Genomic DNA, 43,607 nt, shown 5'->3' on the forward strand with positions numbered 1-43,607 from the left:
GGCCACAGCCGTGCGGGGCACCTCTGTCGGTTCAGAGGGACGGAAACTCCCCGCCCTTGATCCCGGCGAGGAAGGACGACCAAGCCTCAGCCGCGAACAACAGAGCTGGCCCGTCCGGTTCCTTCGAGTCCCGGACAGGAACGGCACCAGGCAGGCCAACAGCCACCTCAACGCACTCGCTCTGCGCACCCGAGAACGAAGACTTGTGCCACTCAAGTCCTGCGACACCTTCTGGCGAGAACTCGCTCACGATCTAGACCTTCTCACTCGCGATGCGCTCGATGAGCGCGATCGATTCATTGCGGGGCAGGGACTCCGCCAGGGCGCGGCGGAACAGGTTCGCGTACTTGAAAACTTCGTCCGGCTCCTCGATGTACAGAGTGCTGAGGAGGCTGTCGACGTACACCACGTCGGTCTCGGCCACCTCCGGAAAGCTGAGGATGGTGACCGGCCCGAAGAGCGCGGCGTGGATCTCCGATGCCTCCGGCAGGATCTGAACGTTGATGTTCGGACTTTCGGAGGAAGCCGCGAGGGATCGAAGCTGCTCGCGCATCACCGACGGCCCACCGACCTGATGCCTGAGCGCTGACTCCGAGAGCACGGCCCATACCGTCATCGGCGTATCCCTCGCCAGAACCGAGCGACGCTCTTGGCGAACCTTCGTCAGAGTCTCGATCTGCTCAGACGTCGCATCCTCTATCTGCGCTCTCACAACAGCCCTGGTGTAGTCCTCGGTCTGCAGGATCCCCGGCACCAGAAGAGTCTGGATGCTGTACATGTCCGACGCATCGGACTCCAAGGCAATGTAGTCGGCATACAGCGGCGACAACGCCTCCGAGTAGCGATCCCACCAGCCACGCAGGCGGCCTTCACGCGACAGAATCTCCAGCCGGCCTCTGGTCTCCGGGTCCTTCACCCCGTACAGGTCGAGCAGCAGCCGGAGATCCACCAATCGAATCCCGGACTGCGCAGCCTCGATGCGGCTGATCTTGCTCTCGGCGCACGCAAGATGCCGAGCCGACTGAGCAATCGTCAGATCGGCATCTCCCCGCAATTCCTTGAGCGTTCGAGCCAGCCGACGCTGCCGAACAGTCGGGTTCTTGTTCACGGGCACCGTCGCGACCTCCCCACTTCTGTGAGCTGTCAGTCTGCCTCCCCTCGGCATCGGCAACAATCCTTGATCACTTCCAAAGTGGGGACTTGCACTTTAGAAGCCCCCAGGAGCACGCTACTCAACGTATCTCGCTAGTCGACACATCGTGATCACAGCGGGCTGCTCACCGGGCATCCCCATGCCCTCTTCAGCCACTCTCACCTGCACACTCCATAGGTGGCCCCGCCATGCCTGAAGACCTCTCCCCCTCCCCCATCCCCGCCGAGCGGACCTGCTGGTTGCCCCGGCATCGCAAGCCCCCCGTGCCGCCCGCTGGGAGCTCCACGACTTCCTCCTCCCCCACCCCTCCGGCGAACTCCTCGTCTTCACCGGTGAATTGCTGGTCAGCGAGCTGGTCACCAACGCCGTCCGGCACGCCCGCGCCCCGCGTGACCGGCTGATCTTCATCCGCTTCCAGCTCTCCCCGGACGACACCCTCCGCATCGAGGTGCACGACGCCAACAGCGAGAAGCCCTCCCTCCGGCCCGGCTCCACCTCCGCCGAAACCGGCCGGGGCCTGCGGCTCGTCCAGCAGCTGGCCACCCAGTGGGGCTGCTGCCCGCGCGAGGGCGGCATCGGAAAGTTCGTCTGGTGCCACATCTCCCCCGAGGCGGACGCCGCGTGAGCGCCGTCCGGGCCGGGATCGCCGGCATCATGCTCCCCGCCGACTTCCCCAGCCTCGACCACGCCCTCCCCGTCCTCTGGGAGCGCGTCCGCGAGCTCCCCATCCGCGAGGCCCACCGCGACTTCATCCGGATCTGCATCGGGCCGGGCGGCGGCCAGGGCGTCGCCAACCGCCTCTCCCGCAACGACTCCTGGAGCGTCACCCTCTACGTCGGCGAGATGACCGACTGGACCTCCCACCTGATCACCGTCACCACCACCCCGCAGCCCTGAGCTCCCCCGCCGCCGCCCGGCGTTCACGCCGGGCGGCGGCGATTGCCCGGGTGCGTGCCGTCACGCCCGCCACCCTTCGCCCGGCCATGAACTATCGAATCTGCTACGGTCGTACGCATGACGAAAGAAATCGGCGCCCAGTCCGCCGCGACCGAGCTCCGGATGCCCCTCGACACCAAGGTGGTCGTCTGGGTCTTCTGCGGCGCGGTCGGCGCCGGCCTCGGCTTCGCCGTCCCGTGGCTGCTCCAGTTCGCCGCCCGGCACCCGATCCCCTACGCGGACACCGTGCGGTTCCTGGGCTCGTTCTCCTCCCCGGCCATGGTGATCGGACGGCCGGTGGCGCTCGCCGCCGTCGGCCTCGTGATCGGGCTCTTCGTCACCTACCACGCCGCCGCGCTGCGGATCTCGGACGAGAGCATCACCATCGTCGAGGGCGACGACAGCCGGGTGATCACCCGCGACCAGGTCGGCGGCGTCTTCCGTCACGGCGGCAAGGTGCGGATCGAGTCACCGGTCGGGCGCGTCCTCTTCGACGACGACGTCGAGGGCGGGAAGGCGGCCATCGCCTCGGCCTTCCGCCGCCACGGCTATCCCTGGGAAGGCGCGTGATCGAGCACCGAGGTGCTCCTGCCCGGCCGGCGCCGGGCAGGAGCACCTCGGGCGAGACGCGACATCCGTCCGGATGAACTCCTCGGCCGCACCGACGGCATGCGTCCGCGCGCGATCCGCCTCCGGCTACGGTCCGGCGCACAGCCGAACGAAAGGTGACCAGCGTGACGACCGGAATCCTGGACTACGAGAGCGACGCGATCGTCCAGCTCATGAACATCTCCGAGGAGGACTGGACCGAGCAGGAGCTCAAGGACGCGCTCCAGCGGGCGATCATGCTGGAGCTCTCCACCATCCCGCCCTACGCCACCGCGCTCTGGTCGATCACGAGCCAGGACAACACCCAGCCCGTCCGCCACACGATCCGGGAGATCGTCTTCGACGAGATGTCGCACTTCGGCCTGGTCTGCAACATGCTCACCAGCATCGGCGGCACCGTCGTCCTGACCGACCCCGCCACCGTCCCGAAGTACCCGGGCGAGCTGCCCGGCGGGGTCAACCCGGGGCTGATCGTCTCCCTCGGCGGGCTGACCAGGGAGTCGGCGGGCCTCTTCGCCGACATCGAGAAGCCCGAGAACCCGCTCGCGTTCGCCGCCGACGGCAACACGATCGGCGCCTTCTACCAGCGCATCGCCGATGTCTTCCCGAGGTTCGCGCACCTGCTCACCGGCCGGAACCAGGTGACGTTCCCGCTGGGGTCGCAGCACGGCGCCGGCAACAACATCGTCGCGATGAACACCCTGGACGACGTGCTGAAGGCGATCGACGTCATCCGGACCCAGGGCGAGGGCACCGATGTCTCGCCCGACAACCCCTTCCCCGGCCCTCCTGGCGAACTCGCCCACTACTACGCGTTCAAGGAGATCGCCGTCGGCAGGAAGCTGGTCGAGAACCCCGCGACGGGGAGGTTCGAGTTCACCGGCCCCGACGTACCGCTCCCGGACACCTCGCCGGTCGCCCGTGTTCCCGCCGGCGGCTGGGCCAACGACCCCGCCAACGCGCCCGACCAGCCCACCGCCTCCGCACTGCACGACTTCAACACGTCCTACAGCGCCATGCTGACGTCCCTCGAACACGCCTGGGGCGGCAACGGGAACGAGCTCTTCGACGCGATCGGGCACATGAGCGATCTGGGCGACGCCGCACGGGTGATCAACGCCATCAAGCTCCCCGCCGATCCCCACCTCACCTACGGCCCGGAGTGGCTCTTCGTCCAGCAGGGGTCCTGAGCCGACGCCGGCGGCCGGTGTGGCAGATTGACCGGACGGCCCCGCCCCGGGGCTCGTGATCGAGAACCGAGGTCTTCCGTGTCCGCAGACAAAGCCGCGCCGCGAACGGTCGTCGAGGCCTGCTTCGATCCGCAGGGCACGGCCTCGCTCGACTACGTCTACGACGTCGCCGCGGCGGTCGGCCTGTCGGACCAGCCGGTGCGGCTGGCCGTCCGCCGGCTGGAGGCGGCGGGCGTCCTGCGGCAGGAGGGGCGGGGCCGCAAGGGCCGGCTCGTGCTGACCGACGCGGGCAGGCTCCGCTCGGACATGGACGTCCGGTTCGTCGCGCTCGCCTACGCGCAGGACGCCGGCCTCGCCCCCTGGGACGGGCTCTGGCGCCTCTACACCTTCTCCGTCCCCGAGCGGCACCGGTCGGAGCGCGACGCCCTGCGGGCCGCGCTGACCCGGCTCGGTGCCGTGCCGCTCGCGCCCGGCGCCTACGTGAGCCCGCACGACCTCCTCGACGAACTCACCGCCGAGGCCTCGGCGGCGACGGTCGGCGCCTACCTGATCACGGCGGAGGCCACCCGCCTGACCGGTCCGGGCTTCACCGACCCCGCCTCCACCGCGGAGCACCTGTGGCCCTCGGCCGAGACGGTCGAGGCCTACCGGCCCCTCGCCGACGTGCTCGCCGCGGATCCCCTCGGCCCCGACCTCGGCTCCGTCGAACTCGTCGCCGTCGCGCTGCGGCTGGCCGAGGCCTTCACCCACGCCCTGGAGCGCGACCCGCTCCTCCCTCCGGAGCTGCGGCCCGCCCCCTGGCTCCCGTCCCGGATCCGGCGCGACTTCCACGAGGCCTGGACCACGATCCGCGGCCGTACCCCCGACCTCTCGCTCTTCCGTGCCTTCGACACCGGGCCGACGGCCGCCCAGCGGGCCTGAACTCCACCCCGGGACAAACCCCGCTCGCCCGATATTCACCCGGACGGACGCGAATTCGAATTCCCGGATCGCCCATATGTTCTAGGCCTGATATATCGATTACATGCTCGAAGAATACGACAAGGTATTGGTGTCGGGCGGATTGGGTTTCGTCGGAAGGCACCTGACCAGCGCTCTTCTCTTCCTGGGGAAAGAGGTGTCGATCATCGACAACGCCCGGACGGCCACGAGCATCTCGGCGCCGTCCGGGACCACCCTGCACCTGCTGGACATCCGCGAGGTCGACGCCGTCGCCGCGGCCGTGGACGACGCGGACCTGGTCTTCCACGTCGCCGCGAACGCGAACGGCACGTTGTCGGTGACGCAGCCGCGCCTCGACTTCGAGATCAACGCACTCGGCACGCTGATCTTCGCCGAGGCCCTCCTCAAGGCGCCCGTCCGTCGGGTCGTCTACGTCTCGTCCGCGTCCGTCTACGGAACGCCCCGGAAATTCCCCATGGACGAGGACCACCCGACCCGCCCCTTCGTGCCGTACGGCGCGTCCAAACTCAGCGGCGAGATCACCTGCCTGGCACTCCACCGCGCCTGCGGCCTCCCGGTGGTGGTCGGCCGCCCCTTCTGCGTCTACGGACCGGGGGAGAACCCGCACGAGGCGATGGTCGAGGTCGGCCGCTTCCTGCGCTGGCACCTCAACCACCGACCCATCCAGATCGTGGGCGACATCGACCGGAAGACCCGCGACTTCGTCCATGTCACCGACCTGGTCCAGGGGTTGCTGACGATCGCCGACCGGGCCGACCTGGGCGAGGTGTTCAACATCGGCTCCGGCACGGAGGTGTCGATGCGCGAGCTCGTCGACACGATCGGGGAGGCCACCGGCAAGACGCCCGAGGTCAGCGTGATCCCGGAGATCGAGGACGACACCTACCGGCTGGTCGGCGACATCTCCAAGCTCCAGGGCCTGGGATACCGGCCGTCGGTCTCGCTGGTCGAGGGGGTGCGCGACCTGGCCGACCACCTCGGCGCGAATCCGGAACTCCCCGGCAGCCCGACCATCTTCTCCCGCGGCCAGCACGGCGAATCCTGATCCGCCGCCCGCACGGGACCCCCTGTGCGGGACCCACCACCCCGCCCCGGACGTCGTCGGCGTCCGGGGCGGCGGGCCGGCCACCCGCGCTCAGCCCTTGACCGATCCCGCGGTCAGCCCCTGGGCCAGGTAGCGCTGGAGGAACTGGTAGACCACGATCACCGGCAGCGAGGTCACCAGCGCACCGGCGGCGAACAGGCCGTAGTTCTGGTCCTGTTGGCCGGAGATGATCCCGTAGAGGCCGACCGCGACCGTCTTGGAGTCGTTCGAGGTCAGGAAGATGTTCGCGAGGATCACGTCGTTGAGCGCGGCGGTCAGCGACAGGATGGAGATCACCACCAGCATCGGCGCGGCGAGCGGCAGGATCAGCCGGAAGAAGATCTGGGCGTGCCCGGCGCCGTCCACCTTGGCGGCCTCGTCGATCTCGCGCGGGATGGTGTCCAGGTAGCCCTTCATCAGCCAGGTGTTCACCCCCATCGCGCCGCCGAGGTAGACCAGCACCAGGCCCCACGGGGTGTCCAGGCCGATCGCCGGCAGCACGTCGCCGATCTTCGCGAACATCAGGTAGAGCGAGATCACCGCGAGGAACTGCGGGAACATCTGCACCAGGAAGACCGCCATCAGCCCGAACCGCCGCCCCCGGAAGCGGAACCGCGAGAAGGCGTACGCGGCCAGCACCCCGAGCAGCACGTTGAGCACCGCGAAGGTGCCGCAGACCAGCGCGGTGTTCCCCAGCCACCGGGCGAACGGGTACTGCCCGTCGGTGAAGAGCGCGGTGAAGTTGGCGAGCGAGGCGTGCCGGGGCAGCAGGGTGGACGACTGGAGCGTGCCGAGCGGGTTGAGCGCGGCGGAGAGCACGAACAGCAGCGGGAACAGCGCGAAGCAGACGGCGAGTACGGCGATCAGGTGCCGCCAGCCGAAGCGGCGCAGCCAGCGCGCGGCAGCGGTGCCGGTGGTGCCGGTGGTACCGGACGTGGCGGTCATGCGTTCAGCTCCTCAAGGGCGCGGGTGCGGCGGAAGCCCACCAGCGTGATCAGCCCGACCAGCAGGAAGATGACGATGGACAGCGCGGCGGCGAAGCCGTACTGGGCGCCCTGCCCGCCGAAGGCCAGCCGGTAGGTGTAGCTGATCAGGATGTCGGTGGAGCCGGCCGTGCCGCCCGCGCCGTCGAACGGCCCGCCGCCGGTGAGCAGTTGGATGGCGTTGAAGTTGTTGAAGTTGAAGGCGAAGGACGAGATCAGCACCGGTGCGGCGGCGACCAGCAGCAGCGGGAAGGTGACCGCCCGGAACGCCCGCCACGGCCCGGCGCCGTCGATCCGGGCGGCCTCGTTGAGCTCGGCGGGCATCGCCTGCAGCACGCCGGTGCAGATCAGCAGCATGTTGGGGAAGCCGAGCCAGAGGCTGGTGAGCACCACCGCGAACCGGGCGCTCCAGGCCTCGCCCAGCCAGTCGATCCGGGTGTGCAGCAGTTGGTTGAGCAGCCCGAAGTCCCGGTTGTACATGCTCTGCCAGATCAGGATGCCGATGAACGCGGGCATCGCGTACGGCAGCAGCATCAGCGAGCGGTAGACCCGCTGCCCGCGCAGCCGCGGGTGGTGCAGGGTGAGCGCGAGGCCGAGGCCGAGGGCGAAGGACGCGCCGGTGGAGAGCAGGGCGAAGCCGAAGGTCCAGGCGAGCACGCCGAGGAAGGGGCCGCGGATGGCGGGGCTGGTGAGCACGGCGGTGAAGTTGGCGAAGCCGACGGTGCGGTGCCAGCCGGTGGGCAGGGTCCGCCCGGAGCCGTCGGCGGCGGTGTACCGGCCGTCCTCCGGGTGGTAGACGGTGCCGTCGCGGGTGTCGGTGAGGGTGTCGGCCGCCCGGTCGTGGACGAGGGTGGGCCGGGCGGTGGTGGCCATCGACAGCCCCTGGCTCACCAGGAAGGCACCGTCCACCGGCACCCGCAGGCCGGTCAGCTCGGCGGAGCGGGCGTTGACCTGGCCGAAGGTGAGCAGCTTCAGTCCGGGGGCGGAGGTGACCCGGCCGTCCGGTCCGGCGACCGTCCCGGCGGGGGCGGGGGCGAGGCCGCTCGCGGTGCCGGCCGACACCTGCCCGGTGTCGGGATCGGTGAGCAGCAGCACCAGCGGGCCGCCGTCCGGTCCGGTGGCGACGGTGAGCGCGTACGAGGGGCTGCCGGGAACGGGCTCGACGGAGTGCTCGACGAGGCTGCGGACCGCCTGGTCCTTGGTGAGGAGGTGGCCGTCGCCGTAGTCGGTGAAGGAGATGGCGACGATGTACAGCACGGGGTAGGCCACGAACGCGAGGAAGAGCCCGGTGGCGGGCAGCAGGTACTTGGCGGGCAGCCGGCGCGGCGAGAGGTAGGTCCAGAACGTCGCGCCGACGGCCGCGGCCAGCACGCCGAGCGCGGCCCAGTGCCCGCCGTCGTACAGCCGGGGCGCCGCGTAGAGGGCGAGGGCGGCGACGGCGGCCAGCAGGGAGGTCCTCGCCACGAGCGCGGTGACGGCGCCCGAGCGGCGGGGGGCCCGGCGGGGCGGGCGGTCCGGGGCGGCGGCGGAGTCGTCGTCCGGGCGCCTGCTGTCCTGAAGGGTGGGGGAGGTCATGGGTGGTCCCTGGTCCGGAGGGCGCCCGGAGGTGGTGGCCGTCCGGGTGGCGGCACGCGTGCGGAGGGCTCGGCACACGGGGGCTGGGTGCACGGAGGCCCGGCACACGGGGGCTCGGTACGGGAGTTCGGTGTACGGGAGTTCGGTGTACGGGGTGTACGGGGGTTCGGAAGGGCCGGGGCCTCAGCGGGCGGAGCCCAGGGCGGCCCGGATGGCCTCGCCGGCCTGCTTCATGGTCGTGGCCGGGTCGGCACCGGCCACGATGTTCGCCTCGGCCTGGCCGAGCGGCCCCCAGATCGCGTTCATCGCGGGGATCGTCGGCAGCGGCTGCCCGCCCGCCCCGGCGGCGGCGAGGGCGCCGATGTCGGGGTCGGTCGCGGACGCCCGGGCGAGCGCGGAGGTCAGCGCCGGCGGCTCCGGCGAGGCCTGGTAGAGCGCCAGCTGGCCCGACTCGGAGCCGATCTCGCGCAGCAGGAACTCCTGGGCCAGCGGCACGTTCCTGGCCTTGGCGGACAGGTAGAAGCTCTGCACCCCGATGAACGGCCGGGCCTGGCCCTTGCCCGCCCAGCCGGGCACCGGCGAGATCGCGTAGGGCAGCCCGGACTGCTTGAGCTGGCCCAACGCCCAGGGGCCTGCCACCAGGAACGGCGTCTTGCGCTCGGTGAACAGCGCGATGGCGTTGGTGTCCACCGAGCGGTTGAACAGCGCGCTGCCCTTCTCCCCGTACTGCTTGAACAGCTCGCCGGCCGCGATCGAGCCCGGCCCGCCGACCCCGAGGTCGGCGGTGTCGTAGCCGCCGTCCGCCTTGGTGCCGAACAGGTAGCCGCCGGCCGAGGTGAACAGCGGCTGCAGCGCGTACGCGTTGCCCTGCTGGCCGATCGGCAGGGCGAGCGGGACGTCGCTGCGGCCGGCCTTGACGGCGCCCTGCCCGGCGGCGGCGAGGTCCTCGAAGGTGGCGGGGGCGTCCGGGGCGAGTTCGGTGTTGCGGAACAGCACCAGGCTCTCGGTCGCGTAGGGCAGCCCGTACGGCCGGCCGTCGTGCTGCACGGCCTCCAGCGCGGCGGGCTCGAACGACACCTTCTGCGCCCCGGTGAGCGGAACGGGCGCGACGACGCCGTTCTGCACCAGGTTGCCCAGCCAGTCGGAGGCGCCCACCACCAGGTCGGGGCCCTTGCCCGCGTTGGTGGCCGAGACGTAGGCCTGCTGGGTGTTGACGGACTGCGGGACGACGGTGACCTTGACCCCGTGCTCCTTGCCGAACCGGTCGGCGACCGGCTGGAGGGCGGCGGCCTGCTGGGTCTGCGCCCAGATCACCAGATCGCCCTCCGCGGCCGGGATCGGCGGGTCGGTCATCGGTCCCCCCGGGGCGCCGCCCGCGGCGGATGAGCCGGCGGCCGGGGTGCCGGTGGACGGCGTGCCGGCGGGCGAGGTGCCGCCGCAGGCCGTGACCAGCAGGGCGAGGACGCCGAGAGCGGCGTGTCTGCGGTAGCGCATCGTCCGAGACTCCTTCGTCTGGGAGGGGGTGGGGCCGGGCCCCGGGGCGGGTGGGGCCCGGACCCCGGGGTGGGGCCGGGCCCGGGAGGGCGGGTCAGATGCCGTCCGCCGGGCGGTGCCAGCGGTCGACGGTGAGGTCGAGGCGGGTGTCCCGGTCGACGGTGAGCGGGTGCACGACCCGCAGGCCGTCCTCGTCGACGGCGTCCAGGCCCCAGCCGCGGGAGACGCCGCCGTCGAAGCCGGTGCCGCGCGGGACGGCGATCCGGCCGCGGAAGCGCCCGGGGCCGTCGGGTCGGCAGGGCAGCGGGCCGAACATCACCGGCGCGTCGTCCGGGGTGCCGTCCGGCACGGTGACGACCACCTCCAGGACGGGCCGGGCCGGCAGCTCCGGCGCCACCTCGACCTCGGTGGGCGCGTCCAGCCCGTGCGCCCGGACGGTCACCGCGGTGCGGCCGGCGGCCAGCGGGCGCAGCAGCCCGTGCGGCAGGACGGCGGCGACCTCGGGCCGCTCCACCCGGTAGTCGGCCTCCAGTGCGGTGTACCGCACGCCGTCGGCCCGGACGGCGACCGGGTTGACGGCGCTCCAGGTCTCGCCGGGGGCGAGCCGCAGGTGCGCGGCGGCGGTGAGCGAGACGACCGGCGAGGCGGCACCGAACAGGTGCAGCAGCGCGTGCCGGGCGCGGGGACGCCAGGCGTCCTCGTGGTGGGGTGCCTGCGGGTCCTCGTAGTAGAGGAGGTCGGCGCCGCTGGTGTAGCCGGCCTCGTCGAGGAGCTGGACGGCCAGTTCCCTGGCCGGCCGGGCCAGGATCAGGCCCTCCCGGCCGCCGATGTCCAGCCAGAGCCGGCTGGGCCCGCGGCGGCGGTAGCGCTCGTACACCGACTTCTCGCCGAGGCCGGCCGGGTCGACGTGGGTGAGGAACGGGGAGAGGACGGCGGCCAGGCCGAACACCTCGGGGCGGCGGAAGGCCATGTGGTAGGCGACCAGGCCGCCCATCGAGGAGCCCATCACCGCGGTGTGCTCCGGCCCGGTCCTGGTCCGGTAGCGGGCGTCGACGAACGGCTTGACCTCGTCGACCAGGAACGCCTCGTAGCGGTGGCCCTTGAGCGGGGTGCCGGGGGTGCGCCAGTACTCGGCGACGTGCGAGTACTCGGTGCCGCGCTCGGCGCCGGCGTTGGGCACGCCGACCGCGATCAGCTCGGGTATCAGGCCCTCGGCGTAGAGCTGCTCCAGCGTCCGGTCCAGCGCCCAGGTGGGCCGCTGTCCCTGGTCGAAGACCTGCTGGCCGTCCTGGAGGTAGAGCACCGGGTAGTCGGCGTCCGGGTTCTCGTCGTAGCCGGGCGGCAGGTGGACCAGGAGGTCCCGTTCGTTGCCGAGCTGTTCGGAGCGGAAGCCCGGGACGCGTTCGGTCCGGCCGCGGCGCACGGCGGCGGCGGTCCCCGCGGTGGAGGTGCTCATCGGGCCACCGACCAGACGTGCACGGCCGGGCCCTCGGCGGGCAGGTCGCGGCCGGGGACGAGCTGCGGCCCGCCGAGAAGGTGGGTGGCGTGCCACTCCCCCGCCACCGGCGGGTGGTCGGCCCGGCTGATCTGCACCAGGATCCGCTCCTGGTCGTCCTCGCGCTCGAACAGCAGGACGTCGCGCTCGGCGAGCAGCCAGCGCAGCCCGCCGCCGCCGAGCGCGCTGTGGCCGCGGCGCAGCCGGATCAGCTCGCGGTAGGTGCGGTAGGTGTGCTGGTCCCAGGCGGACTCGTCCCAGGGGAAGGGCTTGCGGCCCTCCTCCAGGCCCTCGCCCACCACGCCGACCTCGTCGCCGGAGAACACCATCGGGGTGCCGGGCAGGGTGAACAGCAGGGCCGCGCCCAGCAGTTGGCGCTCGGGGCCGGCGAAGCTGCGGAACCGGGCGGTGTCGTGCGAGTCCAGCAGGGTGAGGTTGTGCACCCGGCTGCGCCAGGGCAGGGCGGCGCCGAACGCCGTCATGGTGGCCCGCAGTTGGGCGCCGCTGTAGTCGGGGATCGGCCCGGGCACCGCCCAGAAGTCCTTCTGGTCGTGCCGTTCGGCGAGCCAGGCCCAGACCGGGCGGGTGAAGCCCGCGTAGCTCATGGTGCCCTGCCAGCCGTCGCCGCCCAGGGCGAGCGAGGCGTCGTGCTGGTGCTCGGCGAGCAGCACGGCGTCGGGGTTGGCGGCCCGTACGGTGGCGGCGGTGGTGGTGGCGACCAGGCGGTTGAGTTCGACCTCGCCGCGCCGGCCGGCCATCTGGGCCACGTCGACCCGCCAGCCGTCCAGGTGGAACGGCGCCTTGAGGTACTTGGCGACCACCGAGTCGGGGCCCTCGTAGAGGCGGCGGCGCAGTTCGGCCGAGCGGTGGTCGAAGGTCGGCAGGGTGCGCACGCCCAGGAAGGTGGCGTAGTCCTCGGGGCCGCCCTCGCCGAAGAAGTAGTAGCCGGCCTCGGGGCTGCCGGGGTCCCGCTGGGCGGTGCGGAACCACTCGTGGTCGCTGCCGGAGTGGTTGAGGGTGATGTCGCCGATCACCTTGATGCCGCGCCGGTGCGCCTCGGCGATCAGTGCGATCAGCGCCTCGTCGCCGCCGAGCGCCGGGTCGACGCGGTCGAAGGAGACGGCGTCGTAGCGGTGGTTGGAGCGGCCCTCGAAGAAGGGGGTGAGGTAGATGACGGTGGCGCCGAGGCGCTGGATGTGGTCGATCCTGCGGGCCACGCCCCAGAGGTCGCCGCCGTACATCTGCTGGAGGGCGGCGGCGTCGCCGGTGTGCAGCGGGGTGTCCCAGTCGGCCGGGCGGGCCCACTCGGCGAGCGGGGCGTCGCCGCCCCGGGCGTAGCGGTCGGGGAAGATCTGGTAGACCACCGCGTCGGCGGCCCAGGCCGGCGGGGCCGGGTGGGCGGTGAGGCGGAAGTCGGTGGCGTCCGGCAGGTCGTGGTCGTGCAGGCCCGCCGCGGTGAGCCAGCGTCCGCCGTCCGGGGTGTGCAGCCAGAACCGGTAGTTCATCTCCGGGTTGACCATCGTCAGGCCGACCCGCCACCAGTTCGCGTCGGCGTCGGTGCGGTCGGGCACGGCGGCCTCGAAGTGCGGTTCGCCGTCGGGGACGGAGCGCAGGAAGACCCGCTCCACCGGCTGGTCGGCCGGGACCCGGACCAGCAGGTCGACCTTCTGCCCGAGCCGGGGCGCGAGGTCGCCGACGTAGCGCGCGGAGCCGTCGTGGTGCGGCTGGTGGCGGGCGGCGAGGCGGTGGCTGCGGGCCGTGTCCATGGAGCTCCTCGGTCGGGCGAACAGGGTACTGGAGGGCGGCGTTCCGCTTACCGGGGCCGACGAGGGAACCGTAACGGCGATGAAACTGTTGCGCAATATGTTGCTAAGATTGTTTCAACAGCCTCGCCGACCCGCGGCCCGGGATTTGTAAGATGCAGGCTCGACCAGTCGGGAGGACCACATTGAGCGGCCCGTCACTACGGGACATCGCCGCCCGGGCAGGCGTCAGCGCCGCCTCGGTGAGCAGGGTGATCAACGACCGACCGGGTGTCTCCGACGACACCAGGCTCAAGGTCGCCGAGGCCATGCGGGAGCTCGGCTGGCAGCCCGACCAGGGCTACGACCCGCACCAGGGCGCGCTCATCGGCATCGTCGTCCCCGAACTCGACAACCCGGTCTTCCCCCTGCTCGCCTCCGCGATCGAGGTGCAGCTCGCCAAGCACGGCCTGACCGCCGTGGTCGGCACCTCCACCCGCCAGGGCACCGCCGAGCTGGGCTACATCGACGTCCTGCTGCGCAAGGGCGTCTCCGGGCTGGTCCTGGTCTCCGGCCGGCACGCCAACCCGCACGCCGACCACGGCTTCTACCGGCTGCTGCACGAACGCGGCATCCCGATGGTGCTGGTCAGCGGCCGGGTCGAGGGCCTGGCCGTACCCACCGTCGCCACCGACGAGGCGCTCGGCGCCCGGATCGCCGTCGCGCACCTGCGCGAACTCGGCCACCGGCGGATCGGACTGGCCGGCGGCCAGGGCTACCTGCGGCCCTCGATCAACCGCCTGGACGGCTACCGGCGCGCGATGCGCGAACTGCTCGGCGAGGAGGCCCCCGCCGACTGGTACGCCGAGTCCTCCTACTCGATCGCCGGCGGCGCCGCGGCCGCCCGCCAGCTGTTCGACGCGGGCGTCACCGCGATCGTCGCCGGCAGCGACCTGATGGCCCTCGGCGTCGCCCAGGCCGCCCGCGAGGCCGGCCGCTCGGTGCCGGGCGACCTCTCCGTGGTCGGCTACGACGACTGCTACCTGGCCGCCCACAGCAACCCGCCGCTGACCACCGTGCGCCAGCCGATCCAGGAGATGGCCGCGGCCGTCGCCGAGGCCCTGTGGCGCCAGCTGGAGGGGCACGGCGGCCAGGTCAGGGACTACCTGTTCAGCCCGGAGCTGGTCGCCCGCGAGTCCACCGGCCGGCTGCGGCACGGCTGACCCCACGCCGAGGGCCGGGACACCAGCGGTGTCCCGGCCCTCGCACGTACCGCACCGTCAGGCGTTCGACACCGTCGCGTACTTCGGGGTGCCCTCGGCCATCTGCTGCAGGGCGTCCTTGCGGTCCCGCTTCGACAGCTTGTCGATGTAGAGGGTGCCGTACAGGTGGTCGGTCTCGTGCTGGAGGCAGCGGGAGAAGAAGCCGGTGCCCTCGACGCGGATCGGCTTGCCGTCCTTGTCGACGCCGGTGACCGCGGCGAAGTCCGGGCGGGCCAGCTCCGCGTAGGCGGTGGGGACGGAGAGGCAGCCCTCGTTGCCGTCGTCCAGGACGCGGCGGCGGTCGGCCGGGTACTCCTCCAGCACCGGGTTGATCACGTGGCCGATGTGGCGCACGCCGTCGTCGTCCGGGCAGTCGTAGACGAAGACCTTGAGGTCGACGCCGATCTGGTTGGCGGCGAGGCCGACGCCCTCGGCGGCGTACATCGACTGGAACATGTCGTCGATCAGTGCGGACAGCTCGCCGTCGAAGACGGTGACGTCCTTGACCTCGCGGTGCAGCACCGGGTTGCCGACGACGGTGATCGGGCGCGCGGTGCCCTTGCTGAGGTCGGGCTCCTCACCGATCACCTTCACGGGCGTCTCGGGCGCCGTCCCCTCCACGTCGTGCTCGTGCTCGTGCTGCTCGGCCTGCTCCGCCATGTCTTCCGCTTCCGTCGGTGTACGCGTTACCTCACCAGGGTACTCAGCACACTTCTTCGAGATCCCGGTAAGCCCGGCTTCCCGGGGCGGCCGCGACCCAGCGGTCCAGCAGGGTGCGCACCAGGTGGGCCGGTGCGGCGATCCCGCACTCGCGCTCGACCAGCCAGGACATCCCGGCCGCGCCGCCCTGGCTGAGGTGGCTGAGGTGGCCGGGGTGGGCGGCGTCGCCGTCGTCGTGCGGGTCGTGGTGGGCGGCGACGCCGTCGTCGGAGGCCATCCGGCTCTCCGAGCAGGCCCGGCACAGCAGCCGCACCGAGGAGGTCCAGTCCTCGGCCGCGTAGCCGGCGTCGGCGACCAGCCGCTCCAGCGCGTCCCGGTCCCCGGCGGTGGCGGCCTGGAGCAGCACCACGTAGGTCGGCACCGGGGAGGGCGCCCACAGCTCGATCTCGTCGAACACCGGGTAGGCGACGCCGTCGGTGACCCGCTCGCCGTGCGGGGCGCCGTCGTGCAGCACCACCTCGCCCCAGCGGCGGCCGGAGGAGGGCAGCGGGATGGACAGCACCTCGATCCGGGCCGGGTCCAGCCGGCGGCCCCAGACCACCTCGGACTCGCCGTCCGGGGAGAGCCGTACCGGGGTGGTGCCGAGGTCCAGGCTGACCGGGCCGTCCTGCTGCCCGCCGGGGCCGCCGGGCAGCTTCAGCCCGTACGCCTGCCAGGCGCGGCGGGCCAGCGGCCAGTCCTGGAGGGCGGTGGCGGTGATGCCGAGGTTCCACCAGTCCGGGGCGCCGTGCTCGCGGTCCAGCAGGGCGACGGCGCGCAGCCCGGCCGAGCGGGCCTGCTCCCAGTCCCGGCGGAACTTGTGCAGCAGGGCGAGGTTGAACCAGGAGTCGGAGAGCCACGGCTCCAGGTCGGCGGCCATCACCAGCAGCGCGCCGGCGTCCTCGTAGCGGCCGTCGCCGATCAGCGTGAAGGCCCGGTCGGTCGTCTGCCGCCAGGTGGCGGACGGCCGGTGCCGTGCCCGGTGGAAGATCCTCACGTTCGTCCCTGCCGTCGTCGTCCGCTCAAGTCCCGTGCCACCGTGCCCGTACCGCCTCGGACGGTGTTCGGGGCCCGGTGCCCCGGGTCGGTGTTCCACGCTACGACCGCATCCAACCACGCCCGCCCCCGCCCGCGCTCCCCACCGCCGAGGTTGGGGTCCGCCCCTCCCCAGCCTGCCCGTCCGATCCCACCCGCTCAACCCCTGACGGCCGGAACCCGGTTTTCCCGGTCCCGCGACGGCGGCGCACGGCCCGTACCGTGCGAGCCCCGCGCGCCCGGGCCCGCCCTCAGCGACGGGCCTGGCCGCCCACCCTGGCGAGGGCGTCCACCACGCGGGGGTCGTAGACCCGGCCGCGGCCCAGCCGCAGCACCTCCAGGGCCTCCAGCCGCCCGACGGCCTCGCCGACGCCCCGGCCGCGGGCCGACGTGAGCAGGTCGTCGTGGGCGTTGGCGACCCGGATGATCCGGGACGCGAGCGGCACCGGCCCCTCGCCGGGGGCGGGTCCGGTGTACGGGTCGGCCAGCCGGGCGACCTGCTCGGCGACCTGCCGGGGCACTCCGGTGCGGCTGATCACCTCGCTGCCGAGGCGGGCGATCCGCTGCTGCTCGGCGTACGGCAGCAGGGCGGTGGCGCCGTCCGGAACCGGTTCGACCAGGGAGAGCTGGCCGACGTCGTGCATCAGCGCGGCGTACTCCAACAGGGCGAGCTCGCGGGTACCCATACCCAGCTCGCGGCCCAGCGCGCACGCCGTGTCCGCGACCCGGCGCGCGTGCCCGTGCGGGGTGTAGCCGGCCACCTCGGTGGCCCGGGCGAGGCTGGCGATGGTCTGCCCGGTGGTGGCCCGCACGGCGGCGGCGCGCCGGAAGGACACCTGGGCGAGCAGCAGCGGGGTGCAGAACAGCGGCAGCGCCCACAGCCCGACCTCGCCCGCCGCGAGGCTGACCAGCATCCCGGTGGCGACGATCGCCGAGCCGATGCCGAACAGCGAGCGCAGCTCGTCCTCCAGCGCCGCCGGGAACCGCAGCCCGCCGCCGGAGCGGCGCAGCAGCGCCGCCAGGGTCGCGTCGCAGAGCGCGGCCAGCGCGGCGACGGCGGTCAGGAACGCCCCGTACGCCGGGCCCTCGGGCGAGAAGCGGTCGACCGCGCCGCCGTTGTAGAGCGGCTGGAAGACGGCGGCCGCGAAGCCGACGGCGAGCAGCCGGCGGGCGGCGCCGTCGCGGCGGGCCGGGTCGGCCCAGGGCGGACGGCCGGGCGGACGGCCGGGGCCGCCCGGCAGGACGCGGCGCGGCAGGACGAGGCAGGCCAGCCAGCCCAGCAGCAGACCGGCCCCGGTCACCGCGACCACCTGGAGCGTCCCGTGCGCGGTCGGCACTCCGCGCAGCGGCCCGAGCAGCGCGTACGCCAGCGCGCCGGCCGCCCCGATGGGCGCCTGCTCCCGATCCCCCGGAAGGGTGATCCGGACGCACTCGCCGAGCGCGATCAGCGCGGTGAACGCCAGCACGACCCCGGGCTCCGCGACCCCGCGCACCGCGACGGCGCCCAGCGCGAGCACCAGCAGCGCGGCGGCCACCGCGTGCACCGCGCGCGCGGTGCGCCCGCAGGGCGTGCGGCCGAGGAGCACCCGCCGCAGCGCCCGGGGCCCGAACGCCCCCGCTCCGCACACCGCACGCCCGAACACCCCCGCTCCGAGCACCGCACGCCCGGAAGCCGCGCGCCCGGGGGCCCTCACGGCTGCCCGGCCGCGGGGACGCTCCCGCCCTGGGGCGGCACCCGGCCCGGCGCCGCCCGGACCGGCTCGGGCACCCCGAGCGGGATGTCCGGCACCGCCTCGATGCCGTCCTCGGAGTGCACCACCGGCTGCCAGTCGTGCCCGGCCAGCGCGTCGATCAGCGCCCGCACCATCACCGGGTCGAACTGGCTGCCCGAGCAGCGCTCCAGTTCCGTGACCGCCTCGCCGACCGGGCGGCCGCGCCGGTAGGAGCGGGTGGAGGTCATCGAGTCGAAGGCGTCGGCGACCGAGATGATCCGGGCGAACTCGGGGATCCGCTCGCCGGCCAGCCCGCTCGGGTAGCCCCGGCCGTCCATCCGCTCGTGGTGGTGCAGGATTCCGGCGTGCGCCTCGCCGAGGAAGTCGATCCCGCGCACCAGCTCGTACCCGTACACCGGGTGGATCTCCACCGCCCGGCGCTCCGCCTCGGTGAGGGGACCGTTTCTGCGCAGCAGTTCGGTGGCCACCCCGAGCTTGCCGACGTCGTGCAGGATGCCGGCGAAGCGCAGGGTGCGCAGCCGCTCGGCCTCCATGCCGAGCTGAGTGGCGATCAGCACCGAGGCCCGGCCGACCCGTTCGCTGTGGCCCCGGGTGTAGGAGTCCTTGATCTCCACGGCCTGCACCAGCGACTGCACGGTGGCCTGGTGGGCGTCGCGCTCGCGCTGGCCCTGGGCGAACACCCAGGCCGAGATGGACAGCGGCAGCAGGGCGAGCAGCGCCGCGAACGCGCCGTACGGGCCCTGCCAGAGCACCGCGACCATCAGCCCGCCGGCCGCGTGCACCAGCACCGGCAGCCCGCACACCGCGTGCGCCCCGCGCAGCAGCACCCCGGGGCGGCGCCCCTCGCCGAGCATCAGCATCACGCCCACCACCACCCCGTTGACCAGGCAGAACACCGCGACGGCGGCGAATCCCGGCAGCAGCGCGGCCGGGAAGCGGGAGCCGAGCAGCAGCTGCGGGCCGCGCAGCAGGTGGAAGGCGGCCGAGGAGGCGAAGGCGCACAGCGCGAGCTGGGAGCCGTTGAACAGCTGGCGCGGGCGGCAGCCGCGCCCGTTCGGGCCGCCGAGCAGCGCGGCCGGGGCGGCGACCAGGGCGGCGGCGGACGGCGGGAGCATCAGCACCCCGGCGAACAGCACCGGGAAGAAGGCGTTCACCCCGGGCCGGGCCGGCGTCCGCTCGGGCAGCGCGGGCCGGTGCAGCAGCCGGCGCACCAGCACCAGGCAGGGCGTGGGCAGGCCCTGGGCCAGGGACTCCCAGCAGCCGTGCAGGAAGGCCAGCAGCCCGACCTTGGGCCAGTCCACCGGAGCGCCCAGCCAGTGCGGCACCCCGGGGGCGGCCGCGGCGGGCAGCAGCGGCACCAGGCAGCACAGCGCCGCCACCGGGACGGCCACCAGGTAGCGCGCCGCCCCTCGCGGCAGGGTCGATCCTCCACAGTCGGTAGCGATCTCGACCTCCCCGCCGTACGGACCCCGTCTTGCCTCAACGCGTCGGGCGGACCGACGGTGAGTGTCCGTCAGGAGAATAGGCCGCCGTCCGGACATGGGGACGCATGATGGCGCAACGGCGCAGTTGGCGCACCGCCAACTCACTCGAACGAGTGAGGGCGCATGCGAGCGGAACGGGAACGGCCCCGGGAGCACACACTCCCGGGGCCGCTGTCACTCCTTGCCCGACCTGCGCGAACCGTCCGCCCCACCCTCACCGGCGGGCCGGCGGACCACCGTTCCCGGTGGTCGGCCACCCGGCCGCCCGTCGCACGGACGTTCGCCGCGCGGGCGTTCGCCGAGGGGCCGTCACTCCGCCTGGGCGCCGGCCTCGACCGGTGCGCCGGGGCGCTCCGTGGATTCCTGTTCGGCCGCCCCGCCCAGCCCGGGCGCCGGACGGGCCGACTCGGCGTGCACCTCGACGGTGGTCTCCACCGCGACCACCACCTGCTCGCCCGAGCGCTGCCCGGCCCGGATCGAGTCGATCCTGGCCAGCACCTTGCTGCGCAGGTCGGTCGGGGTGTCGTCGCACCCGCAGGAACGCTTGATCAATGCCTTGATCGCCTGCTCCAGCCCGTACTGCTTCAGGCAGGGCGAGCACTCCTCGAAGTGGACGCGCAACTTTGCGCAGTCGCCCTCGGGCATCTCGTTGTCGAGGAATTCATAGAGGTGGTCGAGGACCTCGCCACACTCGGTTTCGTGCGGATCGCCGCAGCTCATGAGCCCGAGCCCTTCGCTTCCTGCCCTGCCCCGCTGCCGGCCGGGACCAGCCCGCGCTCACGGGCGTAATCCTCCAGCATGCCGCGCAGCTGACGACGGCCGCGGTGCAGCCGGGACATCACCGTACCGATGGGAGTACCCATGATGTCCGCGATCTCCTTGTACGCAAAGCCTTCTACGTCCGCGAGATAGACGGCGATCCGGAATTCCTCCGGGATGGCCTGGAGCGCGTCCTTCACATCACTGTCGGGAAGGTGGTCGAGCGCCTGGGTCTCGGCCGAGCGCAGACCGGTCGACATGTGCGACTCGGCCCGGGCCAGCTGCCAGTCCTCGATCTCCTCCGCCGCGGTGCGCTGGGGCTCCCGCTGCTTCTTGCGGTACGAGTTGATGAACGTGTTGGTGAGGATGCGGTACAGCCAGGCCTTGAGGTTCGTGCCCTCGCGGAACTGGTGGAAGGACGCGTACGCCTTCGCGAACGCCTCCTGGAGCAGGTCCTCCGCGTCGGCCGGGTTGCGCGTCATGCGCAGCGCCGCCGAATACATCGGATCCAGGTAGCCCAGGGCGTCGCGCTCGAAGCGCTCCCGCCGGGCCTCCTCGCTCTCCTCCGCCGACACCCGGTAGGTGTCCTCACCGATCGCCTCGGCCAGCTCCTCACCGGTGAGCGCCTCGCCCGCGGGCAGGGCGTCGCCCGGGCCACGGCCCGGATCGGCCTCGTGCTCGGTCCCGACGACCGGACCCACCTCCTCGGCATGACGGGCACGGCCCACGGCGGGCCGCCCAGAAATGGAGGATATCGGGCTGACGGGCTTCTCGCCCGCGTCGAGCCACTCCGACCACGAGGGGGCGAACGCCGTGGTGGCCTCGCGCTCCTCAGGCCGCTCGGGGCACGCGATCGAACCCATCTGCCCTGCCTCTCACACCGGTGACTCGTGCTGACGGACACGACAACCACACCGGCCCCGGCCGCATTCCCGCCCCCCGGGCACCATTCGCTCGCACGAGTGATCGAGCGGAAACTCCCCGCTCACGGCCTCACGCCAGCCGCAGCACCCAGTCCCCCACCGACGAACAGATCAGGTCCAGCACCTCGTCCTGCCCCACCGGCGCCCGCTTGGGCACCTCGAAGCCGTGGCTGCCGTACGGCACCGCCACCAGTTCGTGCCCCTCCGGGAGCTCCGGGAACTCCGCCGGCCCGCCGAACGGGTCCGCCGCGCTCTGCACCACCAGCGTCGGCAGAGCGGACTCCAGCAGCTCCCCGGCCCGGCTCTTCTCCGGCTTGCCCGGAGGGTGCAGCGGGAACGCCAGGGCCACCACCCCGACCGCCCCGGTCGCCGCGCCCGTGCGGCAGGCCACCCGCGCCCCGGCGCTGCGACCGCCCACCACCAGCGGCAGGCCCTGCCCGGCCAGCCGCTCCGCCACCGGCCGCCAGCCGAGGTCCAGCGTCCTCGGCGCCGGGCCGAGCCTGCGGCCCGCCACCCGCCAGGGCTGCTCGACCAGCGCCACGGTGATCCGCCGGGCCGGCAGCTTCCCGGCCAGCGCCACCAGGTCCCGGGCCTCGATCCCGCCGCCCGCGCCGTGGCCGAGCGCCAGCACGGCCACGGGCCGCTCGGCGCGGTGGTAGGTGATCCGGGCCTCCCCGGCCTCGGTGGGGACCAGTTCGGTGGTGCTCATCGCAGTGACTCCAGGAAGGTTCAGAACAGGGTGGTCTCGTACTCGACCTCGGTCCACGGCTCCTTGAGCTCCGGACCGTTGTTGCGGATGCTGCCGACCGCCGGCGACACCGGGGTGGCCAGCAGCGCGCCCGGCGGCGGGGGCACCAGCAGCCGGCGCAGCCCGTCCGGGTCGGTCAGCCGCGGGTCCAGCCACTCGTCCCAGTCCCCCGGGTCCAGGAACAGCGGCATCCGCTCGTGGATCGGCGCCAGCGACTCCTCGGCGTCCGTGGTGACGATCGTGAAGGTCACCAGCCAGGCCTCCGGGTGCCCGGGCGGCACCGCCCGGTTGCGCCAGAACTCGTACAGCCCGGCCAGCGCCAGCGGGGTGCCGTCGGCCCGGGAGACGAAGTACGGCTTCTTGCGGGCCTTTCCGCGCTCCCCCGGCACCGTCTGCCACTCGTAGTAGCCGTCCACCGGCAGGACGCACCGGCGCGCGGCGAAGGCCTGCCGGTACGAGGGCTTCTCGTGCACCGTGTCCGACCGGGCGTTGATCATCTTCACCGCCGTCTCGGCGGAGTTCGACCACTGCGGCACCAGCCCCCAGCGCAGCACCCGCAGCTGCCGCACCGGCCGCGGCCGCTCCCCGCCCAGCCGCTCCAGCACCACGAAGGCGCTGTTGGTCGGCGCGACGTTCCAGTTCGGGTCCAGGGTCTCCGCGGGATCCCAGTGCTCGACGTCGAACAGCTCGACGACGTCCTCGGGCTTGCTGCTGGCTGCGAACCGACCGCACATGCGGGCCAGCTTGCCATGCCACCGGTCCTCAGGACTTGTTCATCCCCGGACCAGAACCACCCGCCGCCTCCCGCCCGTCCCCGCATGGGAGGCTGCCCCGAACGGCCCAACGCGACGGCCCAGTGCGGCGGACGGAGGCGGAGACCCCGATGAACGCGAACGACCTGACCCTCGGCGACCTGTGGAACCAGGTGACCGGCACCCAGACCGCCCCACCCGGCTGGCTGGTCCTGGCCACCGGCGCCGCCGCCCTGCTCACCGTCCTGGCCCGCCCGCTCTGGCACGTCGCCCGCAACGCCGTGACCATCGCCCACGAGGGCGGCCACGGCCTGATCGCCGTGGTCACCCGCCGCAAGCTGGCCGGCATCCGGCTGCACTCGGACACCTCCGGGCTCACCCTCTCCTACGGCCGCCCCACCGGCCCCGGCATGGTCCTCACCGCCGGCGCCGGCTACACCGCCCCCGCGCTTCTCGGCCTCGGCTGCGCCGCCCTGCTCGCCGCCGACCGGATCACCCTGCTGCTCTGGCTGGCGATCGTGCTGCTGCTCGCCCTGCTGCTGCGCATCCGCAACGCCTTCGGCTTCCTCAGCGTGCTGGTCGCCGGCGGCGCCTTCTTCCTGGTCTCGTGGTTCGGCAGCGCCGAGGTCCAGGCCGGCTTCGCCTACCTCGGCTGCTGGTTCCTGCTCTTCGGCGCCGTCCGCCCCGTCCTGGAGCTCCAGCACCAGCGCCGGATCGGCTGGGCCCGCGACTCCGACGCCGACCAGCTCGCCCGGCTCACCCACGTCCCCGCCCTCGCCTGGGTCACCGTCTTCCTGCTCGTCGCCCTCGCCTGCCTCGGCCTCGGCGCCGCCTGGCTGCTCCAGCCGCTGCGGTAGCCGGCCGGGGCGTCCCGCCGCCCGACCGACGAGGGGGCTTCCGCCGCGGCCCCTAGACTTGCCCCATGACCGAGACCCTGTGGCCCGCCCCCGTCGCGACCAGCCCCGTCGACGCCACCGTCACCATCCCCGGCTCCAAGTCGGTCACCAACCGGGCCCTGGTGCTGGCGGCACTCGCCGACGGGCCGGGCTGGGTGCGGCGCCCGCTGCGCAGCCGCGACTCCCAGCTGATGGCCGACGGCCTGCGCGCCCTCGGGGTCACCATCGAGGAGAAGGTCAACAACGACTCCGGCGGCACCGGCGGCGGCGAGGCCTGGCGGGTCATCCCCGCCCCCGCGCTGCTCGGCCCCGCCTCCGTCGACGTCGGCAACGCCGGCACGGTGATGCGCTTCCTGCCGCCGCTCGCCGTCCTCGCCGACGGCCCCGTGCACTTCGACGGCGACCCGCGCTGCTACGAGCGCCCCCAGCACGGTGTGATCAACGCCCTGCGCGCGCTCGGCGCCCGGATCGAGGACGGCGGCCGGGGCGCCTTCCCGCTCACCGTGCACGGCACCGGCTCGCTGGACGGCGGCCCGGTCGAGCTGGACGCCTCCTCCTCGTCCCAGTTCGTCTCCGCCCTGCTGCTCTCCGGGGCCCGCTACAACCACGGCATCGAGGTCCGCCACGTCGGCGGCCCGGTCCCGTCGCTGCCGCACATCCGGATGACCGTGGAGATGCTGCGACTGGCCGGCGCCCAGGTCGACGCCCCCGAGGACGGCGGCGAGAAGGACGTCTGGCGGGTCACCCCCGGCGCCCTGCTCGGCCGCGACCTGGTGGTCGAGCCGGACCTCTCCAACGCCGCGCCGTTCTTCGCCGCCGCCCTGGTCACCGGAGGTCGGGTCACCGTGCGGGACTGGCCCAGGCACACCACCCAGCCCGGGGACCAGCTGCGCGAGATCTACACCCGGATGGGCGGCGCCTGCGAGTTCACCGACGAGGGCCTGCAGTTCACCGGCACCGGCCGGATCCACGGCATCGAGGCCGACCTGCACGACGTCGGCGAGCTCACCCCGGTGATCGCCGCCGTCGCCGCGCTGGCCGACTCCGAGTCCCACCTGTACGGCATCGCCCACCTGCGCCTGCACGAGACCGACCGGCTCGCCGCGCTCGCCAAGGAGATCAACGACCTGGGCGGCGACGTCACCGAGACCGAGGACGGCCTGCGGATCCGCCCGCGCCCGCTGCACAGCGGCATCTTCCACACCTACGAGGACCACCGCCTCGCCACCGCCGCCGCCGTGCTCGGCCTCGCCGTGCCCGGCGTCGAGGTCGAGAACGTCGCCACCACCGCCAAGACCCTGCCCGACTTCCCCGGGATGTGGTCCGAGCTGCTCGGCGAAGCGGCGGCGGGCGCCTGAGCGGAGACTGAACACATGCGCCGCTACGGCAAGGACGCCGACGAGGACGACATCCGCAACCGCCCCGCCCGCCGGGGCTCCCGGCCGCGGACCCGGATCCGGCCCAAGCACGAGGACGCCGCCGAGGCGATGGTGCTGACCATCGACCGCGGTCGGATCACCTGCCTGGTCGACCCGGGAACGAAGCAGGAACGCGAGGTCGTCGCCATGAAGGCCCGCGAGCTGGGCCGCAAGGGCGTCGTCGTCGGCGACGTGGTCAACCTGGTCGGCGACCTCACCGGGGACGCCGACACCCTCGCCCGGATCGTCCGGGTCGAGGAGCGCACCTCGGTGCTGCGCCGCACCGCGGACGACGACGACCCGTACGAGCGGATCGTGGTCGCCAACGCCGAGCAGCTGGCCATCGTCACCGCCCTGGCCGATCCGGAGCCGCGCCCCCGACTGATCGACCGCTGCCTGGTGGCGGCGTACGACGCGGGCATGGAGCCGCTGCTGGTGCTCACCAAGTCGGACCTCGCGCCGGCCTCGACGCTGCTGGAGACCTACGCGCCGCTGGGCATCGAGTACGTGGTCACCCGCCGCGACGAGCTGGAGACCACCGGCGCCGAGGCCGTCCGGGAGCACCTGCGCGGCCTGTCCACGGTCTTCATCGGCCACTCCGGCGTCGGCAAGACCACCCTGGTCAACGCGCTCGTCCCGGACCGCCGGCGACAGACCGGGCACGTCAACGCCGTCACCGGCCGCGGCCGGCACACCACCGTCTCCGCGCTGGCGCTGCGCCTGCCCCCGCCGCCCGGCGCCAAGCCCGGCTCGAAGAAGGCGCTGAACCCCGGCTGGGTGATCGACACTCCCGGCTTCCGCTCGTTCGGCCTCTCGCACATCGATCCGTCCCGGGTCATCCTCGCCTTCCCCGACCTGGAGGCCGGCACCGTCGACTGCCCGCGCGCGTGCAGCCACGACGAGCCGGACTGCGCGCTGGACGCCTGGGTCGCCGAGGGCCACGCCGAGGCGGCCCGGCTCTACTCGCTGCGCCGTCTGCTGGCCAGCAAGGACGGCGAGGCCGACTGAGTCCGGCCGTCCACGGCCCGTCGGCGGGGTTGGTGGCCCGTTCGAGGTGTCGGAGCGGGCCCACCTGGCGATCATAGGAAAGTCGGGCCGTATGCGGTCCGCCCGTCGATCGACAGGGAGGGCACGCGATGGCATGGGCCCTGGTGGTCCTGGCCGGCCTGCTGGAGACCGGCTTCGCGATCAACCTCAAGCTCAGCGAGGGCTTCACCAAGCTCTGGCCCACCATCAGCTTCTGCGTGTTCGCCCTCGGCAGCTTCGGCCTGCTCACCCTCTCGCTGAAGACCCTTCCGGTCGGCCCCGCCTACGCGGTGTGGACGGGCATCGGCGCGGCCGGCACCGCGATCTACGGCATGCTCTTCCTCGGCGAGAGCTCCTCGGTGCTCAAGCTGGTCTCGATCTCGCTGGTGATCGCCGGTGTCATCGGCCTCCAGCTCAGCGGCACGACCCACTGAGCGGCCCGGCGCGCGGAGCCGCCCGGCACGCGGAGCGCCCGCACCCGCTCCGGGCCGCTCCGCGAGCCCGGCTGTGCCGATCGGGGGAGGCTCGCTAGGGTTTCGGGCATGGCCGATTACCACGACGACCTCCGACTCGCCCATGTCCTCGCCGACTCGGCCGACTCGGTCACCCTGGATCGCTTCCGCGCCCTCGACCTGAAGATCGAGACCAAGCCCGACCTCACCCCGGTGAGCGACGCCGACAAGGCCGCCGAGGAGCTCGTGCGCAGCGTGCTCCAGCGCGCCCGTCCGCGCGACGCCGTCCTCGGCGAGGAGTTCGGTCTCCAGGGCTCGGGCCCGCGCCGCTGGGTGATCGACCCGATCGACGGCACCAAGAACTACATCCGCGGCGTCCCGGTCTGGGCCACCCTGATCGCCCTGCTGGAGGACGGCCCGGACGGCGTCGAGCGCCCGGTGGTCGGCATCGTCTCCGCCCCCGCGCTGCAGCGCCGCTGGTGGGCGGCCAAGGGCCTGGGCGCGTTCGGCGGCCGCAGCCTGACCAAGGCCTCCCGGCTGCGGGTCTCCGGTGTCTCCCGGATCGAGGACGCGTCCTTCTCCTACTCCTCGCTCAGCGGCTGGGAGGAGCGCGGCCGCCTCGACCCGTTCCTGGACCTCACCCGCGCCTGCTGGCGCACCCGCGCGTACGGTGACTTCTGGTCCTACATGATGGTCGCCGAGGGCGCCGTCGACATCGCCGCCGAGCCCGAGCTGTCGCTGTGGGACATGGCGGCCAACTGCATCATCGTCGAGGAGGCCGGCGGCCGCTTCACCGGCCTGGACGGCGTCCCCGGCCCCGGCGGCGCCGACGCCGTCGCCTCCAACGGCCTGCTGCACGAGGAGGCCCTGCGCCGGCTCTCCGTCTGACCCGGCCGGCCCGAGCGTGGTCGCGGCCCCCCGACCAGTGGGAGCTGGTCGGGGGGCCGCCGCCGTTCCCGGTCCGGTGACTACCGCTTGCGCAGCTCCCGGACCGCCGCGTCCAGCCGCTGCCCGAAGTCGGCGTCGGCCTTGCGGAAGTTGTCGACCGCCCGCTCCACGATGTCCTCGCGGTCGGCGGAGACCTTGGCGATGAAGCCCGCCAGGTTGCCGATCAGGCGCTGCTTCTCCTCCTCGGAGAACAGCCGGTACAGATCGCCGGCCTGCACGAAGTCGTCGTCCTCGGCGTGCGAGGGCGCGGCGTGGGTGCCGGTGGGGCCGTCGACGGCGGTCGCGGCCCACAGCGGACGGCCGGTCTGCACCGGGCCGCCGAAGCTGTTCGGCTCGTAGTTCTTCTGCCGGCCGTGGCGGCCGTCGTACAGGTGGCCGTCGCGGCTGTTGGTGCGGGCCTCGGTGGCGTGCGGACGGTTCACCGGCAGGTGGTCGGCGTTGATGCCGACCCGGTAGCGGTGGGCGTCGGCGTACGCGAACAGGCGGCCCTGGAGCATCTTGTCCGGGGACGGGCCGATGCCGGGCACGAAGTGCGCCGGGGAGAACACCGACTGCTCGACCTCGGCGAAGACGTTGTCGGGGTTGCGGTTGAGCTCCAGCTTCCCGATCTCGATCGGCGGGTAGTCGGCGTGCGGCCAGACCTTGGTCAGGTCGAAGGGGTTGAAGCGGTAGTTCGCCGCGTCGGCCGCCGGCATGATCTGGACCTGCACCGTCCAGCTGGGGAACTCGCCGCGCTCGATCGACTCGCGCAGGTCGCGCTGGTGGCTGTCCGGGTCCTCGCCGGCGAGGGTGTTGGCCTCGGCCTGGGCGAGGTTGCGGATGCCCTGGTCGGTCTTGAAGTGGTACTTGACCCAGAAGTGCTCGCCGGCCTCGTTCTGCCACTGGTAGGTGTGCGAGCCGTAGCCGTTCATGTGCCGGTACGAGGCGGGGATGCCGCGGTCGCCGAACAGCCAGGTCACCTGGTGGGTGGCCTCGGGCGACAGGCCCCAGAAGTCCCAGACGTTGTCCGCCTCCTGGGAGCCGGTGTACGGGTCGCGCTTCTGGGTGTGGATGAAGTCGGGGAACTTGATGGCGTCCTTGATGAAGAACACCGGGGTGTTGTTGCCGACGAGGTCGTAGTTGCCCTCCTCGGTGTAGAACTTCAGCGCGAAGCCGCGGGGGTCGCGCACCGCGTCGGCCGCGCCGAGGTTGCCCGCCACGGTGGAGAAGCGCAGGAACGTCTCGGTCTGCTTGCCGACCTCGGAGAGGAACGCCGCCCGGGTCCAGGGCGTCACGTCGGCGGTCACGGTGAAGGTGCCGTACGCACCGGCGCCGCGGGCGTGCACCACGCGCTCCGGGATCCGCTCGCGGTTGAAGTGCGCGAGCTTCTCGAACAGCAGCTGGTCCTGGATGAGCGCCGGGCCCCCGACGCCCGCCGTCTCGGTGTTCTGGTTGTCGGCGACGGGGGCACCCGCCTCCGTGGTCAGGGTCGGGCGCTGCTCGTCCTGGATCGTCATGGGAGTGCCTCCGCGGTGTCCGGTCGTGATGACACGATCCTAACTTGGACTTTGTCCAAGTCAATACTGGAACCAATCTCGGAGCTTGACCTACTCTGGATGGCATGAGCGACCTGCTGGAGAGACTGCGCGCACGGGGCTGGCGGCTGACCTCGCAACGCCGGGTCGTGGCCGAGGTCCTGGACGGCGACCACGTGCACCTCACCGCCGACGAGGTGCACGCCCGCGCGGCGGCCCGGCTGCCGGAGATCAGCCGCGCCACCGTCTACAACACGCTCGGCGAACTCGTCACCCTCGGCGAGGTCCTGGAGGTCGCCACCGACGGCCGCGCCAAGCGCTACGACCCCAACGCGCACCGCGCCCACCAGCACCTGATCTGCTCGGGCTGCGGCGCGATCCGCGACGTCCACCCGCAAGGCGACCCGCTCGCCGCCCTCCCCGCCGCCGAGCGCTTCGGCTTCGCCGTCACCGCCGCCGAGGTCACCTACCGCGGCCTGTGCCCGAACTGCCGCCCCTGATCAGGGAGTTGCACTGATCAGGGGGTTGCGCCGACCGGCGGGACAAGCGGATCGGGAGCCGCCCGATTCGGGGGCTACGCGCTCAACTCGGCGTTCAGCGCGCCCAGCAGCCGCCCGGCCCGTTCGGCCACCTCGGCCGGCCCCGAGTCGATCGCCCGCCGGCACCAGTTCTCCGCCTGCATCGGCTCCCCGCGGCGCAGTGCCAGCAGCGCCAGCCGCAGCGCCGCCCGGCCGTGCCCGGCGTCGGCGGCCCGGGTGTACCAGAGCATCGCCTCGGCCTCGCTGTCCTGCCGGGCCAGCAGCAGCCCCAGGTTGAACGCGGCGCTGCGGCTGCCCGCCTCGGCGGCCCGCCGGTACCAGCTCTCCGCGATCTCCAGTGCCCCGCGCTCGGCCGCCCGCACGCCCATCCGCACCTGCGCCCGGCGGTGCCCGGCGTCGGCGGCCAGCGCGTACCAGTGCTCGGCCTCGGCGTCCGCGTCCCCGCGCCGGTCCAGCAGCGAGGCCAGCCGGAACGCGCCCTCGGCCGAGCCTCCGGCCGCCGCCTGCCGATAGCGCTGCAGCGCCCCGGCCAGGTTGCCGCGCTGCTCCTGGACGACCGCGAGCTGCAGGGCCGCCTCGCCGTGCCCCTCGGCCGCGGCGCGCGCGTACCACTCCTGGGCCTGCTGCTGCTCGCCGCGCCCGGCGTGCAGCACGCCGAGGTTGAACGCGCCGTCCACGCTGCCGGCCTCGGCCGCCTTGGAGAACCAGGGCTGGGCGCCGGACTCGTCGCCGCGCTGCAGCAGCACCACGGCCAGCGCGTTGCAGGCCTCCCGGTGCCCGGCGTACGCGGCCCGCCGGTACCACTGCTCGGCCTGCTGCTCGCGGCCGGTGCCGGCGCAGAGCAGGCCCAGGTTGAAGGCGCCGTTCTGGTCGCCCGCGTCGAGTGCGGCGCGGTACCAGCGCTCGGCCGCGGCGGCCTCGCCGCGGCTCGCGTGCAGCGCGCCGAGGGCGTTGGCGGCGTTGCCGTCCCCGGCCTCGGCGGCCTCCTGCCACCACTCGGCGGCGGCCGCCACGTCCCCGGAGTCGCGCAGCAGGAAGCCCAGCGCGCAGGCCGCGCGCGGCTCCCCGTTCTGCGCGGCCTGCCGGTACCAGCGGGCCGCCTCCTCCAGCAGCGACTGGTCGGTGCGGGCGCGCTCCTCCAGCAGCACGCCCAGGCGCAGCGCGGCGCGGGCGTGGCTGCGGGCGGCGGCGGTGCGGTACCAGGTCTCGGCGGTCTCCTTGTCCCCGGCGGCCTCGCGCATCCGGGCCAGCCGGTAGGAGGCCTCCCGGTGCCCGGCGTCGGCGGAGACCTTGAACCAGCGCTCGGCGCGCACGTCCCGCCGGTGCTCCATCAGGTCGCCCAGGGCGTACGCGCCCAGCGGGTGGCCGTGGTCGGCGGCGAAGTGCAGCCAGTACTCGGCGGCCTCCTCCTCGCCCTGGTCGCGCAGTTGCAGCCCGAGCGCGTGCGCGGCCGGCGCGCTGCCGGCCACGGCGGCCTGGCGCCACCACTGGCCGGCCTCGGCGCGGTGGCCCTGCTGGTGCAGCAGCACGCCGAGGTTGTTGGCGGCGGCGCGCACCCCGGCGGCCGCGGCGGCGCGCAGGTAGGACTCGGCGTCCTCCAGTTCGCCGCGGCGCAGCAGCAGGGTGCCGAGCCGGCAGGCGGCGTCCGGGTCGCCGCCGTCGGCGGCCTGCCGGTGGCGGGCCTCCAGCGCGGCGGACTCGCGGGCGGCGAGGGCGGTCTCGAAGCTGGTCGAGTCGAGGCCGGCCGGGTCGAGCGCCGCGCCGGCGACCGGCTCCCCGCCGGGCTGTTCGCCGTACGCGCCGACGGCGGCGGCGAACTGACGGGTCGACACGTGGACCAGGCTGTCGGGTCCGCAGCCGGGGGCCGGGGAACGCTCGGACAGTCCGCTGGTGCGCTGGGCCGGCAGGGCTCCGGGGTGGGCGGCGGTGCTCTCGGGGCTCTCCGCCCAGGCGTCGGTGTCCGCCTCGACGGCCGCCGCGGACTTGGCGCCTGACTTGCCGATCAGCCTCATGCCGACTCCCGCTCCCCCAGAGTGTCGCGGCATCGTGCCCCGGCGTGCGACCGGGAGGACTCCCGGGGGAGGCGCCGGACCCGACGGCCGGTCAGCGGCCGTGCACCGTCCCCCATGTGTCCCATCGTCGCATCACCCAGTACCCGCGTACACCTGCCCCGGCCGAATTCCGGCGGGGCTGACCCGAAGCCGACGAAATTGCTTCGGCGCTTTGTCGATTTCCCGACACTCCAACCCCACAAACCCCGCTGCCGTCGTCCTTGGCGACGGTCGATACTACCGGAGCGGTTCCCGCCGCTTCCGGGCGAGAACGGAACGGGAAACACCAGAGGCCCGGAGGAAGAATCCTCCGGGCCTCTGGCCTTTGTAGCGGGGACAGGATTTGAACCTGCGACCTCTGGGTTATGAGCCCAGCGAGCTACCGAGCTGCTCCACCCCGCGTCGGTGGTTGAACCATAGCACGGTCGCGGGGTGGAACGGAAAACGGTTGCCGCAGCTCAGCGGGCTACGGCTGCGGGCTGGGCGATCCGCCGCCGGTGGCACCCGGGGCGGGAGTGCCGCCCGGGGCGGGCGCCGGGCTGCCGCCGCGGGCCGCCTCGGCGGCCTTCAGCGCGTCGCCGAGCGCCTTCTGGGCGTTGCCGTAGGCCACCCAGTCGCCGTTCTTGAACGCGGTCTGGCTGTCGTTGTACGCCTTCCCCGCGTCCGAGAGCGCCTTCTGGAGCTCCGGCGAGATCGTCCCGCCCGGCGCCGGCGCGGTGGGCGTCGTCGGGTTGGTCGGGGTCGTCCCGGTGCCCGGGTTGGACGGCACGGTCGGGGTGGTCGACGGGGGCGTCCCGCCGAACACCTTCTTCAGCGCGGCCTCCAGGGTGTCCTCGAACGCCACGTTGTCGTCCCCGTACACCGCCAGGACCTTCTGCATCGTCGGGTACTTGGCGCCGCGTCCGCGCACGTACACCGGCTCGATGTTGAGCAGTCCGCCGCCGACCGGCAGGGTCAGCAGGTTGCCGTACTCCAGCTCGGCGTCCCCGCCGCTCTTCAGCGCGAAGATCTGGTTGGCCACCTCCTGGCGGGAGTTGAACTTCGACTGCACCAGGCCGGGGCCGGGGGCGCCGCTCTCGCCCGTCATCTTCAGGATGCGGATCTTCCCGTAGTCGTCCCCCGGGTCCGCGTTGACGGCCATGAAGGCCGCCAGGTTGGGCCGCTGGTTGGGCACGAAGGTGCTGGTGAGCGAGAAGCTCGCGGTGCTGGTGTCCGGCATCCGCACCGTCACGTAGTACGGCGGCTGGACCTGCTTGGTGTCGCTGGTCGGGTCCACCGGGACCTGCCAGATGTCACTGCCGTTGAAGAAGGAGTTGGCGTCGGTGACGTGGTACTGGCCGAGCAGGTCGCGCTGCACCTTGAACATGTCCTGCGGGTAGCGCAGGTGCGGCAGCAGGCCCTGCGGGATGTCCGCCTTGGGCTCGACGGTGCCGGGGAAGGCCTTCATCCAGGTCTTCAGGACCGGGTCCTTGTCGTCCCACTGGTAGAGCTTCACCTCGCCGGTGTAGGCGTCCACCGTGGCCTTGACCGAGTTGCGGATGTAGTTGACCTGGTTGGCGACGGTCAGCAGCTCACCGCGCTGGTTGGTCAGCGAGTCCTTGGTGGCGGCGCCCAGCGTCGTCTTCGAGGAGAACGGGAAGCCGTCCGAGGTGGTGTAGCCGTCCAGCACCCAGAGCACCCGGCCGTCCTGCACCACCGGGTACGGGTCGGCGTCGATCGACAGCCACGGCGCGACCTTCTCCACCCGCTCCTTGGGCGTCCGGTTGTAGATCACCTTGGCGCCGTCGGTGATCGCCCCCGCGTAGAGGATCTGCGGCTCGCTGAAGCGCACCGCGTACGCGGCCCGGGTCAGCGGGTTGTCCAGCGAGACCCCGCTGCCGCCGGAGTAGGTGTACTCGGCGTTCTGGCCGGTCTTGGGATCGGTGTAGTCGATCTCCTTGTTGGCCCCGCCGACGATCGAGTAGGTGGTGGTCTTCTCGCCGTAGTAGATCCGCTGCTGGTAGTCGCCCAGCGTGCCGGTGGCCGGCAGGCCCGACTCGGTGAACACCGGCTGGCCCTTGTCGTCGACCTGGTTGCCCTTGGCGGCCACCGCGCCGTAGCCGTGGGTGTACTTGAAGTGGTCGTTGATCCAGTTGCGCTGCACGCCGTTGAGGTCGAGCTCGCGCAGGCCGATCACGCTGTCCTGCTTGCCCTGCCCGGTGCCGTAGCGGTCCACGTCCAGCGTGCTCGGGAAGGCGTAGTAGTTGCGCTGCTGCTCCAGCGACTGGAACGTCGGCGAGACGACGTTCGGGTCCAGCAGCCGGATGTCCGCGACGGTCTGCGCGTCCGGCTTGAGCGCGTCGGCGTTGGTGGTGCCCTGCGGGGTGTACTGGGTGGTCTGCGCGTCCGCGATGCCGTACGCCTGGCGGGTGGCGTCGATGTTCTTCTGGATGTACGGCGTCTCCTTGGCCTGCTCGTTCGGCTTGACCTGGAACTGCTGCACGATCGCCGGGTACAGCCCGCCGATCAGCACCGCCGACAGCACCATCAGCCCCAGGCCGATCAGGGCCGGGGCCCAGGTGCGGCGGATCGGGGTCAGGAAGAACAGCACCGCGCAGATGATCGCGACGAAGAACAGGATGGTCTTGGCCGGCAGGAACGCGTTGGCGTCCACGTAGCGCAGGCCGGTCCAGCCCGAGACGCCCTTGTACGAGCCGGTCTTCACCGCCAGCGCGTACCGGTCCAGCCAGTACGCGACGGCCTTCAGCAGCACGAACACGCCCAGCAGCACCGCCAGGTGCCCCTGCGCGCCCACGCTCGCCCGGCGGCCCGGGCCCTGCAGCCGCAGCCCGCCGTACAGGTAGTGCACCAGCGCCGAGGTCAGCAGCGAGACGATCACCGCGCTGAACGCGAAGCCCAGCACGAACTCGTAGAACGGCAGGTCGAAGGCGTAGAAAGAGACGTCCATGCCGAACTGCGAGTCCTTCTCACCGAAGGAGGTCGAGTTCGTCCACATCAGCCAGGTCCGCCACTGCCCGGAGGCGGCGGCGCCGGCCACCAGGCCGATCACCAGCGAGATGCCGATCAGCGCCCAGCGCTTGAACGGCGCCAGGCCGGCCCGGTAGCGGTCCAGGCTCTGCTGCTCCACCGACATCGCCGACAGCGGCGGCCGCAGCCGGTGCGCCAGCCAGATGTTGAAGCCGACGATCACCGCCATCAGCAGCCCGAACACCGCGAACAGGCCGGTCTTCGTCCACAGCTGGGTGGTGAACACCGAGGAGAAGTGGACCGACTTGAACCACAGCCAGTCCGTCCAGAAGCCCGCGAACATGACGAACAGCAGGAAGAGCACCGCGAGCACGCCCAGGGTCAGCAGGGCCACCCGCGCTCGCCGGGAGGGCGGGCCTACCCTGCGCCGGAAACCCGGCTCTGAGCGTTCGGGCATCTGGAAGACCACGGTGGCACCTCGGCTGTGTCGTCTGAATGGGTCGGTCGTCAGAGAAACTTAACCAGGCTTTGGTCGAGTTCCCACCGTTAGCAGACGGTTACGACGCCGGTCCGCCCCCGGCCGTCCCGGCCGCGGTTCCGGCGGCCCTCCGGGCGGCCCCCGCGGCGGTCGTCGCGGCGCCCCTGCCGACGGCTCCCGCGGCGGACCGCCCGGCGAGCGGGCCCCGCCCGGCGTGTGAGGATTGAGTCATGTCCGACGCGTCTGATCTGAACAACTCCCCCGACGACGTCTCCAAGCTCCCGGCCGCCACCCCGCTGACCCGGGCCGCGCTGGAGATCGACGAGTACGCATCCACCCTCGGCTGGGACCTCCCGGCCCGGCTGTTCGCCCTGGTGGACAGCGCCGCCCTGCGCAAGGCCAACCCGAAGATCGCCAAGCAGCTCGGCCTCGCCGAGGGCGACGAGGCCGGCCTGACCCCGATCGAGCAGGACGAGCTGCCGGCCGGCATGGAGCTCGACAAGTTCCTCGGCACCATCGCCTGGCCCGACTCGGTGGCCGGCTGCGCCCTGGTCGTCGAGCGCATGATGCTGCCCCCGGGCGCCGAGCAGTCCCGCCCGCGGGGCGCCAGCGACGCCCAGCTCGCCGAGTGGGTGGCCAACCACCCCAAGCGCGAGGAGGTGCGGATCACCGCCGCGGTGCTGCGCGGCGGCAAGAAGGAGATCGCCCTGCGGCTGCGTTCCAAGGACGTCGCCCGCGAGGTGCTGACCGGCCCCGACCTGGTGCCGGGCCTGACCGAGGCACTGCTGGCGACCTTCGCCTGACGCCTTCCCCGCCGGCTCTCCCGGCGGCCGCCCGGCGCCCGCCGGGCGGTCGGCCGGGCCTGTCAGCCGGCGGAGCAGGACGGCAGCGCGGAGGTCTGCCCGGAGCGGACCTGCTCCAGCGACTTCAGCGCGCCGTCCAGCGTGTCCGCCTTGATCAGGGTCAGCCCGGACGGCACGTTCTTGGTCGCCTCGGCGCAGTTCGAGGACGGGGTGAAGAAGTACTCGGCCCCGGCGTCCCGGGCGGCGATCAGCTTCATCGAGATGCCGCCGATCGGGCCGACCTTGCCGTCGTCGTCGATGGTCCCGGTGCCGGCCACGAACTTGCCGCCGGTGAGGTCGCCGCCGGGGGTGAGCTTGTCGATGATGCCGAGCGAGAACATCAGGCCGGCGCTCGGGCCGCCCACGTCCTGCAGGCCGATGTCGATCTGGAACGGGTAGGTGTGCCGCATCCCGGTGCCGATGCCCACCACCGCGAGCTCCGCCCGCTCGGCGGAGGCGTTCGGGTCGAGGTCCTTGGCCCGGACGGTCGGGACGGTGACGTCGGTCTTCCCGCCCTGCGTGGCGGCGCCGTTCGCGTCCTTGACCCGCGGCACGACGGTGAAGACCACCGACTCGCCCGGCTTGTGCTTGGTGACGGCCGCGACCACCTGCTCGACCGAGCCGACCGGCGTGCCGTCCACCGCCACGATCTGGTCCCCCGCGTGCAGCCGGCCCTCGGCCGGGGCGCCCGCGGTGACCGACTTCACGATGAACTCGCTGCCCACCGGGATGCCCAGCTGCTTGAGCGCCGCGGTGCGCGCGCTGTCCTCGGAGGAGGCGAACTCCTCGGCGTTCTGCTTCTTGGCCTCCGCGTCCGACTGCCCCTTGGGGTAGACGTTGTCGTGCAGCACCACCAGCACGTCGTCCCGCAGCCAGCCGACCACCGCGTTGACCAGGCTGGGCTCGTACTTGGCCCCGGTGACCTGGACGGTGGTCATGTTGAGGTGGCCGCTCGTCGGGTACGAGTCGTGCCCGCTGATGCTGATCACCGGCTTGCCGCCCTGGTTGCCGAGCGTGTTGTACGTCGGCCCCGGGCTCATCTCCGTGTACGGCACCTTCATCAGCACCGAGACGCAGAGCAGCGCTATGAGCAGCAGGGTGGCAGCGAGCATCGTCGCGGAGCGGCGTGGCATGCCACGACAGTACGGGACGCGCCCGAAGCGGCGCCCGCCGGGCTACCTGCCGGAGCCCTCGCCGGGGGCGGCCGCGCCGGCGGTGGTGCGTTCCATGGCGGCCATGAAACGGCGGTGCTCGGCCAGTGAGGCCGGGTCCCCGGTGGCCCGCGGCGCCCGCTGGGCCCACACCGCCCAGAGGGCGGCGACCAGGACCGCGACCACCGGAATGATCAACCAGGCGAGCGCACCCATGTCAGTACTCCCAGCTCGTCGTGTCTATGAGCAGATTAACCACTCCGGCGGACAACGCGGCCGGCGCCATCCGGGTCACGGGACGGCCGATCGGCTCACTTCCAGGGAGTATTCGGAGCGCCGTCACGGACCCGTTGGAGTGAGACCTCGGCGCGCCTGCCCCGACCGACGCACGAGGTGTGCCGATCGGTTCCGTCGCACCGGTCCCGCTCTCAGCAGCCGCCGGCGCCGACCCACTCCTCCCCGCCGTCGGAGAAGACCTGGTGCTTCCAGATCGGCACCTCGTGCTTGAGGTCGTCGATCAGCCGACGGGCGGCCGCGAAGGCCTCGCCGCGGTGGGCGCAGGAGACGGCGACGATCACGGCCTTGTCCGTGATCTCCAGCCGGCCCACCCGGTGGACCGCGGCGAGCGCCCGGACCGGGAAGTCGGCGGCCACCTTCTCGGCGATCCGGCGCATCTCCTGCTCGGCGGTGGGGTGGCAGCTGTACTCCAGCGCGGAGACCGACTTGCCGCCGTCGTGGTCCCGGACCGTCCCGACGAAGACGGTGGTGCCGCCGGCCGCGTCGTCGCCGACCGCCTCGTACACCTCGTCCAGCGAGAGCGGGGTGTCGCGGATGGCGAGCAGGCGGATGGGGTCGTGGTTCTCGGACATGACCCCATGATTCCCCATCCGGGACGGGACGGGGCAAGTACTTTCCGCATCACGACGCCGGAATTTCGCATCGTGAGAAGCGCGTGCCGCCCAGCGCCCGCCCCCCGTTTACGGCAGGACGGACCCGGCCGACCCGGGCCGACCGGTCAGAACCGCCGCCGCTTGCGGGCCCGGCGCACCAGCGCCGCCGTACCCACCAGCGCCACCGTCGCCCCGGCCGCCCCCAGGCTGGTCGCCGCCTCCTTGCCGCCCAGCCGGCGACCGGCCACCGCGTGCTTGCCGGACACCTGCTCCAGCAGCTCGGCCAGCACCTGCTCGTTGGTGTGCGCCGGACGCCAGCCCGCCTCGTGCAGCCGGCTGCCGGACACCACCCACGGGTACATCGTGTACGCCAGGTCCCCGGCCGGGGCCGGGGTCAGACCGAGCCGGTGCAGCCGCGCCGCCGTACCGAGCGCCAGCGAGGCCGGCAGCTCCATCCGCCGGATCCCGGACAGCCGCTCCACGTCCTCCTGCTCCAGCCAGCCGTCGCAGCCGACCGTCACCTCGCCCTCGACCAGGCCCAGCGCCGCGTACTCCAGCGCCGCCGCCAGGTCGTCCACGTGGCAGAACTGCCAGCACGGGCGGGAGCCCGCCACCACCAGCAGCCGGGGCGCCTCGAAGTGCCGGGTCAGCACGGTGTCCACGCCGGGGCCCACCACCACGGCCGGGCGCAGCACCGTCACCTGGAGGCCCGGGTGGGCGCGCGGCGCCCGGCGGGCCAGCCGCTCGATCTCCAGCAGGTCCCCGACCAGCGAGGCCTCCTCGGTGGCCCGCAGCTCGGAGTCCTCCGCCAGCGGCACCTCGTTGTCGGCCAGCGCGCCGTAGACCATCGCCGAGGTGCACAGCACCACCCGGTGGACGCCGGCGGCCGCGGCCGCGGTCAGCACCGTCTGGGCGCCGCGCACGTTGTAGGCGCTGCGGGCCCGGGCGTCGGACTCCATGCCGAAGTCCATCGCCAGGTGCACCACCACGTCGACCCCGGCCAGCCGCTCGGCCACCGCCGGGTCGCGGACGTCGAGCACCCGCCACTGCACGCCCGGCACCTCCCCCCGCCGGTCGTCCACGGCGAGGACCTTCCGGACGTGCGGGGAGGCCACCAGCCGGGCGGCGACCCGCTCGCCCAGCACCCCCGCGGCGCCGGTGACCGCCACGGTCAGCGGCCGTCCGCCGTAGGCTGGAGACGGCGACGCCGTGGTGTCCGACGCGTCCTCTCCTCCGGTCAGCCCAGAGCGAACGTCCGAGGGCGGGGAACTCACCGGCCATCCTCCACGGTTAGCTTTATGTGCGTACGGACGTGTGTCACGTACGTCCATCCTGCCCGAGGCGAAGGCCCGGCGGTGCACCCGGCGCGGGCCTGCCGCGCGGGAGCCGCCCCCGAGTCCCCCACTCCGCCGCCGCCCCGGGCGCAGACTTTTCCGCCACACCCGCATGACGGCCGACCGGATCGAGGACCCCGTGAGCGACCTTCCCTTCGGATTCGGCGTTCCGCCCGAGGAGCCCGAGGACGGCAAGGCCAAGCCCGACGACGCGCAGAAGAACGAGAAGAAGGACCAGGAGCAGTCCGGCGGCGGTCCGCAGCCGTTCGGCTTCGGCGGCGGCAACCCCTTCGGCGCGATGTTCGGCATGCCCGGCGCCCCGGGCGGCGCCGGAGCCGACAACCCCTTCGCCGCGATGTTCGGCGGCATGAACCCGGGTGACCTCGGCGCCGCCTTCCAGCAGCTCGGCCAGATGCTCTCGTTCGAGGGCGGCCCGGTGAACTGGGACCTCGCCACGAACATCGCCCGCCAGACCGTGGTCGCCGAGCCCGCCGAGGGCAAGAGCAAGGACCGCTCGGTCAGCGCGGCCGAGCGCTCCGCCGTCGCCGAGGCCGTCCGCCTGGCCGACCTGTGGCTCGACGGCTCCACCGAGTTCCCCTCCGGGGCCGGCACCGCCGTCGCCTGGAGCCGCGCCGAGTGGATCGAGGCCACCCTCCCGGTCTGGAAGGACCTGGTGGACCCGGTCGCCGAGCGGGTCGGCAACGCCATGGGCGGCGTGCTGCCCGAGGAGATGCAGGCCATGGCCGGCCCGCTGATGGGCGTGATGCGCTCGATGGGCGGCGCCATGTTCGGCACCCAGATCGGCCAGGCGCTCGGCGCGCTCGCCGGCGAGGTGGTCGGCTCCTCCGACGTCGGCCTGCCGCTCGCCCCGGCCGGCAAGGCCGCGCTGCTGCCGCAGAACGTCGCCGAGTTCGGCGAGGGCCTGAACGTGCCCGCCGACGAGGTCCGGCTCTACCTCGCCCTGCGCGAAGCCGCCCACCAGCGGCTCTTCGCCCACGTGCCGTGGCTGCGGGCCCACCTGCTGGGCGCCGTCGAGGCCTACGCGCGCGGCATCAAGGTCGACACCTCCCGGATGGAGGAACTGGTCGGCCAGCTCGACCCGAGCAACCCGGAGGCGCTGCAGGAGGCGCTGGCCGGCGGCCTGCTCCAGCCCGAGGACACCCCGGAGCAGAAGGCCGCGCTCGCCCGCCTGGAGACCGCGCTCGCGCTGGTCGAGGGCTGGGTCGACGCCGTCGTGCACGCCGCCGCCGAGCCGCACCTGCCGCAGGCCGGCGCGCTGCGCGAGACCGTCCGCCGCCGCCGCGCGGCCGGCGGGCCCGCCGAGCAGACCTTCGCCACCCTGGTCGGCCTGGAGCTGCGTCCGCGCCGACTGCGCGACGCCTCCCGGCTCTGGGCGCTGCTCGCGGACGCCCGCGGCATCGAGGGCCGCGACGCGCTCTGGGAGCACCCGGACATGCTGCCCACCGCCGCCGACCTGGACGACCCGGACGCCTTCGTGCACCGGGGCTCCGCCGACGACCTGGAGGGCGGCATCGACTTCGACGCCTTCGACAAGCTGCTCGGCGATGCCGCGGCCGGCAAGCCCGACCTCACCAAGAAGGACGAGCGGCCGGGAACCGACGAGGACGGCACCGACGGAAAGGGCGAGCCCACCGCATGACGGCGACCGAGACGCCCGCCACCGGGACGCCCGGCACCGGACTGCACGCGGACGCCGTCCGCGCGCTGACCGGGTGGCGGCCCGCCGACGAGGACCAGGAGCGGCTGCGGCTGGACTACCTGGAGCACCTGGCCGAGCAGCCCGAGGGCCTGTACCGCTCCTGCCTGCCCGCGCACATCACCGCGAGCGCGGCGGTCGTCGACCCGGCCGCCGGGCGGGTGCTGCTCACCCTGCACCCCAAGGTCGGCATGTGGCTCCAGATGGGCGGGCACTGCGAGCCCGGCGACCGCGACCTCGCCTCGGCCGCGCTGCGCGAGGCCGTCGAGGAGTCCGGCATCCCCGACCTGGTGCTGCTGGAGAGCGACGGCGCCCCGGTGCCGGCCAAGCTGGACCGGCACCTGGTCCGCTGCACCGGCAAGGACCGGCCGGAGAACACCCACCTGGACGTCCAGTACATCGCGCTGGCCCCGGCCGGCGCGCAGGCGCTGATCAGCGAGGAGTCGCTGGACCTGCGCTGGTTCGACTACGACCGGCTGCCGGAGCTCACCGACCACTCGGTGCGCGACCTGGTGGCCCGGGCGCGGCAGCTGACCGGCTGAGGTGCGGCACCGGAAGGGGGCGCGGAGCCTATTGGCCCGCGCCCCCTTCCGTCGTTCCTCCGGTCGGACCGACCGGGCTCCGGCCGGGTGCGCACCCTCCCCGCCCGCGCCGCCGCGGCCTCAGCCGCAGGAGGTGTCCGGCCCGGACGGATCCGGGGCCGCGTGCCGCGCGCCGGGGATGTGCGGCAGCCGGGCGGCGGAGACCACGCCCTCCAGGTAGCCGCGGGCCCGCTCGGTCCGCGGGTAGGACTCCAGCAGGGCCCAGAACGCCGGGCCGTGGTCCGGCACCAGCAGGTGCGCCAGCTCGTGCAGCAGCACGTAGTCCAGCACGTACTCCGGCATGCCCTGGAGCCGGTGGGAGAGGCGGATCGTCCCCTCGCTGGGGGTGCAGGAGCCCCAGCGGGAATTCTGGTTGGTGACCCAGCGGACCTGGCTGGGCCGGGCGCGACCGTCCAGGTAGGCGCCCGACAGCTCGCGGGCCCGGGTCATCAGGGCCTCGTCACCGGGGGTCCGCCGGGACTCCTGGGCGGCGAGCTTCTCCAGCATCTGCGCGACCCAGCGCTGCTCCTCGGCGTGCGACATCCGGGCCGGGATCAGCACCACGGTGCGGTCGCCCTCGCGGTAGGCGGAGACCGTACGGCTGCGGCGGGCGCTGCGGCGCACCTCGACCCGGCCGCGCTCGTGCGCCTCGGGGGCCGCCGCGCCGGAGGGCGGCGGCTGCGGTGGAGCCGGCCTCGGCTGCTGCCGCTGGTCGGGGCGCCCGCGTGTGTTCGGCGCCGCGACCTGCGACCCGGACGCTGCGCGGGCACGCCGACGCGACGCCGGTGGATGGGAGTCCCGCTCGGCTGCCATGGCACACGACGTTACCCGGTACCACGGACAGAAGTCCGCTGCCGTGGCCGGAATCTTTCATGGAGTGATCGGGAACGAAAAGTCGACGGCGGGTGTCCGGAAACCGACGCCGGAGGGGATGGCCGGTTATCCACAGGGCGCGCGAACGGATGGTGCGATCATGCGCGCGGCCCTGTGGACAACCTTCCGCACGACGTCGGCGCGATGGGGCAAGCTGCGGTCGGCCGTCCGGAAACGATCGGAAGGGAGATCGTCGTGCGCCTCGCCCTCAAACCCGCGCTGTCCCGCAGCTGGCGGGACCCGCAGACCCTGCAGTTCGGCACCGTCACCCGCTTCGCCGGGGTGCTCGGCAACGCCGACAAGACCCTCTGCGACTTCCTCGCGCTGCTCGACGGGACACGGGAGCGACCGGAGCTCCTGACCGAGGGCGAACGCATCGGGCTCGGCCGCGAACCGGCCGACACCCTGCTCACCGGCCTGGAGGAGACCGGCCTGCTGGACGACGCGGAGGCCGACCGCCGCGCCCTGGCCCGCTTCCCCCCGCAGCAGCGGGACCTGCTCGGCCCCGACCTCGCCTCGCTCTCCCTGGTCCACTCCGGCCCGGGCGCCGCACCGGCGGTCCTCGGCCGCCGGGCCGACGCGCGGATCGAGGTGCGCGGCGCGGGCCGGGTCGGCGCCGCCGTGGCGGCGGTGCTCGCGGCGGGCGGCACCGGCACGGTCACGGTCGCGGACCGCGGCCGGGTGAGGCCGGAGGACTGCTCCCCCGCCGGGCTGCCGCCCGGGGACGTCGGACGGCTGCGCTCGACGGCGGCCCGGGAGGCGGTGCAGCGGGCCACCGGCCGGCCGCCGGCGCCCCTGCCCCGGCGCCGCACCGGGGAGCCGCCACCGGACTTCGTGGTCCTCGCGCCGCGGGACGGCAGCGCCGCCTTCGCCGGCGGGACGTACGAGGCCCGACTGCTGCTGCGGGCCGGGGTGCCGCACCTCTACGTGGGCGTGGTCGAGGAGTTCGGCGTCGTCGGACCGCTGGTGATCCCCGGGGTGTCCGCCTGCGGGCACTGCCTGGTGCTGCGCCGGGAGGACGAGGACGCCGCCTGGCCCCGGGTCCTGGCCCAGCTCGCCGACGGAGGCCCCGGACGGGCCCGGACCCCGGCCTGCGACACGGCGCTGGCGACGGCGGTCGCCGGGCTGGCGGCGCTGCACGTCCAGGTGTTCCTGGACGGCGGCCGGCCGCCGAGCGTGGACGGCTGGTGCGAGGTCTCGGCCGGGGACGGCATGCCGAGGCGCCTGCGGCTGCGCGGGCACCCCGACTGCGGCTGCCTGTGGCAGCCCCTGCCGCCGGGATGAGGAGCCCCGGAGGAAGCAGTCCGGCCC

The 43,607-nt window shown here is 73.2% G+C and carries 40 protein-coding genes and 1 tRNA gene; 17 read left to right on the top strand and 24 right to left on the bottom strand.

Features of this window, described 5'->3' with window-relative positions:
• Positions 1–31 precede the first annotated feature (31 nt).
• Together ACFVHV_RS29420 and ACFVHV_RS29425 are read right to left on the bottom strand one after the other, a co-directional pair.
• A complete protein-coding gene (locus ACFVHV_RS29420) occupies positions 32–250 on the bottom strand; it encodes a DUF397 domain-containing protein (protein WP_380354906.1) in 219 nt (72 codons plus the stop codon).
• A 3-nt stretch (positions 251–253) separates the two neighbouring features.
• Positions 254–1,108 carry a helix-turn-helix domain-containing protein gene (locus tag ACFVHV_RS29425; protein WP_380354909.1) on the bottom strand — a complete coding sequence of 285 codons (855 nt, stop codon included), beginning with the start codon at positions 1,106–1,108 and terminating at the stop codon, positions 254–256.
• 280 nt (positions 1,109–1,388) lie between these two features.
• Here ACFVHV_RS29425 and ACFVHV_RS29430 point away from each other — a divergent pair, with 280 nt between their 5' ends.
• The 6 genes from ACFVHV_RS29430 to ACFVHV_RS29455 all read left to right on the top strand — a co-directional run bounded on the left by ACFVHV_RS29430 (position 1,389) and on the right by ACFVHV_RS29455 (position 5,896).
• The gene (locus ACFVHV_RS29430) at positions 1,389–1,778 is read left to right on the top strand and encodes an ATP-binding protein (RefSeq protein ID WP_380354961.1); all 390 of its coding nucleotides are present in this window, start codon (positions 1,389–1,391) and stop codon (positions 1,776–1,778) included.
• Positions 1,775–2,050 carry a hypothetical protein gene (locus ACFVHV_RS29435; RefSeq protein WP_380354912.1) on the top strand — a complete coding sequence of 92 codons (276 nt, stop codon included), beginning with the start codon at positions 1,775–1,777 and terminating at the stop codon, positions 2,048–2,050. Before ACFVHV_RS29430 ends, ACFVHV_RS29435 begins: the two co-directional genes overlap by 4 nt.
• Positions 2,051–2,167: 117 nt before the next feature.
• The gene (locus ACFVHV_RS29440) at positions 2,168–2,659 is read left to right on the top strand and encodes a hypothetical protein (RefSeq protein WP_380354915.1); all 492 of its coding nucleotides are present in this window, start codon (positions 2,168–2,170) and stop codon (positions 2,657–2,659) included.
• A 164-nt stretch (positions 2,660–2,823) separates the two neighbouring features.
• The gene (locus tag ACFVHV_RS29445) at positions 2,824–3,888 is read left to right on the top strand and encodes a ferritin-like protein (RefSeq protein WP_380354918.1); all 1,065 of its coding nucleotides are present in this window, start codon (positions 2,824–2,826) and stop codon (positions 3,886–3,888) included.
• A 78-nt stretch (positions 3,889–3,966) separates the two neighbouring features.
• Positions 3,967–4,809, top strand: a complete 843-nt coding sequence (locus ACFVHV_RS29450) for a transcriptional regulator (protein WP_359908471.1) — start codon at positions 3,967–3,969, stop codon at positions 4,807–4,809.
• 103 nt (positions 4,810–4,912) lie between these two features.
• Positions 4,913–5,896: an NAD-dependent epimerase/dehydratase family protein gene (locus tag ACFVHV_RS29455; RefSeq protein WP_380354921.1), complete on the top strand. Its 984-nt coding sequence runs from the start codon at positions 4,913–4,915 to the stop codon at positions 5,894–5,896.
• 90 nt (positions 5,897–5,986) lie between these two features.
• On the opposite strand, the gene ACFVHV_RS29460 is transcribed toward ACFVHV_RS29455, so the two are convergent.
• The 5 genes from ACFVHV_RS29460 to ACFVHV_RS29480 all read right to left on the bottom strand — a co-directional run bounded on the left by ACFVHV_RS29460 (position 5,987) and on the right by ACFVHV_RS29480 (position 13,248).
• Positions 5,987–6,880, bottom strand: a complete 894-nt coding sequence (locus tag ACFVHV_RS29460) for a sugar ABC transporter permease (RefSeq protein WP_359908466.1) — start codon at positions 6,878–6,880, stop codon at positions 5,987–5,989.
• Positions 6,877–8,493, bottom strand: coding sequence for an ABC transporter permease subunit (locus tag ACFVHV_RS29465; RefSeq protein ID WP_359908463.1), 1,617 nt, complete (start codon positions 8,491–8,493; stop codon positions 6,877–6,879). The genes ACFVHV_RS29460 and ACFVHV_RS29465 overlap by 4 nt, the downstream gene beginning before the upstream one ends.
• A gap of 183 nt (positions 8,494–8,676) precedes the next feature.
• The gene (locus tag ACFVHV_RS29470) at positions 8,677–9,987 is read right to left on the bottom strand and encodes an extracellular solute-binding protein (RefSeq protein WP_380354923.1); all 1,311 of its coding nucleotides are present in this window, start codon (positions 9,985–9,987) and stop codon (positions 8,677–8,679) included.
• A gap of 94 nt (positions 9,988–10,081) precedes the next feature.
• Positions 10,082–11,443 carry an alpha/beta hydrolase gene (locus ACFVHV_RS29475; RefSeq protein WP_380354926.1) on the bottom strand — a complete coding sequence of 454 codons (1,362 nt, stop codon included), beginning with the start codon at positions 11,441–11,443 and terminating at the stop codon, positions 10,082–10,084.
• Positions 11,440–13,248: a glycoside hydrolase family 13 protein gene (locus ACFVHV_RS29480; protein ID WP_380354929.1), complete on the bottom strand. Its 1,809-nt coding sequence runs from the start codon at positions 13,246–13,248 to the stop codon at positions 11,440–11,442. Before ACFVHV_RS29480 ends, ACFVHV_RS29475 begins: the two co-directional genes overlap by 4 nt.
• 152 nt (positions 13,249–13,400) lie before the next feature.
• Between ACFVHV_RS29480 and ACFVHV_RS29485 the strand changes: the two genes are divergently transcribed.
• On the top strand, positions 13,401–14,447 hold the full coding sequence (locus ACFVHV_RS29485) for a LacI family DNA-binding transcriptional regulator (RefSeq protein WP_380354931.1): 1,047 nt from the start codon (positions 13,401–13,403) through the stop codon (positions 14,445–14,447).
• Between the two features lie 57 nt (positions 14,448–14,504).
• Here ACFVHV_RS29485 and def read toward each other — a convergent pair whose 3' ends face one another.
• From def to ACFVHV_RS29525, 8 genes are all read right to left on the bottom strand, one after another.
• The gene (gene def / locus ACFVHV_RS29490; RefSeq protein WP_359908449.1) at positions 14,505–15,146 is read right to left on the bottom strand and encodes a peptide deformylase; all 642 of its coding nucleotides are present in this window, start codon (positions 15,144–15,146) and stop codon (positions 14,505–14,507) included.
• 43 nt (positions 15,147–15,189) lie between these two features.
• Positions 15,190–16,182, bottom strand: a complete 993-nt coding sequence (locus ACFVHV_RS29495; protein ID WP_359908447.1) for a hypothetical protein — start codon at positions 16,180–16,182, stop codon at positions 15,190–15,192.
• Between the two features lie 289 nt (positions 16,183–16,471).
• Positions 16,472–17,806, bottom strand: coding sequence for an HD-GYP domain-containing protein (locus ACFVHV_RS29500; RefSeq protein WP_380354963.1), 1,335 nt, complete (start codon positions 17,804–17,806; stop codon positions 16,472–16,474).
• Between the two features lie 104 nt (positions 17,807–17,910).
• Complete coding sequence (locus ACFVHV_RS29505) at positions 17,911–19,344, bottom strand: HD-GYP domain-containing protein (RefSeq protein WP_359908445.1); 1,434 nt, start codon at positions 19,342–19,344, stop codon at positions 17,911–17,913.
• A 402-nt stretch (positions 19,345–19,746) separates the two neighbouring features.
• Entirely contained in the window at positions 19,747–20,157 is a 411-nt protein-coding gene (gene rsrA / locus ACFVHV_RS29510; protein ID WP_359908442.1) for a mycothiol system anti-sigma-R factor, read from the bottom strand.
• Positions 20,154–21,059, bottom strand: coding sequence for a sigma-70 family RNA polymerase sigma factor (locus ACFVHV_RS29515; protein ID WP_380354936.1), 906 nt, complete (start codon positions 21,057–21,059; stop codon positions 20,154–20,156). Before ACFVHV_RS29515 ends, rsrA begins: the two co-directional genes overlap by 4 nt.
• 130 nt (positions 21,060–21,189) lie before the next feature.
• Positions 21,190–21,828 (bottom strand): alpha/beta family hydrolase, encoded by a 639-nt coding sequence (locus tag ACFVHV_RS29520; RefSeq protein ID WP_380354938.1) that lies wholly within the window; start codon positions 21,826–21,828, stop codon positions 21,190–21,192.
• Positions 21,829–21,848: 20 nt separating this feature from the next.
• A complete protein-coding gene (locus ACFVHV_RS29525; RefSeq protein WP_359908437.1) occupies positions 21,849–22,601 on the bottom strand; it encodes an SOS response-associated peptidase in 753 nt (250 codons plus the stop codon).
• A 149-nt stretch (positions 22,602–22,750) separates the two neighbouring features.
• Between ACFVHV_RS29525 and ACFVHV_RS29530 the strand changes: the two genes are divergently transcribed.
• The 5 genes from ACFVHV_RS29530 to hisN all read left to right on the top strand — a co-directional run bounded on the left by ACFVHV_RS29530 (position 22,751) and on the right by hisN (position 27,299).
• On the top strand, positions 22,751–23,476 hold the full coding sequence (locus ACFVHV_RS29530) for a M50 family metallopeptidase (protein WP_380354941.1): 726 nt from the start codon (positions 22,751–22,753) through the stop codon (positions 23,474–23,476).
• Positions 23,477–23,541: 65 nt separating this feature from the next.
• A complete protein-coding gene (gene aroA / locus ACFVHV_RS29535) occupies positions 23,542–24,873 on the top strand; it encodes a 3-phosphoshikimate 1-carboxyvinyltransferase (RefSeq protein ID WP_359908431.1) in 1,332 nt (443 codons plus the stop codon).
• Between the two features lie 15 nt (positions 24,874–24,888).
• Positions 24,889–25,941, top strand: coding sequence for a ribosome small subunit-dependent GTPase A (gene rsgA / locus ACFVHV_RS29540; protein WP_359908428.1), 1,053 nt, complete (start codon positions 24,889–24,891; stop codon positions 25,939–25,941).
• A 128-nt stretch (positions 25,942–26,069) separates the two neighbouring features.
• On the top strand, positions 26,070–26,393 hold the full coding sequence (locus tag ACFVHV_RS29545; RefSeq protein WP_359908425.1) for a multidrug efflux SMR transporter: 324 nt from the start codon (positions 26,070–26,072) through the stop codon (positions 26,391–26,393).
• Between the two features lie 108 nt (positions 26,394–26,501).
• Positions 26,502–27,299 carry a histidinol-phosphatase gene (gene hisN, locus ACFVHV_RS29550; RefSeq protein ID WP_359908423.1) on the top strand — a complete coding sequence of 266 codons (798 nt, stop codon included), beginning with the start codon at positions 26,502–26,504 and terminating at the stop codon, positions 27,297–27,299.
• A gap of 80 nt (positions 27,300–27,379) precedes the next feature.
• On the opposite strand, the gene ACFVHV_RS29555 is transcribed toward hisN, so the two are convergent.
• Positions 27,380–28,855 carry a catalase gene (locus tag ACFVHV_RS29555; RefSeq protein ID WP_359908420.1) on the bottom strand — a complete coding sequence of 492 codons (1,476 nt, stop codon included), beginning with the start codon at positions 28,853–28,855 and terminating at the stop codon, positions 27,380–27,382.
• A gap of 104 nt (positions 28,856–28,959) precedes the next feature.
• On the opposite strand from ACFVHV_RS29555, the gene ACFVHV_RS29560 reads away from it, so the two are divergent.
• The gene (locus ACFVHV_RS29560) at positions 28,960–29,373 is read left to right on the top strand and encodes a Fur family transcriptional regulator (RefSeq protein ID WP_380354946.1); all 414 of its coding nucleotides are present in this window, start codon (positions 28,960–28,962) and stop codon (positions 29,371–29,373) included.
• A gap of 74 nt (positions 29,374–29,447) precedes the next feature.
• Here the strand turns inward: ACFVHV_RS29560 and ACFVHV_RS29565 are convergent, their stop codons facing one another.
• The 3 genes from ACFVHV_RS29565 to ACFVHV_RS29575 all read right to left on the bottom strand — a co-directional run bounded on the left by ACFVHV_RS29565 (position 29,448) and on the right by ACFVHV_RS29575 (position 34,887).
• The gene (locus tag ACFVHV_RS29565; RefSeq protein ID WP_380354950.1) at positions 29,448–31,424 is read right to left on the bottom strand and encodes a tetratricopeptide repeat protein; all 1,977 of its coding nucleotides are present in this window, start codon (positions 31,422–31,424) and stop codon (positions 29,448–29,450) included.
• A gap of 367 nt (positions 31,425–31,791) precedes the next feature.
• Positions 31,792–31,865 (bottom strand) — tRNA-Met (locus ACFVHV_RS29570).
• Between the two features lie 64 nt (positions 31,866–31,929).
• Positions 31,930–34,887 carry a UPF0182 family protein gene (locus ACFVHV_RS29575; RefSeq protein ID WP_380354953.1) on the bottom strand — a complete coding sequence of 986 codons (2,958 nt, stop codon included), beginning with the start codon at positions 34,885–34,887 and terminating at the stop codon, positions 31,930–31,932.
• A 251-nt stretch (positions 34,888–35,138) separates the two neighbouring features.
• On the opposite strand from ACFVHV_RS29575, the gene ACFVHV_RS29580 reads away from it, so the two are divergent.
• A complete protein-coding gene (locus tag ACFVHV_RS29580; RefSeq protein WP_359908408.1) occupies positions 35,139–35,711 on the top strand; it encodes a PPA1309 family protein in 573 nt (190 codons plus the stop codon).
• Positions 35,712–35,773: 62 nt separating this feature from the next.
• Here the strand turns inward: ACFVHV_RS29580 and ACFVHV_RS29585 are convergent, their stop codons facing one another.
• The 4 genes from ACFVHV_RS29585 to ACFVHV_RS29600 all read right to left on the bottom strand — a co-directional run bounded on the left by ACFVHV_RS29585 (position 35,774) and on the right by ACFVHV_RS29600 (position 39,065).
• On the bottom strand, positions 35,774–36,883 hold the full coding sequence (locus tag ACFVHV_RS29585) for a PDZ domain-containing protein (RefSeq protein ID WP_380354955.1): 1,110 nt from the start codon (positions 36,881–36,883) through the stop codon (positions 35,774–35,776).
• Positions 36,884–36,925: 42 nt separating this feature from the next.
• Complete coding sequence (locus tag ACFVHV_RS29590) at positions 36,926–37,117, bottom strand: hypothetical protein (RefSeq protein WP_359908400.1); 192 nt, start codon at positions 37,115–37,117, stop codon at positions 36,926–36,928.
• 212 nt (positions 37,118–37,329) lie between these two features.
• The gene (locus ACFVHV_RS29595; protein ID WP_359908397.1) at positions 37,330–37,770 is read right to left on the bottom strand and encodes a molybdenum cofactor biosynthesis protein MoaE; all 441 of its coding nucleotides are present in this window, start codon (positions 37,768–37,770) and stop codon (positions 37,330–37,332) included.
• A 146-nt stretch (positions 37,771–37,916) separates the two neighbouring features.
• A complete protein-coding gene (locus ACFVHV_RS29600; protein WP_359908394.1) occupies positions 37,917–39,065 on the bottom strand; it encodes an NAD-dependent epimerase/dehydratase family protein in 1,149 nt (382 codons plus the stop codon).
• Between the two features lie 199 nt (positions 39,066–39,264).
• On the opposite strand from ACFVHV_RS29600, the gene ACFVHV_RS29605 reads away from it, so the two are divergent.
• Together ACFVHV_RS29605 and ACFVHV_RS29610 are read left to right on the top strand one after the other, a co-directional pair.
• A complete protein-coding gene (locus tag ACFVHV_RS29605; RefSeq protein WP_359908391.1) occupies positions 39,265–40,785 on the top strand; it encodes a zinc-dependent metalloprotease in 1,521 nt (506 codons plus the stop codon).
• Positions 40,782–41,384, top strand: a complete 603-nt coding sequence (locus ACFVHV_RS29610) for an NUDIX hydrolase (RefSeq protein ID WP_359908388.1) — start codon at positions 40,782–40,784, stop codon at positions 41,382–41,384. The genes ACFVHV_RS29605 and ACFVHV_RS29610 overlap by 4 nt, the downstream gene beginning before the upstream one ends.
• 120 nt (positions 41,385–41,504) lie before the next feature.
• Here ACFVHV_RS29610 and ACFVHV_RS29615 read toward each other — a convergent pair whose 3' ends face one another.
• Positions 41,505–42,236: a YgjP-like metallopeptidase domain-containing protein gene (locus tag ACFVHV_RS29615; protein WP_359908385.1), complete on the bottom strand. Its 732-nt coding sequence runs from the start codon at positions 42,234–42,236 to the stop codon at positions 41,505–41,507.
• A 255-nt stretch (positions 42,237–42,491) separates the two neighbouring features.
• Here ACFVHV_RS29615 and ACFVHV_RS29620 point away from each other — a divergent pair, with 255 nt between their 5' ends.
• Positions 42,492–43,580 carry a ThiF family adenylyltransferase gene (locus tag ACFVHV_RS29620; protein ID WP_359908382.1) on the top strand — a complete coding sequence of 363 codons (1,089 nt, stop codon included), beginning with the start codon at positions 42,492–42,494 and terminating at the stop codon, positions 43,578–43,580.
• Positions 43,581–43,607: the final 27 nt, after the last annotated feature.

It is taken from the genome of Kitasatospora sp. NPDC127116 (genome assembly GCF_042677365.1).
In the GTDB taxonomy this organism is placed as follows: Bacteria; Actinomycetota; Actinomycetes; order Streptomycetales; family Streptomycetaceae; genus Kitasatospora; species Kitasatospora lactacystinica.

Coding starts and splice junctions, on each gene's coding strand:
- ACFVHV_RS29455 (WP_380354921.1), top strand. CDS start 4,913: ATGCTCGAAGAATACGACAAGGTATTGGTGTCGGGCGGATTGGGTTTC.
- rsrA (WP_359908442.1), bottom strand. CDS start 20,157: ATGAGCTGCGGCGATCCGCACGAAACCGAGTGTGGCGAGGTCCTCGAC.
- ACFVHV_RS29515 (WP_380354936.1), bottom strand. CDS start 21,059: ATGGGTTCGATCGCGTGCCCCGAGCGGCCTGAGGAGCGCGAGGCCACC.
- ACFVHV_RS29610 (WP_359908388.1), top strand. CDS start 40,782: ATGACGGCGACCGAGACGCCCGCCACCGGGACGCCCGGCACCGGACTG.
- hisN (WP_359908423.1), top strand. CDS start 26,502: ATGGCCGATTACCACGACGACCTCCGACTCGCCCATGTCCTCGCCGAC.
- rsgA (WP_359908428.1), top strand. CDS start 24,889: ATGCGCCGCTACGGCAAGGACGCCGACGAGGACGACATCCGCAACCGC.
- ACFVHV_RS29460 (WP_359908466.1), bottom strand. CDS start 6,880: ATGACCGCCACGTCCGGTACCACCGGCACCACCGGCACCGCTGCCGCG.
- ACFVHV_RS29590 (WP_359908400.1), bottom strand. CDS start 37,117: ATGGGTGCGCTCGCCTGGTTGATCATTCCGGTGGTCGCGGTCCTGGTC.
- ACFVHV_RS29615 (WP_359908385.1), bottom strand. CDS start 42,236: ATGGCAGCCGAGCGGGACTCCCATCCACCGGCGTCGCGTCGGCGTGCC.
- ACFVHV_RS29565 (WP_380354950.1), bottom strand. CDS start 31,424: ATGAGGCTGATCGGCAAGTCAGGCGCCAAGTCCGCGGCGGCCGTCGAG.
- ACFVHV_RS29580 (WP_359908408.1), top strand. CDS start 35,139: ATGTCCGACGCGTCTGATCTGAACAACTCCCCCGACGACGTCTCCAAG.
- ACFVHV_RS29465 (WP_359908463.1), bottom strand. CDS start 8,493: ATGACCTCCCCCACCCTTCAGGACAGCAGGCGCCCGGACGACGACTCC.
- ACFVHV_RS29470 (WP_380354923.1), bottom strand. CDS start 9,987: ATGCGCTACCGCAGACACGCCGCTCTCGGCGTCCTCGCCCTGCTGGTC.
- ACFVHV_RS29480 (WP_380354929.1), bottom strand. CDS start 13,248: ATGGACACGGCCCGCAGCCACCGCCTCGCCGCCCGCCACCAGCCGCAC.
- ACFVHV_RS29485 (WP_380354931.1), top strand. CDS start 13,401: ATGCAGGCTCGACCAGTCGGGAGGACCACATTGAGCGGCCCGTCACTA.
- ACFVHV_RS29525 (WP_359908437.1), bottom strand. CDS start 22,601: ATGTGCGGTCGGTTCGCAGCCAGCAGCAAGCCCGAGGACGTCGTCGAG.
- ACFVHV_RS29545 (WP_359908425.1), top strand. CDS start 26,070: ATGGCATGGGCCCTGGTGGTCCTGGCCGGCCTGCTGGAGACCGGCTTC.
- ACFVHV_RS29585 (WP_380354955.1), bottom strand. CDS start 36,883: ATGCCACGCCGCTCCGCGACGATGCTCGCTGCCACCCTGCTGCTCATA.
- ACFVHV_RS29440 (WP_380354915.1), top strand. CDS start 2,168: ATGACGAAAGAAATCGGCGCCCAGTCCGCCGCGACCGAGCTCCGGATG.
- aroA (WP_359908431.1), top strand. CDS start 23,542: ATGACCGAGACCCTGTGGCCCGCCCCCGTCGCGACCAGCCCCGTCGAC.
- ACFVHV_RS29555 (WP_359908420.1), bottom strand. CDS start 28,855: ATGACGATCCAGGACGAGCAGCGCCCGACCCTGACCACGGAGGCGGGT.
- ACFVHV_RS29530 (WP_380354941.1), top strand. CDS start 22,751: ATGAACGCGAACGACCTGACCCTCGGCGACCTGTGGAACCAGGTGACC.
- ACFVHV_RS29595 (WP_359908397.1), bottom strand. CDS start 37,770: ATGTCCGAGAACCACGACCCCATCCGCCTGCTCGCCATCCGCGACACC.
- ACFVHV_RS29475 (WP_380354926.1), bottom strand. CDS start 11,443: ATGAGCACCTCCACCGCGGGGACCGCCGCCGCCGTGCGCCGCGGCCGG.
- def (WP_359908449.1), bottom strand. CDS start 15,146: ATGGCGGAGCAGGCCGAGCAGCACGAGCACGAGCACGACGTGGAGGGG.
- ACFVHV_RS29560 (WP_380354946.1), top strand. CDS start 28,960: ATGAGCGACCTGCTGGAGAGACTGCGCGCACGGGGCTGGCGGCTGACC.
- ACFVHV_RS29520 (WP_380354938.1), bottom strand. CDS start 21,828: ATGAGCACCACCGAACTGGTCCCCACCGAGGCCGGGGAGGCCCGGATC.
- ACFVHV_RS29575 (WP_380354953.1), bottom strand. CDS start 34,887: ATGCCCGAACGCTCAGAGCCGGGTTTCCGGCGCAGGGTAGGCCCGCCC.